At 72.2% G+C, this 41,139-nt stretch carries 36 protein-coding genes and 3 pseudogenes; 19 read left to right on the forward strand and 20 right to left on the reverse strand.

Going from position 1 to position 41,139, the window contains the following annotated elements; all coding sequences use genetic code 11:
* Positions 1 to 185 precede the first annotated feature (185 nt).
* Positions 186 to 650 carry a pyridoxamine 5'-phosphate oxidase family protein gene (locus ACFVX9_RS20215; RefSeq protein WP_387982814.1) on the forward strand — a complete coding sequence of 155 codons (465 nt, stop codon included), beginning with the start codon at positions 186 to 188 and terminating at the stop codon, positions 648 to 650.
* A gap of 83 nt (positions 651 to 733) precedes the next feature.
* Entirely contained in the window at positions 734 to 1,222 is a 489-nt protein-coding gene (locus ACFVX9_RS20220) for a glutathione peroxidase (RefSeq protein ID WP_387982816.1), read from the forward strand.
* Positions 1,223 to 1,432: 210 nt separating this feature from the next.
* Here ACFVX9_RS20220 and ACFVX9_RS20225 read toward each other — a convergent pair.
* The 6 genes and pseudogenes from ACFVX9_RS20225 to ACFVX9_RS20250 form a co-directional block, all read right to left on the reverse strand.
* Positions 1,433 to 1,807: pseudogene (locus ACFVX9_RS20225) on the reverse strand (GNAT family N-acetyltransferase); the annotation flags it as partial.
* Entirely contained in the window at positions 1,804 to 2,400 is a 597-nt protein-coding gene (locus ACFVX9_RS20230; protein WP_380379023.1) for a hypothetical protein, read from the reverse strand. The gene ACFVX9_RS20230 and the pseudogene ACFVX9_RS20225, both read right to left, overlap by 4 nt.
* 220 nt (positions 2,401 to 2,620) lie before the next feature.
* Positions 2,621 to 3,517 (reverse strand): aldo/keto reductase, encoded by an 897-nt coding sequence (locus ACFVX9_RS20235; RefSeq protein ID WP_380483729.1) that lies wholly within the window; start codon positions 3,515 to 3,517, stop codon positions 2,621 to 2,623.
* Positions 3,514 to 4,701: a cupin domain-containing protein gene (locus ACFVX9_RS20240; protein WP_063346098.1), complete on the reverse strand. Its 1,188-nt coding sequence runs from the start codon at positions 4,699 to 4,701 to the stop codon at positions 3,514 to 3,516. Before ACFVX9_RS20240 ends, ACFVX9_RS20235 begins: the two co-directional genes overlap by 4 nt.
* Before the next feature lie 13 nt (positions 4,702 to 4,714).
* Positions 4,715 to 4,855, reverse strand: a complete 141-nt coding sequence (locus ACFVX9_RS20245; RefSeq protein ID WP_167745844.1) for a hypothetical protein — start codon at positions 4,853 to 4,855, stop codon at positions 4,715 to 4,717.
* Between the two features lie 180 nt (positions 4,856 to 5,035).
* Complete coding sequence (locus ACFVX9_RS20250) at positions 5,036 to 5,530, reverse strand: ATP-binding protein (RefSeq protein ID WP_387982819.1); 495 nt, start codon at positions 5,528 to 5,530, stop codon at positions 5,036 to 5,038.
* Between the two features lie 203 nt (positions 5,531 to 5,733).
* On the opposite strand from ACFVX9_RS20250, the gene ACFVX9_RS20255 reads away from it, so the two are divergent.
* Positions 5,734 to 7,047 carry a helix-turn-helix transcriptional regulator gene (locus tag ACFVX9_RS20255; protein WP_387982821.1) on the forward strand — a complete coding sequence of 438 codons (1,314 nt, stop codon included), beginning with the start codon at positions 5,734 to 5,736 and terminating at the stop codon, positions 7,045 to 7,047.
* On the forward strand, positions 7,044 to 7,862 hold the full coding sequence (locus tag ACFVX9_RS20260) for a class I SAM-dependent methyltransferase (RefSeq protein WP_380483740.1): 819 nt from the start codon (positions 7,044 to 7,046) through the stop codon (positions 7,860 to 7,862). Before ACFVX9_RS20255 ends, ACFVX9_RS20260 begins: the two co-directional genes overlap by 4 nt.
* 645 nt (positions 7,863 to 8,507) lie before the next feature.
* Here the strand turns inward: ACFVX9_RS20260 and ACFVX9_RS20265 are convergent.
* From ACFVX9_RS20265 to ACFVX9_RS20280, 4 genes and pseudogenes are all read right to left on the reverse strand, one after another.
* A pseudogene (locus ACFVX9_RS20265) lies at positions 8,508 to 9,335 on the reverse strand (glycosyltransferase family 2 protein); the annotation flags it as partial.
* Positions 9,336 to 9,722: 387 nt separating this feature from the next.
* Entirely contained in the window at positions 9,723 to 9,848 is a 126-nt protein-coding gene (locus ACFVX9_RS20270) for a hypothetical protein (protein ID WP_380379010.1), read from the reverse strand.
* Positions 9,849 to 9,978: 130 nt separating this feature from the next.
* Positions 9,979 to 10,982: pseudogene (locus tag ACFVX9_RS20275) on the reverse strand (IS5 family transposase).
* Positions 10,983 to 11,110: 128 nt separating this feature from the next.
* Positions 11,111 to 12,031 (reverse strand): LysR family transcriptional regulator, encoded by a 921-nt coding sequence (locus ACFVX9_RS20280; protein WP_063346102.1) that lies wholly within the window; start codon positions 12,029 to 12,031, stop codon positions 11,111 to 11,113.
* A gap of 96 nt (positions 12,032 to 12,127) precedes the next feature.
* On the opposite strand from ACFVX9_RS20280, the gene ACFVX9_RS20285 reads away from it, so the two are divergent.
* The 4 genes from ACFVX9_RS20285 to ACFVX9_RS20300 all read left to right on the forward strand — a co-directional run bounded on the left by ACFVX9_RS20285 (position 12,128) and on the right by ACFVX9_RS20300 (position 16,148).
* Positions 12,128 to 12,832: a succinate dehydrogenase cytochrome b subunit gene (locus tag ACFVX9_RS20285; protein WP_063346103.1), complete on the forward strand. Its 705-nt coding sequence runs from the start codon at positions 12,128 to 12,130 to the stop codon at positions 12,830 to 12,832.
* Complete coding sequence (locus ACFVX9_RS20290; protein WP_387982824.1) at positions 12,829 to 14,772, forward strand: fumarate reductase/succinate dehydrogenase flavoprotein subunit; 1,944 nt, start codon at positions 12,829 to 12,831, stop codon at positions 14,770 to 14,772. Before ACFVX9_RS20285 ends, ACFVX9_RS20290 begins: the two co-directional genes overlap by 4 nt.
* On the forward strand, positions 14,769 to 15,506 hold the full coding sequence (locus tag ACFVX9_RS20295; protein ID WP_363372913.1) for a succinate dehydrogenase/fumarate reductase iron-sulfur subunit: 738 nt from the start codon (positions 14,769 to 14,771) through the stop codon (positions 15,504 to 15,506). Before ACFVX9_RS20290 ends, ACFVX9_RS20295 begins: the two co-directional genes overlap by 4 nt.
* Positions 15,507 to 15,845: 339 nt before the next feature.
* Entirely contained in the window at positions 15,846 to 16,148 is a 303-nt protein-coding gene (locus tag ACFVX9_RS20300; RefSeq protein WP_380379004.1) for a hypothetical protein, read from the forward strand.
* 54 nt (positions 16,149 to 16,202) lie between these two features.
* Here ACFVX9_RS20300 and ACFVX9_RS20305 read toward each other — a convergent pair whose 3' ends face one another.
* On the reverse strand, positions 16,203 to 17,141 hold the full coding sequence (locus tag ACFVX9_RS20305) for a DUF2797 domain-containing protein (RefSeq protein ID WP_387982827.1): 939 nt from the start codon (positions 17,139 to 17,141) through the stop codon (positions 16,203 to 16,205).
* An 88-nt stretch (positions 17,142 to 17,229) separates the two neighbouring features.
* On the opposite strand from ACFVX9_RS20305, the gene ACFVX9_RS20310 reads away from it, so the two are divergent.
* From ACFVX9_RS20310 to ACFVX9_RS20330, 5 genes are all read left to right on the forward strand, one after another.
* Positions 17,230 to 17,901, forward strand: coding sequence for a maleylpyruvate isomerase N-terminal domain-containing protein (locus ACFVX9_RS20310; RefSeq protein ID WP_380379001.1), 672 nt, complete (start codon positions 17,230 to 17,232; stop codon positions 17,899 to 17,901).
* Positions 17,902 to 18,037: 136 nt separating this feature from the next.
* Complete coding sequence (locus ACFVX9_RS20315; protein ID WP_387982829.1) at positions 18,038 to 20,182, forward strand: restriction endonuclease; 2,145 nt, start codon at positions 18,038 to 18,040, stop codon at positions 20,180 to 20,182.
* A gap of 194 nt (positions 20,183 to 20,376) precedes the next feature.
* On the forward strand, positions 20,377 to 21,147 hold the full coding sequence (locus ACFVX9_RS20320; protein WP_063346110.1) for an ABC transporter ATP-binding protein: 771 nt from the start codon (positions 20,377 to 20,379) through the stop codon (positions 21,145 to 21,147).
* A 59-nt stretch (positions 21,148 to 21,206) separates the two neighbouring features.
* Positions 21,207 to 23,768 (forward strand): ABC transporter permease, encoded by a 2,562-nt coding sequence (locus ACFVX9_RS20325; RefSeq protein WP_387982833.1) that lies wholly within the window; start codon positions 21,207 to 21,209, stop codon positions 23,766 to 23,768.
* A gap of 144 nt (positions 23,769 to 23,912) precedes the next feature.
* On the forward strand, positions 23,913 to 24,185 hold the full coding sequence (locus ACFVX9_RS20330; protein WP_387982835.1) for a hypothetical protein: 273 nt from the start codon (positions 23,913 to 23,915) through the stop codon (positions 24,183 to 24,185).
* 69 nt (positions 24,186 to 24,254) lie between these two features.
* Here the strand turns inward: ACFVX9_RS20330 and efeU are convergent, their stop codons facing one another.
* The 4 genes from efeU to ACFVX9_RS20350 form a co-directional block, all read right to left on the reverse strand.
* Positions 24,255 to 25,088, reverse strand: a complete 834-nt coding sequence (efeU, locus tag ACFVX9_RS20335; protein WP_063346113.1) for an iron uptake transporter permease EfeU — start codon at positions 25,086 to 25,088, stop codon at positions 24,255 to 24,257.
* 35 nt (positions 25,089 to 25,123) lie between these two features.
* Positions 25,124 to 26,446: an iron uptake transporter deferrochelatase/peroxidase subunit gene (gene efeB / locus ACFVX9_RS20340; RefSeq protein ID WP_387982837.1), complete on the reverse strand. Its 1,323-nt coding sequence runs from the start codon at positions 26,444 to 26,446 to the stop codon at positions 25,124 to 25,126.
* 107 nt (positions 26,447 to 26,553) lie between these two features.
* Positions 26,554 to 27,702, reverse strand: a complete 1,149-nt coding sequence (gene efeO, locus ACFVX9_RS20345) for an iron uptake system protein EfeO (RefSeq protein ID WP_063346114.1) — start codon at positions 27,700 to 27,702, stop codon at positions 26,554 to 26,556.
* A gap of 180 nt (positions 27,703 to 27,882) precedes the next feature.
* Positions 27,883 to 28,707 (reverse strand): ABC transporter ATP-binding protein, encoded by an 825-nt coding sequence (locus ACFVX9_RS20350; protein ID WP_063346115.1) that lies wholly within the window; start codon positions 28,705 to 28,707, stop codon positions 27,883 to 27,885.
* A gap of 206 nt (positions 28,708 to 28,913) precedes the next feature.
* Between ACFVX9_RS20350 and ACFVX9_RS20355 the strand changes: the two genes are divergently transcribed.
* Positions 28,914 to 31,082: an amino acid adenylation domain-containing protein gene (locus tag ACFVX9_RS20355; RefSeq protein WP_387982838.1), complete on the forward strand. Its 2,169-nt coding sequence runs from the start codon at positions 28,914 to 28,916 to the stop codon at positions 31,080 to 31,082.
* A 37-nt stretch (positions 31,083 to 31,119) separates the two neighbouring features.
* Here the strand turns inward: ACFVX9_RS20355 and ACFVX9_RS20360 are convergent, their stop codons facing one another.
* The gene (locus tag ACFVX9_RS20360) at positions 31,120 to 32,448 is read right to left on the reverse strand and encodes a hypothetical protein (protein WP_387982840.1); all 1,329 of its coding nucleotides are present in this window, start codon (positions 32,446 to 32,448) and stop codon (positions 31,120 to 31,122) included.
* Between the two features lie 209 nt (positions 32,449 to 32,657).
* Between ACFVX9_RS20360 and ACFVX9_RS20365 the strand changes: the two genes are divergently transcribed.
* Positions 32,658 to 34,253: a M4 family metallopeptidase gene (locus ACFVX9_RS20365; RefSeq protein WP_387982843.1), complete on the forward strand. Its 1,596-nt coding sequence runs from the start codon at positions 32,658 to 32,660 to the stop codon at positions 34,251 to 34,253.
* A 64-nt stretch (positions 34,254 to 34,317) separates the two neighbouring features.
* Here the strand turns inward: ACFVX9_RS20365 and ACFVX9_RS20370 are convergent, their stop codons facing one another.
* The 3 genes from ACFVX9_RS20370 to ACFVX9_RS20380 form a co-directional block, all read right to left on the reverse strand.
* A complete protein-coding gene (locus ACFVX9_RS20370) occupies positions 34,318 to 35,346 on the reverse strand; it encodes a hypothetical protein (RefSeq protein WP_387982846.1) in 1,029 nt (342 codons plus the stop codon).
* A 109-nt stretch (positions 35,347 to 35,455) separates the two neighbouring features.
* Positions 35,456 to 36,424 (reverse strand): D-2-hydroxyacid dehydrogenase family protein, encoded by a 969-nt coding sequence (locus ACFVX9_RS20375; protein WP_387982848.1) that lies wholly within the window; start codon positions 36,422 to 36,424, stop codon positions 35,456 to 35,458.
* Positions 36,425 to 36,532: 108 nt separating this feature from the next.
* Positions 36,533 to 37,267, reverse strand: a complete 735-nt coding sequence (locus ACFVX9_RS20380; RefSeq protein WP_380371448.1) for a rhomboid family intramembrane serine protease — start codon at positions 37,265 to 37,267, stop codon at positions 36,533 to 36,535.
* Between the two features lie 260 nt (positions 37,268 to 37,527).
* Here ACFVX9_RS20380 and ACFVX9_RS20385 point away from each other — a divergent pair, with 260 nt between their 5' ends.
* From ACFVX9_RS20385 to ACFVX9_RS20400, 4 genes are all read left to right on the forward strand, one after another.
* Positions 37,528 to 38,451 carry an aldo/keto reductase gene (locus ACFVX9_RS20385; protein WP_387982851.1) on the forward strand — a complete coding sequence of 308 codons (924 nt, stop codon included), beginning with the start codon at positions 37,528 to 37,530 and terminating at the stop codon, positions 38,449 to 38,451.
* A gap of 104 nt (positions 38,452 to 38,555) precedes the next feature.
* On the forward strand, positions 38,556 to 38,681 hold the full coding sequence (locus ACFVX9_RS20390; protein ID WP_387982854.1) for a hypothetical protein: 126 nt from the start codon (positions 38,556 to 38,558) through the stop codon (positions 38,679 to 38,681).
* Between the two features lie 69 nt (positions 38,682 to 38,750).
* Entirely contained in the window at positions 38,751 to 39,344 is a 594-nt protein-coding gene (locus ACFVX9_RS20395) for a TetR/AcrR family transcriptional regulator (protein ID WP_380371452.1), read from the forward strand.
* Positions 39,345 to 39,493: 149 nt separating this feature from the next.
* Complete coding sequence (locus tag ACFVX9_RS20400) at positions 39,494 to 40,618, forward strand: SDR family oxidoreductase (protein WP_387982856.1); 1,125 nt, start codon at positions 39,494 to 39,496, stop codon at positions 40,616 to 40,618.
* A gap of 70 nt (positions 40,619 to 40,688) precedes the next feature.
* Here the strand turns inward: ACFVX9_RS20400 and ACFVX9_RS20405 are convergent, their stop codons facing one another.
* Complete coding sequence (locus ACFVX9_RS20405; protein WP_387982858.1) at positions 40,689 to 40,928, reverse strand: alpha/beta fold hydrolase; 240 nt, start codon at positions 40,926 to 40,928, stop codon at positions 40,689 to 40,691.
* Positions 40,929 to 41,139: the final 211 nt, after the last annotated feature.

The following is a 41,139-nucleotide window of genomic DNA, read 5'->3' on the forward strand; positions in this document are numbered from 1 at the left end:
CCACCCTCCCAAAACACGCACCGACCCCCGTAAAACCTCTGCCGCCTTGACCCCGCCGGGGGCCACTGGGGGCAGTCCCCGTCCTACCCCCCCCCCGATTGGCCCGGAGGCGTAGCGGGTACAAACCGGAAGACGCTCGCGCCCGACCACCGTGCGCGGGCCCGGAGCCCCCGGGAGCGCACACCATGCCCTTCACCATGGACAGGGCCGAGCGCGAGCGGTTCCTCGCCGCACCGCACGTCGGCGTGCTGGCCGTCGACTCCGGCACCGGACCGGACCGGGGACCGCTGGCCGTACCGGTCTGGTACTCCTACGTCCCGGGCGGCCTGCTCACCGTCATCACCGGCCGCGACTCCGTCAAGGCCCGACGGATCCGGGCCGCCGGGCGGTTCACCCTCTGTGCCCAGCACGAGCAGCACCCGGCCGCGTACGTGAGCGTCGAGGGCCCGGTGGTGGCGATCGAGGACCGGCTCGACCCGGACGAGTGGGCCGCCCTCGCCAACCGCTACCTGCCACCCGAGGCCGCGCGCGACTACCTCGCCTCCGCCCGGGAACAGTTGGCCGCCGACATCACGGTCCGGATGCGCCCCGAGCACTGGTCGAGCGCCGACTTCTCCGCCTTCGGGGCCGATCTGCCGAAAGACCGGTAGGTCGGTCCCGGTCCAGGTGGTCGCGGCCACTACGGTGGCTCGGCGAGACTCCGTTCCACACACCTGCCGAAAGGACCACCCCCGTGAGCCTGTACGACATCCCGCTGCGCACCCTCACCGGCGAGCCCACCTCGCTGGCCGAGTACAAGGGCAAGGCGCTGCTGATCGTCAACGTCGCCTCCAAGTGCGGCCTGACCCCGCAGTACACCGGCCTGGAGAGGCTCCAGCAGCGGTACGCCGCGCGCGGGTTCACCGTGCTGGGCTTCCCCTGCAACCAGTTCGCCGGGCAGGAGCCGGGCAGCGCCGAGGAGATCCAGACCTTCTGCTCCACCACCTACGGCGTCACCTTCCCGCTGTTCGAGAAGATCGACGTCAACGGCGACGACCGGCACCCGCTGTACCGGCAGCTGACCCAGGTCGCCGACGCCGAGGGCGAAACCGGTGACGTCAGCTGGAACTTCGAGAAGTTCCTGGTCTCCCCCGACGGCACCGTGGCCGCCCGCCTGCGGCCGCGCGTCGAGCCGGAGTCGGCCGAACTGACCGCCGCGATCGAGGCCGTCCTGCCGGCCTGATCCACCCACCGACGGACCGGCCCCGGGCACCCGCCCGGGGCCGGTCCGTTGTTCCGTTCCCGGCCCGGCCGGCATCACCCACTGGCGCTGCTGATCCCAGCCCTCCATCGGTGTCCACTCGTGCTCCAGGATCGAGTAGGTGATCGAGTCACGCCAGGCGCCGTGGACGAAGACGTGATCGCGGATCCGCCCGTCCTCAGTCATGCCCGCTCGCAGTAGGGTGCGTGCGGAGGCCTCATTGAGCGGGGATCGGGCTGCCCAAATGCGGTGCATTCCCAGGACGTCGAAGCCGAGCGCGCACAGCAGATGGACGGTCGCCGTGCCGAGGCCCTTGCCCCACTCGGCGGGATGGAGGGCGAAGCCGACGGTGGCGGCCTGCTGCGGCTCGGTGGCCAATCGGGCGTAGCCGATCAGTCGATGCTCACCGAGGTGGGTGACAACAAGGCCGTACTCGGTCCTCGGGCCGTCCTTCGCCGTCATCCTTACCCCGGTCCTCGCCCCTTGGGGCGGAGCACATTGGCGCGTTGGATATCCCAAGGGCTGCCCAACGCGCCACCCTCGACCGGGGGGTCGAGGGCCAGTCATCTGGTGATCGCAGAGAGCCGCCTTCGCAAGGGCTCCTCCAGGTCGAGGTTGTCGCCTCGAGTAATGGTCTGCAGCAGTTCAGTGATGACGACAAGTTCGGCAAACTGCCCGGCTGGCGTGTCGAGGATGTGGGCGAGTCGGTGACGGACCTGGGCGGCGGTGTCCGGCACGAGGACGCTGTACGAGTACAACAGTGCCGCGTCGTACCCGGCAGGCGCGACGCCCCAGCCTTCCCAGTCGAGGACGGTGAGGGTCGGGCCCGTGAGGTTGGCCCAGTGCAGGTCACCGTGGGCCGTCGTCCAGGCAGGCACCCTGGTGTCGATCGGGATGCCCAAGTACTGGGGCATGGCGCGGTCCAGGTATTCCTGCCGGACCGCCACCCGGTCGCTGGGGACGGCGGCGATGGCGTCGAGGGCGGTGCTGAGCCCGTCCCACCAGGTGTGGTCCAGGTCAGGTGTTTCCCGGAGGATCGGCTCGTGGGTGGCGATGGTGGAGGCGGTGATCTTGTCGTACAGCTCCGCCAGGTAGCCGTGCTCGCCCTCGGTCCAGGTACGCCGCTCCCGCAGGCGTGGCCTGGGTACCGCAGAAGGCATGAGCCGTTCTGCCTCCTGCGGTCCCTCCCAGAGTTTTCCGCCGGCCTTGTCGGCCGGAGCGGACACCATGCGGAGCCAGCCCTCGCCGGACGCCGTGGCAACCGGGCGGCTGAGGGTGCGTCCGCGCCAGCCCCACGCTTCGCGGGAGCCGATCGGCCTCGCGTTGAAAACGGTTGCTGCTACGGCGTGCATCTCACGCATCCGCCTGGCGGTGTCCGGCTCAGGTTCCGAGTACATCAACGACCCTTCGGAGTACGTCCGGAGACAACGGCGGTCGGCCGACAGCTTCGACGGCCCCCATCCAGTGTTCCGGGTTCCCCGTCGACAGGAGTACACGCTTCACCCCTGGGGCTGAAGCAACGACGGCGAGGGCGGTCTCGACACTGGTCTTGCCCGGGGCGATCAGCTCGGACAGTTCAGGAGTGGCCAGGCCCGGGATCTCCCCGCCGTGGAGCGGGGCGGAGGCGAACACCTCCAGTCCCGCATCCAGGGCATCGGCCAACGGGCCGTGTCCGTCGAGAGCCTGAGCGATGGGCACGAGGTGGACGAGGGAGACCGGGAGCTGGATGGCCCACAGGTGATGATTCGGCCCGCCGGCCTTGATCGCGAGTTCGATCAGCATGGGTACTTCGAAGAGGCCACTGCTGAAGCCGCGCCAGGTCGCCACACCATAGGCGCTGATGATCTGTTGGCTGCACGCCTCCTCCAGAGCCAGGAAGGCGTTGTAGAGCCGGCCGGTGATCTCGCCGTCCGGGCAGGCGTGCTCGGGGTTGTGGACGAACACCAGGTCGGGTACCCGGCTGAGCATGAGCTTGGAGCGCGCGAGCTGCCAAGCGATGTAGTCCGGGGTGAGGCAGTACCCGCGCTGGGCGTCCGCCGCGGACAGGGCACCGGCTCGTACCCCGATGTGCCTGGTGCCGACCGGGACGAAGCCCACCTTCGTGGAGACGCACAGATTCGGGTAGGCAGCCAGAGCCACTGCGAGCGACGCCTCCGCCCGGCCACCTGCGTAGTTGGGCGCCGTGTCCACCCAGTCGGCACCTCGGGAGGCGGCCATCAACGCTGCCTCGGCCACATCGAGGCAACGGTAGGTGCCGAGGCCCAGCCGGGCGGTCATCGTAGGCCTCCGATCGCGGCGGCCTGGCCGTCGACCAGCTCCGTCACGACACCGGCCGCCTGTCCGAGAGCAACGCCCGCGGCCTGCGCGAGATCGGCCAGCCGGTGAGGTTCCCCATCGGCGAGGAGCGCGAGCATCGGCTCGGCCCTGGCGGCAAACGTCCACTCCTCGCCGCCAGCGGTCAACCGGACGGTGTCGTCGGGCAGAGCCCTGAGCACGGGCCGCGTGGTGACCAGGCGTACCTGCAGGTCGGCATCCGGCGGGGCCGCCATGATGTGGGGCAGCGACGGCACGAGCCGGGCTCGCTCGGTGGCGTCGCGAGCGGAGGAGAAGCGGGCGATCAGGTCGTCGCTCTCCAGCTCGGTCGCGATGAGCTTGCCGATTGTGTCGAGGAAGGCGCGCTGCTCCTCGGCGGCCCCGAAGCGCGGGACGTCCGCCCGGACGGTCTCGTGGGCACGCAACATCTCCGACAGCCAGGTGATCAAGTCGGCACCCGTCGTGCTCTGCAGCCCGCACGTGACGTGCAGCGAGTGCTGGCCCTCGGAGGCGGCAACGGCGTGCCACCAGCCCCGAGGCAGATAGAGCACATCGCCGGCGGTGAGAACCAGATCAGCGACGGGCTCTTCGGGCGGCGGCTCGGGCGTCTCGACGTCACGGTGCATCGGCACCGTGCGGGTGGGACCGTAGATGCGCCAGCGCTTCGCGCCGTCGAGCTGGACGACGACCACGTCGTGATCGTCCCAGTGGACGCCGAAGCCCTCGATCCCGGTCCAGGAGGCGTACAGGTTGACCTGCACGCCGGTTCGCAGCCGGCGCTCAAGCTGGCTGGCCAGAGCACCGATGCCGGGGTGAAGTTCCTCGACAGCATCCAGGACCAGCGTGGCACCCTCGGCGAGCCTCTTGTGCAGCTCGGAGGGCTGGAGCTGGTACCAGACGGTGCTCCGCCGGGTGGTGATCGGCCGGGAGTACGTGTGCGCGGGCACCTGCTCCCCATTGGCGGCGAGGCGGAAGCGAGGCGGTTCGAACCGGTGGTGGGTCAGGATGGTGTTGAGGTCATCCCAACTCATGAGTCCGGCGAGCGACGCGGATTCGCCGCGTGCGACCTTGAAGCTGCGGCCGAGCGTCTGGGCGAGGAAGTCATCCCCGCCCAGACGCTCAACCACCGAGAAGTGCTCGGCGGTCATCGTGATACAGCCGTCAGTCGTTGGTGTCGGTTCGGCCGGTGGAGCCGCCGTCCGACGGCTGCTCGCCACGCGAGCGGGCCGCGGCGACCTTCGTACGGGCGACCAGCAGGCCGTCGCCCTCCGGCTCGGTGCTGGTCGTCAGGTTCTCGGGCATGAAGCACTCCTTCAGGATCATGGGGCGGGCGGCTGCCCAGCCCCCGTCGTTGGTGCAGCGATGGATCCGTTGCCAGGACAAGCCGCTGGCAAGGAACCTCAGGTGCTTGTGCCGCACGGCTGTTGACCAGCGCGGCCACCTGCATCCCCCCAAGCCCGCGTCGGGGCGGAGGAAGCCTTGTCAGGCACTGGTCGGGACGACGTCCCGTGCCTTCGGGGCCGCGGCCCTCACCAGCGTGGTGAGTCGCTCGTCGCCCGAGACGGCAGTGGTGGTGCCGACTTCGAACCAGATCCGCTTGCCGGCGGGGTCCGGGTCGGCGCCCCAGTTCGTCGCGAGCGCTGCCACCAGGAACAGCCCTCGCCCGTCGGTGGCATCGAGATCGATCCCGCCGATAGCCGGCAGTTCGTGGCCGACATCCGTCACTTCGACGCGCAGCCGTTCACCGTCCCAGGACACGCACACGACGCACGGGGCGTGAGTGTGGGACACGGCGTTGGTGATCAGCTCGCTGGACAGCAACTCGACATCGCGGAGCGCGTCCTCGACCAGCGGCAGTCCCCAACCACGCACGGCCCGTATCACCCGCCGCCGTGCGTCCGGCACGGCCTCGGCACTGGGCAGCACGCGAAAGCCGAACGGGGCAGGGGTGACCGCTTGGCGAGTGGTGACGGACATGAGTGCGGACCTTTCACCGGGACGAGGTCGGCAGCGGGCCGATTCGCGCCGGGATTCACCCGGCAGGTATCTACGGAACCGCCTCCAACGCCGGTGAACCAGAGCAGAATTGAAGCGGCAATGAGGCATCCGTGCTGCAAACCCGGGCATGACCTGGCCTGTTACGGCTGCAGACGAACTGACGTACCTCTGGAGGACGCGCGATGGCATCCAGGAGGTCCCGGCTGATCCAGCGCAGGGAGGCGGTCGGCCACACCCAGGAATCCCTGGCTGAAGCCCTTGATGTGGACCGTACGACCGTGGGGCGATGGGAGAGCGGCAGGGGTGCCCCACAGCCCTGGATGCGGCCGAAGCTCGCCCGCGCCCTGGAACTCTCGGTCGACCAGTTGGCCGACCTGCTGGCAGCATCCCCTGCAGCCGCCAAAGCAGTTCCACCGCTCAGCAGCGTCGGCGAAGCGTCGCTTCCTGTGCCTGACCTGCGCACGGAACGCCACAACGATCTCGTAATGGCCGTGGCAACCGACTCGGCGGAGTCCGCGTTCTTCCTCCGCTTCGCGAGCGCCTCCAACGTGGATGACACGCTGCTCGAACAGATCGACGCGGACATCGCGAGGCTGGCAGGGGACTATGTGAGCAAACCGGTGTCCGAGCTCTTCCACGACATCGGGACCCTCCGGCGAGGAGTGTTCGACTTACTCCGAGGCCGCCAACACCCGTACCAGACAAGCCATCTCTACCTGCAGGCCGGGCGCCTCTGCGGCCTGGCCACTCATGTCGCCCTCGACCTCGGCCAGTACACGGCCGCAGCTACGCATTCGCGAACGGCCTGGCGTTGCGCGGAGTCAGCCGGCCACAACGGTCTCCGGGCCTGGATCCGATCCGTCCAGTCCCTGATCGCCTACTGGCAGCAGGACCACCGCCAGGCCGCCGAGCTGGCCAGAGCCGGACTGCCGTACGCGGACAGCGGGACGATCGCAGCTCGTCTGCTCAGTCTCGAAGCACGGGCCACCGCCGCGCTCGGAGACAGCGCGAGCGCGCTACGAGCCGTGGAAGCTGCCGAGGCGGCGCGGAGCACAGTAGCCGCCGTGGATCTTCCCGGTGTGTTCACGTTTCCCGAGGCCAAGCAGTGGACCTACGCCGGCACCGCCCTCCTTGCCCTGGGCGCCCGGTCGCATGTGAACCGCGCCATCGAGGCGTCCTCCAGGGCCATCGACCTGTACGAGTCTGCACCGCGGCAGGAACAGTCCTCCGGTGACCTGCTGGCCGCCCGCCTTGACCTCGCCAACGCCCACCTCGCCCACGGCGACCTCGACGGCGTGCAGGAGAAGCTCTCGGTGGTGCTGGACGCCGCACCGGACCGGCGAACAGCGAGCATCTCCAGCCGCCTTCGGGCGCTGAGCACTCGTCTTGCCGAGCCCGCCTACGCAGGCTCCCCGATCGTCCTGAGTCTCCGTGAGAATGTCAGAGAAGCCTGCTCTCGACCCGCACTCACGAATCCTCCGGAGCTGCCCCAGTGACGAGCAACACCGCACAGCAGGACGCCGCAATCGCCGACAAGTCCATCCTCGCGAACAGCGCCTACGCCGACGGACGCCACTTGGCCGCCCGCCAGTCCATCTACCGGTGGCAGCAACCGCATTACGACCTGCCCGGGATCGTCCTCGAAGAGCTGGCCGGCACAAGCGGGATCGTCCTCGACGTCGGCTGCGGCAACGGCAAGTTCGTCAGTCGCCTGCACAAGGACCGTCCGGACCTTCAGGTCATCGGGATGGACATCTCGACGGGCATCCTCGCCGACGTCGAGAAGCCGGTTCTGGTGGCCGACGCCCAGTTCCTGCCCTTCGCCGACAATAGCGCCGACGCCTTGTTGGCCCTACACATGCTGTACCACGTCGGTGACATCGAGGCCACGATCAAGGAACTGGCCCGCGTCCTCCGACCTGGCGGTGTGCTCATCGCCTCGACCAACAGCGACACCGATAAACAGGAGTTGGACCGGCTCTGGGCCCGGGCCGCAGGCGACATCCTCGGGATCCCCGAGGGGCCGGCGCGGGTCTCCCTCAGCTCCCGCTTCTCCCTGGAGAAAGCCCCCGGCTACCTCGGGACAGCGTTCAAGGACATCCGGGTGCGGGAACTACCTGGCGCCATCGAGATCACCGATCCTGCGCCGATCGTTTCCCACCTCGCCTCCTACGAAGCGTGGGCTGACCAATGCGGCGTCCCTTTCCGCGAGACGGTCAGTCGGGCAGCAGAGATCGCTGCCGCCGCCATCAAGACAGAAGGCTCATTCAAGATCACGTGCCTCGGTGGCATTCTGACCTGCAGGCGGTAAGACGGCCAAGCGAGGTGGTCGCTGCCTAAAATGACAAGGTGATTTCCTCACGCCATCATGACTGCTCTGACTCATCCGGCCTCCTCCAGGGCGGAAAGAGCAGTCATTCACATGCCTTCTTTGTGTCTCGGATGAAATTAGGATGATTGCCGCTGTGCAGCTCTATCCACGCGGTTCCCGCATCCATCTTTCCAATCTCGGCGCAGAGACTTCCAAGTGGCCCCGCCTACTGGCTCGATAATGTGAGCCAGTCCAGATCTGCTGACCGCAGCCGCTGTGGCGTCGGCCTATGACGATGTGTTACATGGCGTCGGCCTGCTGCGTACTTGCTAGACAGAAGGCGGTCCCCGGCCTTCACCTCCAGCTTGCTCCCCTCGGCCATGCCCCCTTCTCCCGGTCGACACGGCGTCTACTCGCATTGGTCATTTCATGACGAACCTTCACGTTGTGCCATTCAAGAAGAAGAGCCGACACCGTCGTCGCCCGCCTGCGGCCCCGGGTCGAGCCGGAGTCGGCCGAGCTGACCGCCGCGATCGAAGCCGTCCTGCCGGCCTGATCCCCCCGCCGACGGAACGGGCCCCGGGACCCCCCCCAGGACGGTTCTTCTTTTCCCCGGGAGGGGGTGCGCCCAGGGGGGGCGGGCCAGATGATCGGGGGCCGACCGAGTCGGGTCATGGTCCACACCGTGCGCCAGCGCATCGGCTTTCGCCGACCGCACGGTGTGCGCCAGCCCTCGGCGAAGCCCGAGAACCAGGCCTTCAACCCGGTGGCGTTCCTGGTGCGGGCGACCGTGAGCGCGACCCACACGCCGAGGTAGACCGGCACCAGCAGCGCGGGCAGGTGGCGGCGCGCGAGGTACACGCGGTTGCGGGCGTTCACCCGGTAGAAGAACGCGTGGCGGGTCGGGCTGGTCCGCGGGTGCTGCAGCAGCAGCTCCGGTGCGTACAGCACCCGCCAGTCCGCGTCGATTGCCCGCCAGGCCATGTCGGTCTCCTCGTGCGCGAAGAAGAACGCGTCCGGCCAGTCCCCGACCTGCCGCAGCATCTTCGTCGACAGACCATGGCCGCCGCCGAGGAAGCTGGTCACCTCGCCACCGCGCATCGGATCGCCGGCCCGCAGTCGGGGAACGTGGCGGCGCTGGGTCAGTCCGGTCTCGTCGGCGATCCGGAAGGACACGATGCCCAGCCCGGGGTCCGCCTCGTACAGCGCCTCGATCCTCGCGAACACGTCGTCGGCGACGAGCAGGCCGTCGTCGTCCAGGTCGATCACCACGTCCACGTCGCGCAGGTGCTCCAGCGCCACGTTCCGGCCACCGGTCACCCCGAGGTTCTCGGCCAGCTCGACGCCCTCCACCCACGGCGGCAGCTCCGGCAACGGGCAGCCCTGGGCGACCACCACCGTCCGCGCCGGCCTCACGGTCTGCATCTCCACCGAGGCCAGCAGCTCGGCCAGTTCCTTCGGCCGCGTGCCCATGGTCAGGACTGCCACGCCCAGCTTGACGCCCACCGAAACTCATCCCTTCGAGGAAGCACACATGACCCGACGAACGCACCGCTCGGGCGCCGCGTCACTCAGGGAACTCGCCGAGAGGCGGATGCTTCCGAACCACCAGATCATGGACCAGCCCACACTGAACCGGATCGCCGGGATGCGGCCCGAGGTCTTCGCCGCGCCGCCCACCCTGCCACACTCGCCACTCATGTCGGTACCGGACGTCACCTGGTACTACCTCTGCGAACTGCGAAAACGCACCAGAAGGGGGCCCTGTCGGCGACCGACAGGGCCCCTCTCATCGCTGCGCAGCACCCCGTTCCGGAACGGGCGGAGATCAGCCCGTACCGAAGCGTGGGCGAGGGCGTATCACTCGCCGTCAGTGCCTACCGGGACCTGGTCCTCCCGGATAATGACGTGCTCCTCACCGTCGACCGTGATTTCAGTGCCTGCGTACGTGCCAGACGGAGTCTTGTCCTTGCTGTCCTCAGCCATGTCTCCTCCTTCAGTTCGACACATTGTCGACCCGCACCGATCCTGCCATGACTGACAGTCACCGGGCTGTCAGCTTGACAGATCGGAGTGAGCCCTGTCGATGCCGACTAGGGCACGTATTTGGTTGTGATCAATGGGTGGTGTTGGTGAGGTCTTTGATCCAGATCATCGCGCCGCGAAGGTGGAGGCCGGCGAGGTAGCTGGCGGGCGTCTTGTCGTAGCGGGTGGCGATGCCTCGCCAGGCCTTCAGCTTGTTGATCAGGCGTTCGACGGTGTTGCGTTCCTTGTAGAGGTCGACGTCGTGGTTGACGGGCCGGCCGCCTTTGCTGCCCTTCTTCTTCCGGTTCGCGGCTTGGTCCTTCTTCTCCGGGATGACCGCCTTGACCTTGCGTTGACGCAGGTGGGCGCGGTTGCCGCGGGACGAGTAGGCCTTGTCCCCGGCGACCGCGTCGGGCCGGGTGCGGGGGCGGCCGACCGGCCCGCGGACCCGTAACTTCTCGAGGACGGGGATGAGCTGCGGGCTGTCGGCGGCCTGCCCCTCGGTCAGCACGAACACCAGCGGGCGGCACCTGCGGTCGCCGGCGACGTGGATCTTGCTGGTCTGACCGCCTCTGGAGCGTCCGAGCAGCGCGACCTTCAGTCGCAGCCTGCGCCGCCGCCGGACACGTCGCCGCTCCTCGCGTCCCGGATCATCTGCGGCGTCCTGTCCGTCTTGTTCCTGCGGGCCGCCCCTTTTTGCCGGGCCTTCTCCGCCTCGTCCGCGGCCTTCTCCAGGGCCTCCAGGGCGTCGGGCCCCAGATGCATCCCGGCGGCATCGTGGTGGGCCCGAACGGTGGTGGAATCCACGCTGACCAGCGACAGATCCACCTCGCCCCGCCTCGCGGTCTCCGCGATCGCGCCCTCCAGCAGGGCTTCGAAGACGCCCGCGTCACGCCACTGCCGGAAGCGATTGGAGACGGTCGACCACGCGCCGAACTCCCCCGGCATCTCCCGCCACTGCCCGCCCGTCTTGAACCGCCAGATCACGCCCTCGAACTGCAGCCGCAGCCGCTCTGGGTACGGGCCGTACTCGCCGATCGGCAGATACGGCTCGATGAACTCCCACTCAGCATCCGATAGTTGCGCTCGCGTCACGCAACATGGTCTACCGGATCAGGACCCGCCCACGCAGCCGAATCCCACAAATTGATCACAACCAAATACGCACCCTAGTCGACAGCATTCGCAACCTGATGGGACGTCAGAATTTTGAGAATTCCACGTCACAGCAACAGGCGTGTCCCCGGCGGGAGTTCACCGGACCCGGCAGCATGGTGCAGATGCGCCAGCAGCGTCGTGCGCAGGGCCTCCGCTGCGCGGGTCAGCGGCACCTCGTGGCCGTGTGCGACGGCGATGGTGCGGCCCAGGCCCGGGGCGGCGAAGGGTGTGACGGACAGTCCCGAGCGGGCCGCGACCATTCCGGGGACGACCGCGGGGCCGAGTCCGGCCCGGACGAAGCCGAGGACGGCGTCCATCTCGCCGCCCTCCACCGCGAACTCCGGCTCGAAGCCGGCCGCCCGGCAGGCCGCCAGGGTCGCCTCCCGGACGTCGTAGCCCTCCCGGAACATCACCAGCGGGCGCCCCCGCAGCTCTGCCACCCGCGCCTTGCGCCGGGTCTGCCGCTCGGCGGAGACCAGCACCAGTTCCTCGTGCAGCAGCTCGGTGACGGCCAGCGCCGGTGCGGCCTCCCCGCTCGGCGGGGTGATGATCAGCGCGAGGTCCAGCTCCCCCGCCGCCAGCGAGCGGACCAGGTCGCGCGAGCCGCCTTCCCGGACCGCCAGCGCCACCCCCGGGTGGCGGTCCCGGAACACCCGCAGCACGTCCGGCACCAGGCTGGTGCACAGGCTCGGCGGCGCGCCGAGCCGGACCCGGCCGCGGCGCAGCTGGACCGTCTCCTGGACGGCCAGCCGGGCGCTCTCGGTGTCCGCGAGGATGCGCCGGGCGAGTGGCAGCAGCGCCTCCCCGGCGTCGGTCAGGGCGATGTTGCCCCGAGTGCGGTGGAACAGTTCGGCGCCCAACTCCCTTTCCAGTGACCGGATCTGCTGGGAGAGCGAGGGCTGGGCGACGTGTGCCGCCTCGGCGGCCCGGGTGAAGTGGCGGGTCTCGGCGACGGCCAGGAAGTAGCGGAGTTGCTGGAGCTGCACCCGACCAGGATAGGCCGCATCGATAGGCCACGGCTATCGTCACGAGCCGCAGCATGTCTTGGACGCACCCTGGTGGCCGTCCCTACCGTTGCAGCCATGACAACCGCGACTCGGACGGCCCGGCATCCGTCCACCCTGGCGACGCTCTGGCGGTCGACCGTCGGCAAGAAGGCGGTCATGGCCGTCACCGGACTGGCCATGCTGCTCTACCTCGTCGCGCACATGCTGGGCAACCTCAAGGTGTTCGCCGGCCCGGACGACATCAACGGCTACGCGGCCTGGCTGCGCACCATCGGACAGCCGTTCCTGGGCCACGAGTGGTTCCTGTGGATCGCCCGCTTCGGCCTGCTGGCCGCCGTCGTGCTGCACGGCGTCTCGGCCTACCAGCTCAGCCGCCGCGACCTCGCCGCCCGGCCGAGCAAGTACGTCCACAAACGCCGCCGGGCGAGCTACGCGACCCGGACCATGCGCTGGGGCGGGGTGATCCTGGCACTGTTCATCGTCTGGCACATCCTCGACCTGACCACGCTGACCGTGAACCCCGCCGCCGAGCACGGCCGCCCGTACCAGAACATCGTGGCCTCGTTCGGCCAGTGGTACAGCTGCCTGATCTACATCGTCGCGATGCTCGCCGTCGGCCTGCACATCCGGCACGGCTTCTGGAGCGCCGCGCAGACCCTCGGCGCCAACAACGCCCGCCGGGACCGGGTGCTCAAGCTGACCGCCAACGGCCTGGCGCTCGCGCTGACCGTCGGCTTCCTGTCCGTCCCCGTGGCCGTGATGTTCGGAGTCGTCAAATGAGCTACCTGGACTACACCGTCGGCGAGCCCGTCGCCGACACCAAGGCCCCCGCCGGGCCGATCGAACAGCGCTGGGACCAGCGGCGGTTCGAGGCCAAGCTGGTCAACCCGGCCAACCGGCGCAAGCACACCGTGATCGTGGTCGGCACCGGCCTGGCCGGCGGCGCGGCCGGCGCCACGCTGGCCGAACAGGGCTACCACGTCGTCCAGTTCTGCTTCCAGGACTCCCCGAGGCGGGCTCACTCGATCGCCGCCCAGGGCGGCATCAACGCGGCGAAGAACTACCGCAACGACGGCGACTCGATCCGCCGGCTGTTCTACGACACCGTCAAGGGCGGCGACTTCCGCGCCCGCGAGTCCAACGTGCACCGGCTCGCCCAGGTGTCGGTCGAGATCATCGACCAGTGCGTCGCCCAGGGCGTCCCGTTCGCCCGCGAGTACGGCGGCCTGCTGGACACCCGTTCCTTCGGCGGCGTGCAGGTCTCCCGCACCTTCTACGCGCGCGGCCAGACCGGCCAGCAGCTGCTGCTCGGCGCCTACCAGGCGCTGTCCCGGCAGATCGCCGCCGGGAACGTGGAGATGCACCCGCGCACCGAGATGCTCGACCTGCTGGTCGTCGACGGCCGGGCGCGCGGCGTCGTCGCCCGCGACCTCGTCACCGGCGCGATCAGCACCCACACCGCCGACGCCGTGGTCCTCGCCAGCGGCGGCTACGGCAACGTCTTCTACCTCTCCACCAACGCCAAGAACTCCAACGCCACCGCGATCTGGCGGGCCCACCGGCGCGGCGCCCACTTCGCCAACCCGTGCTTCACCCAGATCCACCCCACCTGCATCCCGCGCTCCGGCGACCACCAGTCCAAGCTCACCCTGATGAGCGAGTCGCTGCGCAACGACGGCCGGATCTGGGTGCCCAAGGCGCAGGGCGACACCCGGCCGCCGGCCGAGATCCCCGAGGACGAGCGGGACTACTACCTGGAGCGGATCTACCCGGCCTTCGGCAACCTGGTGCCCCGCGACATCGCCTCCCGGGCCGCCAAGAACGTCTGCGACGAGGGCCGCGGCGTCGGCCCCGGCGGGCAGGGCGTCTACCTGGACTTCGCCGACGCCATCCGCCGGCTGGGCCGGGACGCCGTCGCCGCCAAGTACGGCAACCTGTTCGACATGTACGAGCGGATCACCGCCGAGGACCCGTACCGGGTGCCGATGCGGATCTACCCCGCGATCCACTACACGATGGGCGGACTCTGGGTCGACTACGACCTGCAGACCACCGTCCCCGGCCTGTTCGCCGTCGGGGAGGCCAACTTCTCCGACCACGGCGCCAACCGGCTCGGCGCCAGCGCGCTCATGCAGGGCCTCGCCGACGGCTACTTCGTCCTGCCGCCCACCCTGAACGACTACCTGGCCCGCAACCCGCTGCCCGCCGTCCCCGCCGACCACCCGGCGGTCACCGAGGCCGAGGCCGAGGTCGAGGACCGGCTGAACCTCATCCTCGCGGTGGACGGCGACCGCACCCCCGACTCCTTCCACCGCGAACTCGGCGAACTCCTCTGGGACGAGTGCGGGATGGCCCGCGACGAGGCCGGACTGCGCCGGGCCCTGGCGCGGATCCCGCAGCTGCGCAAGGAGTTCTGGCGCCGGATCAAGGTGCCCGGCACCGGGCAGGAGCTCAACCAGTCGCTGGAGAAGGCCAACCGGCTCGTCGACTACTTCGAGCTCGCCGAGCTCATGTGCCTGGACGCCCTGCACCGCGCCGAGTCCTGCGGCGGCCACTTCCGCACCGAGAGCCAGACGCCCGACGGCGAGGCCGCCCGGCGCGACGAGGAGTACGGCTACGCCGCCGCCTGGGAGTTCACCGGCACCGGCGCCGCCCCCGTCCTCCACCGCGAGGCCCTCGACTTCGCGTACGTCCACCCCACCCAGCGGAGCTACGCATGAACCTCACCCTGCGCATCTGGCGCCAGCCGGGCCCGGACGCCCCCGGGTCGATGACGACCTACCAGGTCGGCGGCATCAGCCCCGACATGTCCTTCCTGGAGATGCTCGACAGCCTCAACGAGGAGCTGATCACCAGCGGCGACCAGCCCGTCGCCTTCGACCACGACTGCCGCGAGGGCATCTGCGGCGCCTGCGGCATGGTCATCAACGGCCAGGCCCACGGCCCCGAGCGGACCACCACCTGCCAGCTGCACATGCGGCACTTCCGGGACGGCGACACCATCGACGTCGAGCCGTGGCGGGCGGCGGCCTTCCCGGTGGTCAAGGACCTGGTGGTGGACCGCTCCGCCTTCGACCGGATCATCGGCTCCGGCGGCTACATCTCCGCCCCCACCGGCAGCGCCCCCGACGCGCACGCCACGCCCGTCCCCAAGGAGGCCGCCGACACCGCCTTCGAACACGCCGAGTGCATCGGCTGCGGCGCCTGCGTGGCCGCCTGCCCGAACGGCTCGGCGATGCTGTTCACCTCCGCCAAGGTGGTCCACCTCAACGTGCTCCCCCAGGGCGCGCCGGAGCGCGCCTCCCGGGTGCGGGACATGGTCACGGCCATGGACGCCGAGGGCTTCGGCGGCTGCACCAACACCGGCGAGTGCGCCACCGCCTGCCCCAAGGGCATCCCGCTGCCCAGCATCGCCGCGATGAACCGCGAGTTCCTGCGGGCCGCGCGCGGTTGACGCACCGCTTCGATCGGCCCCGTGCCCCGGCCCCGCGCCCCCGGGTGCGGGGCCGACGGCGTGCAGCGGGGCGTGTGGGGCATTCGCACGCTCCCCCGAGGGGTGGTGGATCGTCAGGTCCCGCGCCCGCGCCCGGGAATTCGCGCTACCGTGGTCCTCCGCTACGGAAGGACGGCATATGCCCGAGGTTCAGTCCTGTTCCGGTTGCGGCGGGTCCGGGGGGACCCAGAAGACCGAAGCCACGGTCGAACGGGACGAGGAAGGGAGCATGGTGCCGAGGATCCACACCTTCTGGTCGCCCTGCGGTCGGTGCCACGGATCCGGGACGGTGATCGCCGGATGAGGCTGGTCTTCGAGTGTGTCGAGTGCGGCGGACACTACCTGCCGCCCGAGAGCATGGCGTACCCGGACGGGCCCGCCTCCCCGATCTGGTGCTCGCACTGCCAGGCGGCCAAACGGTCCGCCGGCGTCCAGGAGGACCCGCTGCTCACCCGCGTGGCCCTGGCCGCCGCCCGGGCCGCACTCGCCCGGCGCACCGCCGAGGGCGAGCCCGCCGCGCGCGCCGACGTCCGCCCGTCCCGGCCGCCGCTGTCCCGCCGGGCCCGCTCCGGCCCGGGCGGGGTGCGCAGCAAGCTGGGCTGAGCCCTCAGCCCCCGGGCTCGCGCTCGCGGGAAACCACCCCAGCCCGGATTCACTCTAGAAGAGCGCCTCCTGGGTGTCCGGCTCCGGCGGGCGGACCCGCTCCTCCAGGGCCACCCCGGACGTCGGACGGCCGGAGACGGGCGCGAGCGTCCAGCCGGTGAGCAGCCGGGTGTCCAGCAGCAGCGGCCCCGAGCCGTCGGCCTGGTCCAGGAACAGGTGGCGGCCCACCGGCGGCCGCAGGGTGCCCGCGATCACCGCCCCGTCGGCCAGGCCGCCGACCTGCCGGTACGCCTCCGGTGCGCCGTCGGACAGCCCGAACCGCGCCACGTGGTCGACCACCGGGCGCTCGGCGAGCAGCTCCAGCGCGTGGCCGGCCAGCAGGCGGTGCGCCTGGGCCCGGGCCTCGGCCAGCACGGCCCGGCGGTACGGCTCGTCGCCGTGCGCCCACCAGTGCTCGGTCTTCAGCCTGGCCTTGAACCGCTCGCGGGCCAACCCGGAGGCGGCGACGGTGAGTTCGGCGCGCCGGATGGCCGGCAGCCCGCCCCGGGCGGTGAACGCGTAGGCCAGCGCGCCCTGTTCGAGCAGTCGGCTGTCACCGCGCTGTTCGGCCGTCAGGCCGATCTTCAGCAGGCCGTCGCCGAACCAGGCGAGGTAGAGCAGGTACGTCCGGCCGTCGTCGAGGATCTGGTCCCGGGCGAGGACCAGGCCCCGGTCGACGCTCTGGCAGGCCGGGCACTGCACGGCGGCGCCGTCCGGCGCGATCACCGCGTGGTGCGGGCACGGGGTGCGCTCCGTCGCCCCGGCCAGCCAGGCGCCGGTGCAGCGGCGCGGCCCGCCCAGCAGCCAGCCGACCTCCGCGCCGGGCGTGACGGCCCGCTCGTGCGTCTGGCCGCCGCGCACGGCGCCGAGCAGGGCGCGGCCCTCGTGCCAGCTCAGCCCGGTGGAGACCCAGCCGGCGGGCCGGTCCGGGTGGTGCTGCGGTGCGATCGTCACGGGCATCCCTCCCTCTCGAACCAGTGCAGAGTACCCGCCACCCCTGACAGTGCTCCCGTGACAGTGCCCCCTGCTAGCCTCCGCGACCATGACGCCCGAGCCCGCCGCCCAGTCCCCCGTCACCGCCGACGACCTCGCGCTCGTCCTCCGGCTCGCCGCCGCCACCCTGCGCGCGGCGCCCGCGGACGCCGACTGGTCCCGGCCCGCCGGGACGGTCACCTGGGACTGCTGGACCACCGTCGAGCACCTCGCCGACGACCTGCTCGCCTACGCCGCCCAGCTCGGCCCGGCCGCCCCGCCGCGCGAGCGGTACGTCCCCTTCGCCACCGAGCGCCGCTTCCCCGGCGGGCCGAACAACTTCGTCCGCGCCGACCGCGCGAGCGGGCCCGACGGGCTGGTCGAGGTGCTGGAGGCGAGCGGCGGGCTGATGGTCGCGATCGCCCGCGCCGCCGCGCCCGAGGTCCGCGCCTACCACCCGTGGGGTGTCGCCGACCCGGCCGGGTTCGTCGCGATGAGCCTGGTCGAGACACTGGTGCACCTGCACGACGTCGCCCAGGGCCTCTGCCTGCCCTGGGACCCCCCGGCCGACCTCTGCCGCCGCGTCCTGGCCCGCCTCTTCCCCGACGTCCCCGTCACCGCCGCCGACGCCCCCTGGCCGACCCTTCTGTGGGCCACCGGCCGCGCCCCGCTGCCCGGCCGGCCGCTGCGCACCGACTGGCGCTGGCACGCCCGGCCCGGGGACGCGCCCCAGGTGCACTGACCGGTGCAGTGCAGCCGTGCTGCTCGCGGGGCTTGGCCCGGTGGGGTGTTCACGTTCTATTGTTGCGGGCGCGGTTGGCGGCGCGGCCGGGAGGCGTGCGGCGCGACCGGTCCGGCGTGCAATGAAGGGGTGGACGGTGGCGGGGCGGCGGAACGACGGAGTGCTGGCGATCTGGGCGGAGGCGCAGCGACAGCAGCAGCGCCGGGAGGAGGCCCGCTGGCGTGCCGAGGCGGCGCAGCAGCGCCGGCTGGAGCGCGAGCAGCGGGATGAGCAGCGGGCGACAGCCCGCAACGAGCGGGAGGCACAGCGGGCCTACCAGCAGTCCCGGGAGGCGGAGGCGGCCCGACTGACGGCCGAACTGGAAGCCCGGGTCGAGGAGTTGCGCGGGTTGCTGGCCGCCGGGCTGGCGGCTCCGGCGTTCGGCCCGCAGGCGCTGCTGGCGCCGCGCCCGGTGCCGCCGTTCGACCCGGGCCCGCTGGGCCGGCCGGTGGAGCTGCCCGATCAGGGCGGCCCGAAGTACCACGTGCCGCCGCCGGACCAGGTGCAGGCGCGCAATCCGGGGGTGCGGCGGCAGTACGAGCAGTACCTGGCGCAGGCCCGGGCCCGGTTCGAGCAGGACTGGTACGCCGCCCAGGCGCAGGAGGCCGACCGGCAGCGCCGGCTGGCCGCGTACCACCAGGAGTACCTGGCCTGGGCGGCGCAGTGCCGCCGCCAGGACGAGGACCGCGCCGCCCGTACCGAGGAGTTGCTGCGGCGGCTGCGCGCGGGCGAGCCGGAGGCGGTGCAGGAGTACTTCACCGCCGGCCTGTACGCCTCGGCGGCCTGGCCGGAGGGCTTCCCGCACCGCCTGGTGGCGGCCTGGGAGGCGTCGACCCGGCAGCTGGTGGTGAACTGGGAGCTGCCCGGCCCGGACGTGGTGCCGGCCGCCGGCCGGGTCCGGTACGTGAAGACGGACGACCGCGAGGCGGAGGTGGCCCGCCCGGCGACGGAGCGCAAGGCGCTGTACCGGGAGGTGCTGGCGCAGTCGGCGCTGCGGCTGGCGGCGGAGCTGTTCCGGGCGGACCGGGACGGGATGCTGGACTCGGTGGTGCTGAACGGCTTCGTCCTCGGCATCGACCCGGCGACCGGCCGGGAGGCGGAGCGCTTCCTCGCCACCCTGACCGCCTCCCGGGCCGAGTTCGCCGGGCTGGCGCTGGACCGGGTGGCGCCGGTGGACTGCTTCCAGGGCCTGGGCGGCAAGCTGTCGGCACGCCCGGAGCGGCTGGACGAGGTGCGGCCGGACCGGCTGCCGGAGACGGTCGGCGGGAGCCTGGCCGGGCACGGCGGCGACGACGACCCGGACCTGTTCGAGATGGACCCGATCGAGTTCGAGGAGCTGATCGCCGAGCTGTTCCGGCTGCGCGGCTTCCGGGTGATGACCACGGCCCGCAGCGGCGACGTCGGGGTGGACGTGGTCGCCGAGGACCTGGACCCGGTGACCGGCGGCAAGATCGTGATCCAGGCCAAGCGCTACCGCAAGACGGTGTCCCCGACGGCCGTGCGCGACCTGGAGTCGACCGTCCGGCACCACGGGGCCAACAAGGGCATCCTGGTGACCACCGCCGGCTTCGGCCGCGGCTCGTACAGCTACATCGAGGGGAAGCCGCTGACGCTGGTCAGCGGGCCGGAGCTGGTGGAGCTGCTGGCCGAGCAGGGGCTGCGGGGGCGGCTCGGCGGCGGCTCCGCGGAACAGGAGAAGCCCGCACCGGCGGCCGCGCCGACGGACCGTCACAGCAGCCTGACGGTCAGCTGGCAGAGCCGGACGGCCGGCGGCGACGCGGTGGAGCTGGACGTCACCGTGTTCCTGTGCGCCGCCGGGCGGGTGCTGAGCGACGAGCACTTCGTGTTCTTCAACAACCCGCAGGACCCGGACGGCGCCGTGCGGCTGCACCCGACCCACTCGGTGCCGGGCGAGCCGGCCCGGGCGGTCCGGCTGACCCTGGACCTGGAGCGGCTGGCGGCCACGGTGGACGAGGTGGTGGTCGCCGTCTCCACCGAGGAGGAGGAGCCGCGGGCCCTGCCGCTCGGCTACGTGCACGGTGTCGCCCTGGTGGCGACGTACGGTCCGGGCGCGGCCGGTCCGGCGGAGTGGGCGGCCGGCACCGGCGGCGTGCCGGACAGCGCGATGCTCATGGGTTCGTTCCAGCGTGCGGGCGGCGGTTGGCAGTTCAGCCCGTCGGGCCGCTCGGTGACGAACGGTCTGCTCGGGCTGGCGGGCGCGTTCGGCGTCGCGGTGGAGTAGCACCGGGACCATCGTCCGCAGCACAGGGACCATGGTCCTCAGGGATCGGTGTCATACCTGAGGATGAGAAGACCCCCGCCGAGCCGCCGAGACGGCGGGGGTCGCCCCTCCTCGGGACATACGCATCGCGCTCGAACGGATTGGGAGGATGGAACGGAACCCGATTGTCCGTTCCCGCCCTCAGGAGCACCCCCGTGACGACCCCCGCAACCGCCGTCCGTACCGGCCTGGCGGCCGCCCGCGCCACCGGCCTCAACAAGGTCTACGGGGACGGGGAGACCCGCGTCGTGGCCCTCGACAACGTCAGCGTCGACTTCCCGCAGGGCCAGTACACCGCCATCATGGGCCCCTCCGGCTCCGGCAAGTCGACCCTCATGCACTGCATGGCCGGCCTCGACACCATCAGCTCCGGCTCCACCACCATCGGCGACACCGAACTCGTCGGCCTCAAGGACAAGCAGCTCACCCAGATCCGCCGCGACCACATCGGCTTCATCTTCCAGGCCTTCAACCTGCTCCCCACCCTGACCGCCCTGGAGAACATCACCCTCCCGATGGACATCGCCGGCCGCAAGGTCGACAAGGCCTGGCTCGACCGCGTCGTCGACACCGTCGGCCTCTCCGGCCGCCTCAGCCACCGCCCCTCCCAGCTCTCCGGCGGCCAGCAGCAACGCGTCGCCTGCGCCCGCGCCCTCGCCGGCAAGCCCGACATCATCTTCGCCGACGAACCCACCGGAAACCTCGACTCCCGCTCCGGCGCCGAAATCCTCTCCTTCCTGCGCAACTCCGTCCGCGAACTCGGCCAGACCGTCGTCATGGTCACCCACGACCCCGTCGCCGCCTCCTACGCCGACCGCGTCGTCTTCCTCGCCGACGGCCGCATCGTCGACGAACTCCACCACCCCACCGCCGACACCGTCCTGGACCGCATGCGCCGCTTCGACGCCAAGGGCCGCACCAGCTAGAGCCACCCGCCAGCCCCGCGCCCCCGACCTTCGAGAACCCCCAGGACTGACACCCCCTCATGTACCGCACCGCTTTGCGCAACGTGCTGGCCCACAAGGGCCGACTGCTCATGACGGCGCTGGCCGTCATGCTCGGCACCGCCTTCGTCGCCGGCACCATGGTCTTCTCCGACACCTTCGGCAACGCGCTCAGGACCCAGAACTCCAAGAGCTACACCGACATCGCCGTCACGGTCAGCGACCGCGACGCCGCCCGCCAGGCCTACGACCACACCGGCGAGGACTCCGAGGGCCCGGCCCTCACCGAGGAGATCCGCAAGGCGGTCGCGGCACTGCCCGGTGCCGCCGAGGCGCGTGGCGTGGTCAGCGGCTTCGCCGGCATCGCCGACAAGAAGGGCGCGCTGATCGGCAACGGCTTCTCCACCACCGGCACCAACTACGTGCCGGGCGCCGACGGCACCGACCCGCGCTACCCGCTGGTCGACGGCCGCGGCCCGCACGGCTCGGGCGAGATCGCACTGGACACCAAGACCGCCGAGAAGGGCGGCTACCAGGTCGGCGACACCGTCCGGGTCGCCGTCAACGGCCCGGTGATGAAGCTCAAGCTCACCGGCACCCTGACCACCAACGACCCGCGCGTGCTGGCCGGCGGCTCGCTGGCCGCCTTCGACACCGCCACCGCCCAGCAGCTCTACCTGAGCCCGGGCCGCTACGCCGAGCTGGACGTCAAGGGCAAGCCGGGCGCGGACGACACCGCGCTGCTCGCCGCCGTCAAGCAGACCGCCCCGCAGGGCGACTCGATCGAGGCGAAGACCGGGCGCGAGCTCGCCGCCGAGCAGGACCGGATGATCCAGCAGGGCACCAAGGTCCTGAGCACCTTCCTGATGGTCTTCGCCTTCATCTCGCTGTTCGTCGGCATCTTCATCATCGCCAACACCTTCACCATGCTGGTCGCCCAGCGCACCAAGGAACTCGCGCTGCTGCGGGCGATCGGCGCCAGCCGCAAGCAGATCACCCGCTCCGTGCTGGTCGAGGCACTGCTGGTCGGCCTGCTCGCCTCGGCGGCCGGGCTGCTCGCCGGCATCGGGATCGGCGCCGGCATGCAGTCGCTGGTCAGCGCGATGGACGACACCATGCCGCAGGGCTCGCTGGTGATCAAGCCGCTCACCATCGCGGTGACCCTGCTGGTCGGCGTCCTGGTGACGGTGCTGTCCGCCCTGCTGCCGGCCCTGCGCGCCTCCCGGATCGCCCCGGTGGCCGCGATGAGCTCGGTCGAGCAGCCGGCCACCCAGAAGAGCCTGCTGGTGCGCAACACGATCGGCCTGCTGTTCACGCTGGCCGGCGCGGGCTCCCTGGCCGCGGGCGCGGGCGGCAAGGAGTACAAGCTGGTCGGGCTCGGCGCGGGCACCCTGCTGATCGGCGTGTTCGTGCTGACCCCGCTGCTGGCCAGGCCGCTGATCGCGCTGTTCGCCCCGCTGCTGCGCAAGGTCTACGGCACGCCGGGCAAGCTGGCCCAGGAGAACGCGATCCGCAACCCGCGCCGGACGGCGGCCACCGCCTCGGCGCTGACCATCGGCGTCACCCTGATCACCGCGCTGACCGTGGTCGGCGCCTCGGTGAACAAGGCCGTCGACGCGGCGACCGCGGACGACCTCAAGGCCGACTACACCGTCGCCATGCAGAACGGCTCGAAGCTCTCCCCCGAGGTCGCCGGCCAGATCGCCAAGGCGCCCGGCGTCAGCGCCATGAGCGTGATGCGCGAAGTCCGGGTGACGACCGACAAGGGCGACTCCGACTACGAGTTCCTGACGGGCGTCGACGCCGCGACCATCGACCAGCTGGCCACCGTCAAGGTCAAGCACGGTTCGGCGGACGCCCTCAAGCAGGGCAAGCTGATGATGAGCTCGGGCACCGCCCAGCGCCTCGGCTTCAAGGTCGGCGACACCATGGCCGTCACCTACCCGGGCGGGGCCAAGGGCTCGCTCACCGTCGGCGCCGTGCTGGAGGCCAACAGCGCGCTGGCCAACATCGTCGCCCCGGACAACGTGGTGGGCCCGCACGCGCTGCCCGGCTCCGGCCCGGCGAAGGTCCTGGTGAAGGGCGCCAACGGCGCGGACGAGAAGCTGAAGCAGGCGCTGCGCGACGCGACCGGCGGCAACCCGCTGATCGCCGTCAAGGGCGAGAAGGACATCAAGGCGGAGAACCGTCAGCTGATCACCGGCATGCTGAACATGATGTACGGGCTGCTCGGGATGGCCGTGGTGATCGCGGTGCTCGGCGTGGTCAACACCATGGCGATGTCGGTGTTCGAGCGGCGCCGGGAGATCGGCATGCTGCGGGCGATCGGCCTGGACCGGATCGGCATCCGCCGGATGGTCCGGCTGGAGTCGCTGCTGATCGCGCTGTTCGGCGGCGCGGTCGGGATCGGGCTCGGGATCCTGGTGGCCTGGGCGGGCACCCGCACGATGGCGGACTCGCTCAAGAACATCACCACCGTGGTGCCGCCGCTGCAGATCCTCGGCTTCCTGGTCGCGGCCGCGGTGATCGGCCTGCTGGCCGCCCTCTGGCCGGCCCACCGGGCCGCCCGGATGGACATCCTGGGCGCGATCAAGAGCGAGTAGGCGCCCCCCGCAAGCGCGCCGGAGCCCCGGACGGTCCTCGACCGTCCGGGGCTCCGGCGTATCCCGGTCCCACCGGGGTACGGCTGTCGGTGGTGCGTGCAAGGATGCTCGCGCGCACAGGGGCGAGGCGAAGGGGGCCAAGGCATGGAGACCAGCCGGTTCACGGGCGAGGACCCGCACGGGCACCAGCACGCGGTGAAGGTCGTCTCGGGGCGGAACAACACCCGGCGCGTGGTCTGCGAGAGCTGCGGCTACCGCAGGTCGGCGACGTTCGGCACGCAGGCGAAGGCCTCCCAGCACCTGTCGCAGACGCACGACGCCGGGTACGTCCGGCAGGAGTTTGCGCCGGGCCCGTGGATCGCCGCGGCCGTCGGGCTGGTCGCCTTCATCGTCTTCCTCTGCCTGTACGGGATATAGCGCCGCACACGACACCGCCCCGCCCGGCGGGGTGCCGGACGGGGCGGGGCGGTTCGCCGAACGAAGGGGTCAGGCGGCCGGCTTGGCGGCGACGGGCTTCGCCTTGCCGCTGAACAGGCCGAAGAACACGGCGAGGGTCGGCACCAGGTAGAGCAGCCAGACCACGAGCTGCAGCACCGTCGGGTCCGGCTGGAAGTTGAACACGCCCTTGAGCAGGGTGCCGTACCAGCTGTCCTTGGGGATGGTGCTGCTGATGTCGAAGGCCACGCTGTGCAGGCCGGGCAGCCAGCCGGCCTCCTGGAGGTCGTGCACGCCGTAGGCGAGCACGCCGGCTGCGACGACCACCAGCATCGCGCCGGTCCAGGTGAAGAACTTGGCCAGGTTGATCTTCAGCGCGCCGCGGTAGAACAGCCAGCCGAGCACCACCGAGGTGAGCAGGCCGAGCGCGGCGCCGATCAGCGGGTTGTAGCCGTCGTTGGTGGCCTGCACCGCCGACCAGATGAACAGCGCGGTCTCCAGGCCCTCGCGGCCGACCGCCAGGAAGCAGGTGACCACCAGGGCCGTGGTGCCCATGGCGATGGCCGCGTCCAGCTTGCCGTGCAGTTCGGTCTTCAGGTGCCGGGCGGTGCGGCGCATCCAGAACACCATCCAGGTGACCAGCCCGACCGAGATGATCGACAGCGAGCCGCCCAGCGCCTCCTGGGCCTCGAAGGTGAGCTGCGACGAGCCGAACTGCAGCACGGCGCCGAAGACCATGCTGAGCACCACGGCGGAGGCGACGCCGATCCACACCGGCGGCAGCTTGTCCCTGCGGCCGGTCTTGACCAGGTAGGCGATCAGGATGCAGACGACCAGGCTGGCTTCGAGGCCTTCGCGCAGGCCGATCAGGTAGTTGCCGAACACGGCACTCTCCTCGGGGGGTTGAACGGGGCGGGGGATCAGCCGAAGAGCGCTTGGCCCCACCACTCCCCGGGCTTTCGGACGCCCGCCGGGCAGGCGAAGTGGGCGGAGCCGACGTGCTGGATGTACTCGTTGAGCTTGTCGCCGGCCGCGAGCCGCTGCTGGAGCGGCACGAAGGCCTTGCGGGTGTCGCGCTGGTAGGCGAGGAAGAACAGGCCGGCGTCCAGGCGGCCGAGGCCGTCGGTGCCGTCGGTGAAGGAGAAGCCACGGCGCAGGATCATCAGGCCGTTGTTGGCGTCCGGGTGGGCCAGCGCGACGTGCGAGCCGGCGGGCATCGCCTTGAGGTCCGGCGCGTCGTGCTCCTTGACCTTGCCGTAGGGGGCGCCCTCGCCCTTGGTGCGGCCGAAGGTGTCCTCCTGGTCCTTGAGCGAGGCGCGGTCCCAGGTCTCGATGTGCATCCGGATCCGCCGGGCGACCAGGTAGGAGCCGCCGGTCATCCACTCGGGGCCGTCGCCGGGGGCGGCCCAGACGTGCTCGGCCAGCCCGGCGCCGTCGGTGCCCGCGATGTTGTGGGTGCCGTCCTTGAAGCCGAGCAGGTTGCGCGGGGTCTGGGCGTCCGGGGTGGTGGAGGAGGTCTTGCCGAAGCCGAGCTGGGACCAGCGGATGTTGACGGTGCCCATGCCGATCCGGGCCAGGTTGCGGATCGCGTGCACGGCGACCTGCGGGTCGTCGGCGCAGGCCTGGACGCAGAGGTCGCCGCCGCTGCGCAGCGGGTCGAGCTTGTCGCCCTTGAAGTTCGGCAGGTCGATCAGGGCCTCGGGGCGCTTGGCGCGGAGGCCGAAGCGGTCGACGCCGTCCTGGTCGAACAGGGTGGGGCCGAAGCCGATGGTGAGGGTGAGCCGGGAGGCGGGCAGGCCGAGGGCCTCGCCGGTGTCGTCCGGCGGTGCCTCGGGCAGGCCGCCGGCGGCGCTGGTGCCGACCTCGCGGCCGCCGGTCATCGCGGCGGCGGCCTTGGTCCACTCCTTGAGCATCTTGACCAGCGACTCGCGGGTCGCCTTCTCGGAGACGTCGAAGGCGGCGAAGTGCAGGCGGTCCTGGACCGGGGTGGCGATGCCGGACTGGTTCTCGCCGTAGAAGGGCACCTCAGCGCCGGTCTGGGCGGCCGGGGCCGGGGCCTGGTCGTCCTGCCGGGTGGCGGCGGCGACCGAGCCGACGGCGGCGGCGCCGAGCGCGACGCCCGCGCCGGCCCAGCCGATCACGGCCCGTCGGCTGACGGCGCCCCCGGCGGCAGCGGCCGGGGCGTTCGCGGTGCCCTCGGGGTTCTCGGGGTTCTTGGTGCCCTTGGCGTTCTCGGCGTCCATCGGCGGGCGGATCCTTCTCTGTGCTGACTCGCCGATGCCGTGGCGGCCGCTTCGGGCCGCCACGGCGTCGGTGGGGTGGGGACGGTGCTCGGGTGGGACCGCGGTCGTTACTTGACGACCACGGCGGCGGCCAGCTTCGACAGCGGCTCGCCCAGCGAGTTGACCGCGTCGGAGAAGGTCTTGCGCTCGGCCTCGGTGACCTTGTCGTAGGAGGTGAAGGTGCCGTCGGCCTGCTTGTACTTGGCGAGCAGGGCCTGGATCGCGGTGAACTCGGAGTCCAGGGTCTTGGACAGCTCCGGGTCCTTCTCGGCCGCGACCGGCTTCAGCAGCTCGTAGGCCTTCTGCGCGCCCTCGACGTTGGCCTGGAAGTCGGCCAGGTCGGTGTGGCTGTAGCGGTCCTCCTCGCCGGTGATCTTGTTGGTGGCGACCTCGTCCAGCAGCTCCTTGGCGCCGTTGGCCATGCTGGTCGCGGTGATCTCGGCCTCGGGGATCTTCTTCTGCCAGTCCTTGAGGTCGTTGACCAGCTGGTCGGCGAGCTTCTTCTCGTCGTCGCCGATCTTGGCGTCGGCCCAGAGCGACTTCTCCAGCTTGTGCCAGCCGGTCCACTCCTGGCCGGCCTCCAGCTTGTCCTCGCGGGTGTCGGTCTTGGGGTCGACGTCGCCGAAGCTCTCGGCGACCGGCTCGGTGCGCTCCCAGCCGGTGCGCGACGGCGCGTACAGCGACTTGGCCTTCTCCACGTCGCCGGCCTTGATCGCGGCGGCGAAGGCCTCGACGGCCGGGATGGTGGCGTCGGCCTGCTGCTGGGCGTACGTGCGGTACGCGTCGACGGCGGCGGTCAGGCGCGGGTCGACGGCGGCGGCGGTGGCGCCCTCGCCGGTCACGGTGATCTTCTGGCGGATGCCGTCGCCGACCATGCCGGGCTTGCAGGCGATCTCGTAGGAGCCGGCCTTGATCTCGGCGTTGATGGTGGCCTTGGTGCCGGGGCCGATGTTCTCGCGCTCGGTGACGATCTTGTCGCCGGCGCCGTAGACGTAGACCTCGGTGGTCTTGGCGCCCTTGTTGCTGATGTCCAGGACGACGTGGCCGGCCGGGAAGCTGGTCTTGGAGACCTCGCAGGCGGTGTCGGTCGCGTTGATCTTGACCGCGTCCGCGCCGCCCGCCTTGTCGTCCTTCTTCGTCGCACAGCCCGCCAGGGTGGCGGTCGCCACGGCGAGGGTGAGCAGCGCGGCTGCGGTGGAACGGCGACGGGCGGACATGCGGGCTCCAACGGAAAAGGGCATGGGTGTGCCAGGGCGGGGCAGGGTTGAGCACCGGTGGGGCGCCGGACCAGCGACAACCCCGCCTTAGCTAAGGCATACCTTACGTAAAAACTTTTTTACGTCTACACCCGCCCCCGTCGGAAGCGGGCCGACCGCCCCCGCCCCGCCCCGGACCCGTCAGCGCCCCGGCGTACGGCGCGCGGCCGCCCGGGCCGTCCACCGGCCCTCGTGCCGGCTGATCCGGATCGGGTGGCCGAAGGTCACGCTGATCAGCTCGGTGGTCATCACCTCGTCCACCGGCCCGGCCGCCACGCACTCCCCGTCCCGCAGCAGCAGGGCGTGGGTGGTGCTCTCCGGCAGCTCCTCCAGGTGGTGGGTGACCAGCACGCTGGCCAGCTCCGGGTGCTGGTGGCGCAGCAGGTCCAGGCTGTCCAGCAGCAGCTCGCGGGCGGTCAGGTCCAGCCCGGTGGCGGGCTCGTCGAGCAGCAGCAGGCGGGGGCTCGGCATCAGAGCGCGGGCGATCAGGGCCCGGCCGCGCTCGCCCTGGGACAGGGTGGTCCACGCCGACTCGGCGATCGCGCCCATGCCGAGCGTCTCGATCAGCTGCTCGGCCCGCTCCAGCACCTCGGGGCCGGGCTTGCGGTGCCACTCCGGCTCGATGGTGTTGGTGTGCCCGGTGAGCACCACCTCGCGGACGCTCAGCGGCGAGCGCAGCGGGTGCCGGGGGTTGACGTGCCCGAGGTGGGCGCGCAGCTCGCGGATGTCCACCCGGCCGAGCCGGCGGCCGAGCACGTCCACCTCGCCCCGGGTGGGGTGGGAGACCGCGCCGAGCAGGGCGAGCAGGGTCGACTTCCCGGCGCCGTTGGGGCCGAGCAGCGCCCAGTGCTCGCCCGGCTCGATGGCGAGGGTGATCCCGCGCAGCAGGTGGCGGCCGTCGCGTACGACGTCCACGTCCTGGGTGCGCAGCAGCGGGCCGTCGAAGGACGGGACGGACGAGCTCATGGGGGCGGACCTCCGAGGTGCGGCGCCGGACAGGGTGCGGGCGGGGCGCCGTACCGGACGGGCCGGCGCCGACCGTCTGCGTGCAGAGTACAACCGTCGCCGCGTGCGGAGCCGGGCCGTCCGAGGAGTGGACGCTCCAGAACCCTGTCGCCCGGCGGGAGTTGGGAGGATGATCGGGGGATTCGGAGGGGATGAGGGGAGCGCCGATGCCGACCGACGGGGAAACGGCCGAGGACCGGGCGGCCGACACGCTGCACGGACTGGTCGAACTGCGGGCCGGGCAGGCACCGCAGGCGGTGGCCGTCCGCTGCGGCGATGCCGAGCTGACGTACGGGGAACTGGACGAGCGGGCCGACGCCCTGGCCCGCCACCTGGCGGCGCGCGGCCTGGCCCCGGGCGGCCGGGCGGCGGTGGCGCTGGGCCGCGGCACGCAGGTGTACGTCGCGCTGCTCGCGGTGCTGAAGGCGGGCGCCGCGTACGTGCCGCTGGAGCCGAGCGCGCCGGACGCGCTGCTGCGGCACGTCCTGGCCGACGCCGCCCCGGACCTGGTGGTGACCGAGGAGAGCCACCGGGTGCGGCTCGCCGACGCGGGCCCGGCGCAGATCGTCTGCCTGGACACGGCCGACCTCACCGAAGAGCCGTCCGACCCACCGGGGGCGCCCACCGGCCCGACGGACCTCGCCTGCGTCCTCTACACCTCGGGCTCCACCGGCCTGCCCACCGGGGCCCTGGTCGAGCACCGCAACCTGCTGTCCGCGTACCGGGGTTGGCGCGAGGTGTACGGCCTGTCCCCGGCGGACCGGATCCTGCAGACGTCGAGCCTGGAGTTCGACGTCTTCACCGCCGACTGGGTCCGCGCGCTGGGCACCGGAGCCACCCTGGTGGTCGCCCCGCGCAACCTCACCCTGGACCGCACCGCCGACCTCGCCGGCCTGCCCGCCCTGGTGGCCGCCGAAGGGATCACCGTCCTGGAGCTGAACGCCCGCCTCGCGCGCCGACTGGCCGCCCACCTCGCCCGGAGCGACGCGTCACAGACAGGCGAACCCCTGACCGGTACGCCGCTGCCCGGCGTGCGGCTGCTCACCGTCGGCGCCGAGAAGTGGTACCTGGACGAGCAGTTGGGCCTCCAACGGCTGCTCGGCGACGGGACCAGAGTGCTCAACGTGTACGGCCTCGCCGAGGCCGGCGTGGACAGCACCTACTTCGACGCGCAGGGCACGGCGGCCACCGAGGACGGCGAGCGGGTCTCCCTGATCGGCCGGCCGTTCCCCGGAACCCGGGTGTACGTGGTCGGCCCGGACGGTACCCCGGTACCGCCGGGGCAGGCCGGCGAGATCGCGATCGCGGGCGGCGGCCTCGGCCGGGGCTACCTCAACCGGGCCGACGACACCCGCCACCGGTTCGTCCGGGCGGACTTCGACCCGGACGGCCGGGTACTGCTGACCGGGGACATCGGCCGGCTCCGGGACGACGGCGTCCTGGAGTTCCTCGGCCGGGCCGCGCACGTGGTCGGGCCGGTCCCCTTCGCCCGCAAGGCCGCGGTGGTCTCCCGGGTCGCGGCGGCGGCCCGGGCCGAGGGCCGGCTGCGCGCCCACCCGGCGGTCCGGGAGGCGGCCGTGGTGGAGCTGGAGCTGCGGCCGGGCCGGCGCAGCCTGGTCGGGTACGCGGTGACCGCGCCGGACGTGGACGGGGCGGACGGGGCGGACGGGGCGGACGGGGCGGACGGCTGGTCGCTCTCCCAGTACCTGGCGGCCCAACTGCCCGTCGGCGACGCGCCCGAGGCCGTCGTCCCGGTGCCGGAGCTGCCGCGCACCCGGGCCGGCAAGCTGGACCGCGCCGCACTGCCGCTGCCGGCCCCGCCGAAGCACGCCGCCGCCGGATCGGCGAAGGCGGGGTCGCGCGCGGGGAAGGGCGGCGGCGGCAAGGCCGGGGGCGGGCGCAGCGGCACGTCGGACCTGCCGGGCTGCCTGGTGCTCGGCTGCGTGGTGTTCTTCTCGCTCATGGCCTGGGTCAGCACCAACGTCTTCTTCCCCGGCGCGACGCAGCTCGGGGCGGTGCCCGACGCGTACCACTTCTGGTTCGAGCTGCTCTACCTGTGCGAGAACCTCGCCTTCGGCGCCGGGGTGGCCTTCCTCTTCTTCGGCTTCCCGGCGGTGCTGCGGCAGGGGCGGTCGTACAGGCTGTCCCTGCTCACCTACCTCTCGGTGGTGTGGCTGCTGGCCTCCTGGTGGCCACAGGACAACCTGTACCGGCTCACCGACGCCACCGACTGGCCGCGCGAGACGGCGATGGTGTTCACCTTCAACGTGCCGCTGATGGCGGCCGCGCTGGTGGTGCTGATCTTCCTGATCCGGCGACCGACCGCCCGGCGGTGACGGCTGCCCAGTCATGACGGTCTGCGCTGACGACCAGTCAGCGCAGCGCCTCGAACATCCCGGCCAGCCCGTGGTGCGCGGCCGTGAGCAGCGCCTGCGCGGCGTCCAGCGCCTCGGTGCTCGGCCCGGCGAGGGCAAGGCCGACGGCGGGCTCCGGGTCGTGGCCCGCCGTCGGGATCAACGGCAGGAGGGTGACGTCGAGCCGGGCGCAGCGCGGCCGCAGCCGGTCGAGGTGGTCGTGCAGCGCGCCCGGGGCGAGCCGGGCGCCGAGCGGCATCGCGTCCAGGGTGCGGACGAGGTGGCCCGGGCCCCGCACCTGGTCGAGGCGGGCCCGCAGCATGAAGGCCACGGCCGGGCCGGTGAGCCGCAGGTTGATCTCGGTGGGGGCGAGCCGGCGCTGCCGGTCGGTGACGAAGTCCACGTCGTACCAGCCCCGGTAGCCCTCGGCGGCCAGCCGCTCCCCCACCGCGAGGGCGAACCGGCGGGCCGTCCCGGCGGCGCCCCGGGGCACCGCGTCGGGGCCGACGGTGACGCCCTGGTAGCGGGTGCCGACGACGTGCATGTCACCGGCGCCCACCGGGTGGACGGCTCCGTCGGGGCCGACCAGCGCGTCGTAGGTGAGGTCGCGCAGCCGGGCGGCCGGGCCCGGGTCGACGTGCTCCTCCAGCAGCAGGCCGCCCTGGGCGGGCAGGAGTTCGGAGCGGACCAGGCGCCGCAGCAGGGCCCGGCCGCCGCCGGCGGCGAAGAGATCGGCCGGCTCCACCACGACGGTGCCGTAGCCGCCGACGCCGTGCGGGCTCTTCAGCACGGTGGTCAGCCCCCGGGCGGCGCGGGCGGTCAGCCGGCGGGCCGCCCGGCCCCGGCCGGCCGGGCGTTCCTGCCGGGGGACGACGACGCCCGGGTGGTCGGGGGCGAGTTCGGCGAACAGGTCGTGGGCCGCCGCCTTGGACTCGTAGCGGTGCACCGCGGCCAGTTCGGGGCCCTCGCCCTGGGCGGCGGTGCGGCCCCAGGCGACCACCGGCCGGCCGAGGGCGGCGATCCGCGCGGCCAGGGCCGGCCGTTCGGCGAGCGCCCGGGCGACCGTCCGCTCGGGCGCGACGCCGCCGTGCACCTCGACCGGGCCCCACTCCAGCTCCCGGGCCAGCCAGTCGGTCCACTCCGGGCCGACCTCGGCGGGCAGCACCAGCAGCGCGGGTTCGGGGCTGTAGCAGGTGGCCAGGCAGGCGTAGTGGTGCGCCTGCCGCAGCCGCCGGGCGCGCTGGGCGGCGCCCATGCCCGGGGCGAAGAACTGCTCGTTGAAGTCCGCGACGTTGCCGACGTGGACCGCCGCCCGACCGCCGGTCCAGGCCCCCACCCATCCGTCCATGGGGGCGAGCCTAGGGCCTCGTCAGGTCGTGCGTCATGCGTCGGAACGCGATCGGCCATATGCGGCACGGGTGTTGATTTCTGCTCACTTTTGATTTGAACAGGACACAACTTGGCAAAGATATGACCATTCCTCTAGCTCTACCTGACTGATCGCCGTCAATGTCGGTCGCAGCTCTTTTCCCTGCAGCTACCCCGACTGGAGTCAGAGTGAGCCCCACCTCCTCCTCCCGCCGCCCCCTCGCGGCCGGAGCCATCGCGGTCGTCGCCGCCCTCGTCGCCGTCGCCGTCCCCACCGGCACGGCCTCCGCCGCCACCGGCACGAGGGACGCCGCGATATCCCAGGCCCGCGCCAACGTCACCCACAACGCGGGGGTGTTCGGCTTCGGCGCCGGCCAGGACCTCGTCGTCAAGGACGTCGTCCTCGACGCCGACGGCACCCAGCACGTCCGCTTCGACCGCACCTACCAGGGCCTGCCGGTGGTCGGCGGTGACCTGGTCGTCCACCAGGACGCCCGCGGCCGGCTCAAGGACTCCTCCCGCGCGGCCGCCCACGACGCCGCCGTCAGCTCCACCGTCCCGAAGGTGCCCGCGCAGGCCGGCGCCGCCAACGCGCTCGCGGCCGCACCCGGCGTCCAGGACGCCACCAGCACGCCCGAACTGGTCGTCTGGGCCGCCGACGGCACGCCCCGGCTCGCCTGGCGCACCACCGTCGAGGGCACCGGCGAGCACGGCCAGCCGGCCGGCAAGGTGGTCGTCACCGACGCCACCACCGGCGAGCAGATCGAGACCTACGACGCCGAGCACCAGGCCTCCGGCACCGGCCACTCCGAGTACACCGGCGACATCACGATCGACACCACCGCCCAGAGCGGCGGCGGCTACACCCTCAAGGACGCGGTCCGCGGCCACGTCACCAAGGACGCCAACAACGTCGCGGCGAGCGCGCTCAAGGCCGGCTCCGGCACCGCGTTCACCAGCACCACCAACGTCTGGGGCGACGGGAAGAAGTTCTCCACCGACCGCTCCACCGCCGCCGTCGACGCCCACGCCAACACCGCCTGGACGTACGACTACTACAAGAACACCTTCGGCCGGAACGGCATCAAGAACGACGGCAAGGGCGCCACCGTCTTCGTCCACGTCGGCACCAACTGGGACAACGCCCAGTGGTCCGACAGCTGCTTCTGCATGATGACCGGCGACGGCGACGGCAGCACCGACCCCGAGCAGGTCGACCTCGACACCATGGGCCACGAGATGACCCACGGCGTCACCAGCGCCACCGCCAACCTGCGCTACAGCGGCGAGTCCGGCGGCCTCAACGAGTCCACCAGCGACATCTTCGGCACCATGGTGGAGTGGTACGCCAACAACAAGGTCGACACCCCCGACTACCTGTTCAGCGACCAGTCCACCCCGCCGTGGCTGCGCCGCTTCGACAAGCCCTCGCTCGACGGCCGGTCGGCGGACTGCTGGAGCAGCTCGGTCGGCAAGCTCGACGTGCACAACTCCTCGGGCGTCGGCAACCACTGGTTCTACCTGGCCAGCGAGGGCAGCGGCAGCAAGACCATCAACGGCTACACCTACAACAGCCCCACCTGCAACAACTCCACGGTGGCCGGCATCGGCAACCAGAAGATCGCCAAGATCTGGTACCGCGCGCTGACCGTCTACATGACCTCCACCACCACCTACAAGGGTGCCCGCACCGCCTCCCTGAGCGCGGCCAAGGACCTGTACGGCCTCAACAGCACCGAGTACAAGGCCGTCGCGGCGGCCTGGAGCGGCGTCAACGTCAACTGACGTACCGTCCCCGGGCGGTGGTGGTCAGGCCGTCAGATGGTCAAGCCGTCAGGCGGTCAGGCGGTCAGGCGGAGAACCCCACGTGGACGTGGTCGTGGTGGGTGTCGTCGGTGAAGAACTGGTTGCCCACGCCCGGGATCGCCACCGGACCGCCCACGTTGTACGAGCCGGCGGCGGCCGCGTCCCGCATGAAGGACTCGATCAGCTGCCGGGGCGTCGACGGGTCCACCACCGCCTGACCGTCGATCCGCCAGACGTCGAAGGCCCGGCCCAGCGGATGGTCGCTGGGCCGGGTCGTACCGAAGACGTCCAACGGGTGGCCGGTCCGCACCACGCTCACCGACAGCGTGTACGGGCCGGCCAGCCGGAGCATCGCCGCCAGCACGCTGTCGTGCACGGTGCCGCTGCGCAGGTCGGCGGCCGCCTCGGGCGGCAGCTCGATCCTCGACCCGGCCAGCACCTGCGCCACCGCCGGGGCGGGCGAGGCGGCGGCCGGGCCCGGCTCCCCCGGGTTCAGGCCGGTGACGGTCCAGCGCGGCGCGGCCCGGCTCAGCCGGACGTCCACCGTGGTGCCGCCCTCGGCGACCGAGCCGTCGGCCCGGCGGGTCCACTGCCGGCAGACCACCAGTACGCTCGCCGAGTCCGCGAGGATCCCGCCGTACTGGGCGTCGATCACCTCCAGGCTCGCCTCGGCGGCCGTCGGGGCCAGCGGCCCGGCCCGGTCCGCCAGTTCGGGCGGCAGGCCGAGCGCCGCCACCCGGGCCCGGGCCGCCTCCACGCCCTGCCCGCCCGGCGGCCAGGCGCCGAGCGCGGCGACCAGCTCGACGGCGCGGCGCTTGACGTCGGGCTGCACCTCGGACGGGCCGGGCTGCCAGAGCGCGGGGTTCGGCAGGGCGGAGACCGTCGGTGTCCCCGTCGGCGTCGGGGCCACCGTCCACGTCGACGTCTCCGTCGGTGTACCGGCCGGACCCGTCGTCACCGCGGGCCGCCCGGCCCCGCTCCCGCACCCCGCCGCGCCCAGCAGCAGCGCCGCCGCACCCGCCCTCAGCACACCGCGCCGGCCCGCACCCCGGGCACCGTCTCCGCTCGTCACGCGGCCAGTATGCGGCCGGGCGGCGCCCGGCGGGCGGACGCCGCCACGAGGGCCGGCCCGGGCCCGGCCCATGGGTCAGCCCGGCCCGTGGGTCAGCCCAGGCCATGGGTCAGCCCAGGCGGCGGATCGGCTCGCCGGCCAGGTAGGCCGCGATGTCCTCGACCGCCTCGCCGTAGTAGTGGCGGTAGTTGTCGCGCGACACGTACCCCAGGTGCGGGGTGGCCAGCAGCCGGGGCGCGGTGCGCAGCGGGTGGTCGGCGGGCAGCGGCTCGACGTCGAAGACGTCCACGGCGGCGCCCGCGATCCGGCCCCCGGTGAGCGCGGCCAGCAGCGCGTCCTGGTCGACGATCGCCGCCCGGGAGGTGTTCACCAGGTACGCCTCGGGCTTCATCAGGGCGAGTTCGGCCTCGCCCAGCAGTCCCCGGGTGCGCTCGCCCAGGGCGAGGTGGATCGAGACGAAGTCGGCGCCGCTCAACAGCTCCTCCTTGCCGGCGGCCCGGCGCACGCCGACCTCGGCGGCCCGCTCGTCCGTGAGGTTCTGGCTCCAGGCCAGCACGTCCATGCCGAAGGCCAGTCCGACCCGGGCGACCAGGCCTCCGATCTTCCCCAGGCCCAGCAGCCCGAGCACCCGCCCGTGCAGGTCGGCGCCGACGGTGCTCTGCCAGGGACCGCCCTCGCGCAGCGCCGTGCTCTCCGGCACGATGCCGCGGGCCAGGCCGAGCAGCAGCGCCCAGGTCAGCTCGACCGGCGGGGTGGAGGAGCTGGCCGTCCCGCAGACCGTCACGCCGTGCGCCTCGGCGGCCGCGTAGTCGATCACCGAGTTCCGCATGCCCGAGGCGACCAGCAGCCTGAGCCTCGGCAGCCGGGCGAACAGCGAGGCCGGGAACGGCACCCGCTCGCGCAGGGTCACGACGAAGTCGAAGTCGGCCAGGGCGACGGCGAGTTCGTTCTCCGATCCGAAGTGCTCGGAGAAGGCGGTCACCGCCACCCGGTCGGAGACCGGGGACCAGTCGACGATGCAGGTGGCGACGCCCTGGAAGTCGTCGAGGACGGCGCAGCGAAGGGTCCGAAGTGTCATGCCCGCACTCTCCCAGACGCCGGTCGGCGCCCGGCGTGCCAGGCCTCGGTCCGAGCTGCGGGTCTGCGGGTCTGCGGGATCGGCCCCCGGGGGTGGACCGGCCCCCGGTCACGCCGCGGCGGGCTGCCCGGTCGGCCTGGTCCTCGTCCCGGTGGCGAGCACCAGACCGAGCAGGCAGCCCGCCACCAGGCCGGCGCCGTGGTTGTTCCGCAGCGCGCACAGGAACAGGCCAGCCGCGGGGATGAGCAGCAGGTACCAGGTGCCCTTGAACGTGAGGCCCAGGGCGCTCCCGCGCAGCAGGCAGGTGACGGCCAGGGCGCCGAGCAGGCCGCAGACGGCCACGGAGTCGCCGCCGCCGCGCGGTGACCAGCCGGCCAGGCTCACCACGTGGGCGAGGACGCCGCTGGCGAGGAAGACGGCCAGGGTCCGCCACCATCCGAGGACCGACTCGGCGACGGCGCCGACCACGAGCAGGGCCGGCAGGTTCATCGCGATCTGCGCGATCCCGGAGGACTGCACCAGCAGGGCCGTCCCGGCCCGCCACCACTGCCCGTCGGACAGCGCACCCGGCTGCCGCATCAGATCGTCGACCAGGGTGGGCACGGCGTACTGGAGCACGGCCATCACCGCCATCAGCGCGAACAGTGTGAGGGTGACCCGGGGCCGCCGCGCCAGGGCGGCCCGGACCACGGCGAGCACCTCGCCCGGCCCGGCGCCCGCCGGAGCGCCCGCCGGAGCGCCGGCTCCCGGGCCGGCGGCGGAGCCGGCCAGCGCCAGCGCCTGAAGTCCCACGCTGACCACCACGGCAGCGCTCGCGTACAACCCGATCTCGTGCGGCGACATCGCCGACCCCCCGTTCACCCGACCCCGGGCGCTCCCGCCCGTCGACGAGCCCCATCATCCCGGCCGGGCGGGGCCCCGGACCAGGGCGGGTGATCATGGAAACGGCATGACGGTTGTCACAGTCCCGACAGGTCCGCCGTCACGGCGCCCTCCCCCGTGGACAGCAGCCCGCCGTCACCTACGCCCCCGTGGATTCCGCGGGGATTCGTACATTCCCGAATCGCTGGCGGTCAGGGCAGGGCAGTGGCGATCATGACGGCATGACTTCTGGCACCACCCCCGCCCCCGCCGCCGTCACCGCCGCCGCCTCCGGCAGTTGGACGCTCGGCGACCGCACCGTCCACCGGATCGGCTTCGGCACCATGCGCCTGCCGCAGACCGGCCGGGCGCTCGTCCCCGACGCCGTACCGCGCGACCGCGAGCAGGCCGTCCGGGTGCTGCGGCGCGCCGTCGAACTGGGCGTCAACCACCTCGACACCGCCGCCTTCTACTTCTCCCCGCTGCGCTCCGCCAACGAGCTGATCAACCGGGCGCTCGCGCCGTACGCCGACGACCTGGTGATCGCCACCAAGGTCGGCCCGGGCCGCGGACTCGACGGCGAGTGGGTGGAGCACGCCCGCACCCCGGAGCGGCTGCGCGGCCAGGTCGAGCAGAACCTGCGCCAACTCGGCCGCGACCACCTCGACCTGGTGAACCTGCGGATCGTCGGCACCGACTCGATCGCCGAACGCTTCGGCGCCCTCGCCGAGTTGCGCCAGGCCGGGCTGATCCGCCACCTCGGCCTCTCCAACATCCACCCGCACCAGCTCGCCGAGGCGCAGGCCGTCGCGCCCGTCGTGTGCGTGCAGAACCCGTACGGCATCGGCGCCTCGCCCGAACAGGACGCCGTGCTGCGGCTCTGCGGCGAGCAGGGCATCGCCTTCGTCCCGTTCTACGCGATCGCCGGAGCCGGGCGGGAGTCCGGCACGGGCGGCGCCGAACCGGCCCAGGTCCGGGCGGTGGCGCAGGCGCGCGGGGTCGACCCGGCCCAGGTCCGCCTCGCCTGGACGCTCCACCAGGGCCCGCACGTCCTGGCCATCCCCGGCACCGGCGACCTGGCGCACCTGGAGGACAACATCGCCGCCGGGGCCCTGCGCCTCTCCCCGGAAGAGTTGGCGCTGCTTCAGGAGGCGCACACGGGCTGACCCGGAACCGGGCAGGGCCGCGACGGCACCGCTCCGGGACGAGCTCAGGATCACCGGCGAGCACGAGAGCACGCACCCCGACACGGACGAGGGAGTCCCGGAGCATGGCCGAGTCCGCCACCCGCTACCGCTACCTGACCCGCCACGGCGAGGCCGCGCCGGACGGCAGCGGACTGACGGCCGACGGACGCCGACAGGCCGTCCCGCCCGGCTCCGAGGCCCAGCGCTGAGGCGCGGTACTGAGGCCCAGCACTGAGGCCCGTCGACAGGAATATGCAGACCGGTCTATTGTTTTCCGCATGGGAGTCAAGGGTGAGGAGACCCGGGCCCGGCTGATCGCCGGTACCCGGACGCTGATCGAGGCACAGGGCTACTTCGGGACCGGCCTCAACCAGATCGTGGCCGCGACGGGCGCACCGCGCGGCTCGCTCTACTTCCACTTCCCCGAGGGCAAGGACCAACTGGTCGCCGCCTCCCTCGCCCAGGCCGGGCAGGAGGTCGAGGACCTGCTCGCCGCGCTGGCCGCCGAGGGCGCCGACAGCGGAGCGCTCACCGAGCGGCTCACCGAGGTCTTCGCCGAGCGACTGGCACGCTCCGACTACACCAAGGGCTGCCCGATCGCGATCGTCGCCCTGGAGGTCGCCGGCACCAACGAGCCGCTGCGCGCCGTCTGCGCGGAGGTGTACGAGAGCTGGCAGCGCGTGCTGGCCGGCCGGCTGGAGGCCGAGGGCTTCCAGCCGGCCGAGGCCGCGACGGCGGCCGGGCAGGCACTCGCGCTGATGGAGGGCGCGGTCCTGCTGGCGTCGGTCCGGCGCAGCCGCGAGCCGCTGGACCACGCGCTGCACGCCGTCCGCCACCTGCTCGGCGCCAAGCCGGCCGCCCGCACCCCATAGGGCTTCGCGGAAGCGGAGCCGCCGCCGACCGGTGCGCGGCTCCGCCCCTCCTCCCGATTCCTTGTGCCCGAATTCTCCTGTGCCCGAGTTTTCTCGTGTCCGAAAAATATGCAGACCGGTCTACAGATTCCAGCTCCAGGAGTTGCCACATGCCGCCCCTCCCGCCACCGCCCCACACCCTCGTCCTCGGCGCCACCGGCTTCCTCGGCCGCTGGCTCGTCCTCGAACTCCTCACCCGCGGCGAGCCCGTGGCCGCCGCCGTCCGCGGCGCCGGCCGTGACACCGAGCTGCGCCACTGGCTGCGCACCCACGGCGCCGACGACACCGCGCTGACCACCGTCGCCGCCGACCTCACCCGCCCCGGCCTCGGCCTCTCCCCCGAGGACGACGCCCGACTCACCGAGGTCCGCGACGTCCACAACCTCGCCGCCCGCTACCAGTTCGGCCTCACCCGCGCCCAGGCCGAACCCGCCAACGTCCACGGCGCCCTGCACGCCCTCCACTGGTCCGCCACCCGGCCCCGGCTGCGCCGCCTGGTCCACCTCTCCGGCTACCGCGTCGGCCGCGACCCGCAGCCGCAGTACCCGCCCAGCCCCCGCGCGACCACCGCCGCCTACGCACGCCTCGGCGCGTACGAGGCCTCCAAGCTGCTCGGCGACGCCGCCGCCCGGGTCACCGCGCCCCGACTCGGCGTCCCGCTCACCACCGTCAACCCCAGCAGCGTCATCGGCCACTCGCGGACCGGCGAGGCCGGCCAGTACCTGGGCCTGGCCCAGCTCGTCCGCCAGCTCCACCACGGCCGCCTGCCGCTGCTGCCCGGCACCCGCCGCACCTTCCTGCCCGTGGTCACCGTCGACCACCTGGCCCGCTTCCTCGCCGCCGTCCCCGCCCACGACAGCGCCGCCACCCCCACGCCCGACGGCTCCGCCACCCCCGACGCCACCCCCACGCCCGACGGCTCCGCCGTGGTGACCCACACCGTCCTCGACCCCGCCACCCCCGTCCTCCCGGACCTGATCGCCCTGCTCGCCGCCCACCTCGGCGTCCGCCCGCCCCGCGGCCTGGCGCCCGTCGCCATCGTCCGCCGCCTCCCCCGCGCCCTCACCGGCGCCGACCCGGAGACCCTCGGCTTCCTCTCCGAGGACCGCTACGACACCACCTCCGCCGACCACCTCGCCACCGCCGCCGGCCTGGTCCACCCGCCCCTCGCCCCGGCCCTCCGGCACTGGGCCGACCGGCTGGTCGCCGAGGACTTCGGCGCCCCGCCCCGGTGAACCACCGCGCGCCGCGCAGGTCTACGTCGAGCGCGAAGTGGCCCGGCTGACCGGTGGCGGACTGCCGCTGTCAGCCCCCGTGGGCGGGCAGGGTCCGGAGGAAGTCGTCGAGGAACTCGTTGAAGGCGTCCGGGCGTTCCATGTTGGGGTAGTGCCCGGTGCCCTCGACCGTCGTCGTACGGCCGTTGGCGACGCTGCGGATCAGGCGCTCGGCCATGCCGATGTGGTCGTCGGAGTCGATGCCGCCGTTGATCGCCAGCACCGGGACGCCGATCTTCGCCGCCCGCGCCCAGGTGTCGGCGACGGGCACCTGGTGTTATCCGCACCTGTTTCTGAGCGTCATCGACATCAGCGACAGGCGTATCTCGGCCGTGTCCTTCCTGTCAGCGTCGCCTTCAGCGGCGTGTGCCGCTTGAAGGGAAACCGTGGGGGGAGGGGGATTTGTGGGCAGGCCAGAGAGGGGGGTCTGTGAAAAGGTGAAATGGGCGGGTCCCGCGGGGGAAATCCAGATTTTCGGGGAC

Source organism: Kitasatospora sp. NPDC058243, from assembly GCF_042882025.1.
Taxonomy (GTDB): domain Bacteria; phylum Actinomycetota; class Actinomycetes; order Streptomycetales; family Streptomycetaceae; genus Kitasatospora.

Bases quoted from the DNA above. Each gene is read 5' to 3' on its own strand.
- ACFVX9_RS20215 (WP_387982814.1), top strand. From the start codon at position 186: ATGCCCTTCACCATGGACAGGGCCGAGCGCGAGCGGTTCCTCGCCGCA.
- ACFVX9_RS20230 (WP_380379023.1), bottom strand. From the start codon at position 2,400: ATGCCTTCTGCGGTACCCAGGCCACGCCTGCGGGAGCGGCGTACCTGG.
- ACFVX9_RS20235 (WP_380483729.1), bottom strand. From the start codon at position 3,517: ATGACCGCCCGGCTGGGCCTCGGCACCTACCGTTGCCTCGATGTGGCC.
- ACFVX9_RS20240 (WP_063346098.1), bottom strand. From the start codon at position 4,701: ATGACCGCCGAGCACTTCTCGGTGGTTGAGCGTCTGGGCGGGGATGAC.
- ACFVX9_RS20245 (WP_167745844.1), bottom strand. From the start codon at position 4,855: ATGCCCGAGAACCTGACGACCAGCACCGAGCCGGAGGGCGACGGCCTG.
- ACFVX9_RS20250 (WP_387982819.1), bottom strand. From the start codon at position 5,530: ATGTCCGTCACCACTCGCCAAGCGGTCACCCCTGCCCCGTTCGGCTTT.
- ACFVX9_RS20255 (WP_387982821.1), top strand. From the start codon at position 5,734: ATGGCATCCAGGAGGTCCCGGCTGATCCAGCGCAGGGAGGCGGTCGGC.
- ACFVX9_RS20270 (WP_380379010.1), bottom strand. From the start codon at position 9,848: ATGGCTGAGGACAGCAAGGACAAGACTCCGTCTGGCACGTACGCAGGC.
- ACFVX9_RS20285 (WP_063346103.1), top strand. From the start codon at position 12,128: ATGACAACCGCGACTCGGACGGCCCGGCATCCGTCCACCCTGGCGACG.
- ACFVX9_RS20290 (WP_387982824.1), top strand. From the start codon at position 12,829: ATGAGCTACCTGGACTACACCGTCGGCGAGCCCGTCGCCGACACCAAG.
- ACFVX9_RS20295 (WP_363372913.1), top strand. From the start codon at position 14,769: ATGAACCTCACCCTGCGCATCTGGCGCCAGCCGGGCCCGGACGCCCCC.
- ACFVX9_RS20300 (WP_380379004.1), top strand. From the start codon at position 15,846: ATGAGGCTGGTCTTCGAGTGTGTCGAGTGCGGCGGACACTACCTGCCG.
- ACFVX9_RS20310 (WP_380379001.1), top strand. From the start codon at position 17,230: ATGACGCCCGAGCCCGCCGCCCAGTCCCCCGTCACCGCCGACGACCTC.
- ACFVX9_RS20325 (WP_387982833.1), top strand. From the start codon at position 21,207: ATGTACCGCACCGCTTTGCGCAACGTGCTGGCCCACAAGGGCCGACTG.
- ACFVX9_RS20330 (WP_387982835.1), top strand. From the start codon at position 23,913: ATGGAGACCAGCCGGTTCACGGGCGAGGACCCGCACGGGCACCAGCAC.
- efeB (WP_387982837.1), bottom strand. From the start codon at position 26,446: ATGGACGCCGAGAACGCCAAGGGCACCAAGAACCCCGAGAACCCCGAG.
- efeO (WP_063346114.1), bottom strand. From the start codon at position 27,702: ATGTCCGCCCGTCGCCGTTCCACCGCAGCCGCGCTGCTCACCCTCGCC.
- ACFVX9_RS20350 (WP_063346115.1), bottom strand. From the start codon at position 28,707: ATGAGCTCGTCCGTCCCGTCCTTCGACGGCCCGCTGCTGCGCACCCAG.
- ACFVX9_RS20355 (WP_387982838.1), top strand. From the start codon at position 28,914: ATGCCGACCGACGGGGAAACGGCCGAGGACCGGGCGGCCGACACGCTG.
- ACFVX9_RS20360 (WP_387982840.1), bottom strand. From the start codon at position 32,448: ATGGACGGATGGGTGGGGGCCTGGACCGGCGGTCGGGCGGCGGTCCAC.
- ACFVX9_RS20375 (WP_387982848.1), bottom strand. From the start codon at position 36,424: ATGACACTTCGGACCCTTCGCTGCGCCGTCCTCGACGACTTCCAGGGC.
- ACFVX9_RS20380 (WP_380371448.1), bottom strand. From the start codon at position 37,267: ATGTCGCCGCACGAGATCGGGTTGTACGCGAGCGCTGCCGTGGTGGTC.
- ACFVX9_RS20385 (WP_387982851.1), top strand. From the start codon at position 37,528: ATGACTTCTGGCACCACCCCCGCCCCCGCCGCCGTCACCGCCGCCGCC.
- ACFVX9_RS20390 (WP_387982854.1), top strand. From the start codon at position 38,556: ATGGCCGAGTCCGCCACCCGCTACCGCTACCTGACCCGCCACGGCGAG.
- ACFVX9_RS20395 (WP_380371452.1), top strand. From the start codon at position 38,751: ATGGGAGTCAAGGGTGAGGAGACCCGGGCCCGGCTGATCGCCGGTACC.
- ACFVX9_RS20400 (WP_387982856.1), top strand. From the start codon at position 39,494: ATGCCGCCCCTCCCGCCACCGCCCCACACCCTCGTCCTCGGCGCCACC.